This is a genomic window from Erythrobacter tepidarius, assembly GCF_002155695.1.
GTDB classification, from domain to species: domain Bacteria; phylum Pseudomonadota; class Alphaproteobacteria; order Sphingomonadales; family Sphingomonadaceae; genus Erythrobacter; species Erythrobacter tepidarius.
In genome coordinates, this window is sequence record NZ_MUYJ01000008.1 from 110,080 (window position 1) to 165,388 (window position 55,309).

At 65.6% G+C, this 55,309-nt stretch carries 55 protein-coding genes (2 of these 55 running past the window's edge); 36 read left to right on the top strand and 19 right to left on the bottom strand.

All coding sequences use genetic code 11. The features are described from left to right. Window positions 1-708, top strand: the 3' portion of a protein-coding gene (locus tag BZF61_RS09540; protein WP_086618805.1) for an SDR family NAD(P)-dependent oxidoreductase. 72 nt of this gene lie to the left of the window's left edge; 708 of the gene's 780 nt are visible here — the last part of the coding sequence; its start codon lies off the left edge, out of view; its stop codon occupies window positions 706-708. On the opposite strand, the gene BZF61_RS09545 is transcribed toward BZF61_RS09540, so the two are convergent. After that, window positions 693-2,111, bottom strand: coding sequence for a spinster family MFS transporter (locus BZF61_RS09545; protein WP_086618807.1), 1,419 nt, complete (start codon window positions 2,109-2,111; stop codon window positions 693-695). The two genes, BZF61_RS09540 and BZF61_RS09545, sit on opposite strands and share 16 nt — an antisense overlap. Continuing rightward, window positions 2,083-2,862, bottom strand: coding sequence for an SDR family NAD(P)-dependent oxidoreductase (locus tag BZF61_RS09550; protein ID WP_086618808.1), 780 nt, complete (start codon window positions 2,860-2,862; stop codon window positions 2,083-2,085). The genes BZF61_RS09545 and BZF61_RS09550 overlap by 29 nt, the downstream gene beginning before the upstream one ends. Before the next feature lie 125 nt (window positions 2,863-2,987). Here BZF61_RS09550 and BZF61_RS09555 point away from each other — a divergent pair, with 125 nt between their 5' ends. From BZF61_RS09555 to BZF61_RS09580, 6 genes are all read left to right on the top strand, one after another. Next, window positions 2,988-4,301 (top strand): aromatic ring-hydroxylating oxygenase subunit alpha, encoded by a 1,314-nt coding sequence (locus BZF61_RS09555; RefSeq protein ID WP_245804569.1) that lies wholly within the window; start codon window positions 2,988-2,990, stop codon window positions 4,299-4,301. A gap of 189 nt (window positions 4,302-4,490) precedes the next feature. Further along, entirely contained in the window at window positions 4,491-6,923 is a 2,433-nt protein-coding gene (locus BZF61_RS09560) for a TonB-dependent receptor (RefSeq protein ID WP_086618813.1), read from the top strand. Window positions 6,924-7,068: 145 nt separating this feature from the next. Next, window positions 7,069-8,298 carry an aromatic ring-hydroxylating oxygenase subunit alpha gene (locus BZF61_RS09565; RefSeq protein WP_086618816.1) on the top strand — a complete coding sequence of 410 codons (1,230 nt, stop codon included), beginning with the start codon at window positions 7,069-7,071 and terminating at the stop codon, window positions 8,296-8,298. Window positions 8,299-8,465: 167 nt separating this feature from the next. Then, on the top strand, window positions 8,466-8,882 hold the full coding sequence (locus BZF61_RS09570; RefSeq protein WP_086618819.1) for a DUF2946 family protein: 417 nt from the start codon (window positions 8,466-8,468) through the stop codon (window positions 8,880-8,882). A 128-nt stretch (window positions 8,883-9,010) separates the two neighbouring features. Beyond that, window positions 9,011-11,152, top strand: coding sequence for a TonB-dependent receptor family protein (locus BZF61_RS09575; RefSeq protein ID WP_245804570.1), 2,142 nt, complete (start codon window positions 9,011-9,013; stop codon window positions 11,150-11,152). Between the two features lie 15 nt (window positions 11,153-11,167). Further along, window positions 11,168-12,811, top strand: a complete 1,644-nt coding sequence (locus BZF61_RS09580) for a PepSY domain-containing protein (RefSeq protein WP_086618824.1) — start codon at window positions 11,168-11,170, stop codon at window positions 12,809-12,811. Window positions 12,812-13,276: 465 nt separating this feature from the next. Here BZF61_RS09580 and BZF61_RS09585 read toward each other — a convergent pair whose 3' ends face one another. Next, complete coding sequence (locus BZF61_RS09585; protein WP_086618826.1) at window positions 13,277-14,224, bottom strand: SDR family oxidoreductase; 948 nt, start codon at window positions 14,222-14,224, stop codon at window positions 13,277-13,279. 148 nt (window positions 14,225-14,372) lie between these two features. Between BZF61_RS09585 and BZF61_RS09590 the strand changes: the two genes are divergently transcribed. Continuing rightward, entirely contained in the window at window positions 14,373-15,374 is a 1,002-nt protein-coding gene (locus BZF61_RS09590) for an NADP-dependent oxidoreductase (RefSeq protein WP_086618829.1), read from the top strand. Then, window positions 15,371-15,910, top strand: coding sequence for a nuclear transport factor 2 family protein (locus BZF61_RS09595; protein ID WP_086618831.1), 540 nt, complete (start codon window positions 15,371-15,373; stop codon window positions 15,908-15,910). The genes BZF61_RS09590 and BZF61_RS09595 overlap by 4 nt, the downstream gene beginning before the upstream one ends. Here the strand turns inward: BZF61_RS09595 and BZF61_RS09600 are convergent. After that, window positions 15,907-16,314: a PaaI family thioesterase gene (locus BZF61_RS09600; protein ID WP_086618832.1), complete on the bottom strand. Its 408-nt coding sequence runs from the start codon at window positions 16,312-16,314 to the stop codon at window positions 15,907-15,909. The two genes, BZF61_RS09595 and BZF61_RS09600, sit on opposite strands and share 4 nt — an antisense overlap. An 88-nt stretch (window positions 16,315-16,402) precedes the next feature. Here BZF61_RS09600 and BZF61_RS09605 point away from each other — a divergent pair, with 88 nt between their 5' ends. Next, entirely contained in the window at window positions 16,403-17,995 is a 1,593-nt protein-coding gene (locus BZF61_RS09605; protein ID WP_086618834.1) for a fatty acid--CoA ligase, read from the top strand. Between the two features lies 1 nt (window position 17,996). Beyond that, window positions 17,997-18,515: a VOC family protein gene (locus BZF61_RS09610; protein WP_086618836.1), complete on the top strand. Its 519-nt coding sequence runs from the start codon at window positions 17,997-17,999 to the stop codon at window positions 18,513-18,515. On the opposite strand, the gene BZF61_RS09615 is transcribed toward BZF61_RS09610, so the two are convergent. Both BZF61_RS09615 and BZF61_RS09620 read right to left on the bottom strand, forming a co-directional pair. Next, window positions 18,499-18,876, bottom strand: a complete 378-nt coding sequence (locus BZF61_RS09615) for a hypothetical protein (protein ID WP_086618837.1) — start codon at window positions 18,874-18,876, stop codon at window positions 18,499-18,501. The genes BZF61_RS09610 and BZF61_RS09615 overlap by 17 nt on opposite strands. After that, window positions 18,873-19,406, bottom strand: coding sequence for a carboxymuconolactone decarboxylase family protein (locus BZF61_RS09620; RefSeq protein WP_086618839.1), 534 nt, complete (start codon window positions 19,404-19,406; stop codon window positions 18,873-18,875). Before BZF61_RS09620 ends, BZF61_RS09615 begins: the two co-directional genes overlap by 4 nt. A 122-nt stretch (window positions 19,407-19,528) precedes the next feature. On the opposite strand from BZF61_RS09620, the gene BZF61_RS09625 reads away from it, so the two are divergent. Then, window positions 19,529-19,882, top strand: coding sequence for a nuclear transport factor 2 family protein (locus tag BZF61_RS09625; RefSeq protein ID WP_158094083.1), 354 nt, complete (start codon window positions 19,529-19,531; stop codon window positions 19,880-19,882). A gap of 1 nt (window position 19,883) precedes the next feature. Here the strand turns inward: BZF61_RS09625 and BZF61_RS09630 are convergent, their stop codons facing one another. Genes BZF61_RS09630 through BZF61_RS09640 form a run of 3 tightly spaced genes read right to left on the bottom strand, consistent with a single transcriptional unit; the run spans window position 19,884 to window position 22,156 of the window. Then, window positions 19,884-20,417 carry a nuclear transport factor 2 family protein gene (locus BZF61_RS09630; protein ID WP_086618842.1) on the bottom strand — a complete coding sequence of 178 codons (534 nt, stop codon included), beginning with the start codon at window positions 20,415-20,417 and terminating at the stop codon, window positions 19,884-19,886. Beyond that, a complete protein-coding gene (locus tag BZF61_RS09635; protein ID WP_086618844.1) occupies window positions 20,414-20,815 on the bottom strand; it encodes a putative quinol monooxygenase in 402 nt (133 codons plus the stop codon). Before BZF61_RS09635 ends, BZF61_RS09630 begins: the two co-directional genes overlap by 4 nt. A 15-nt stretch (window positions 20,816-20,830) precedes the next feature. After that, window positions 20,831-22,156, bottom strand: coding sequence for a cytochrome P450 (locus BZF61_RS09640; RefSeq protein ID WP_086618846.1), 1,326 nt, complete (start codon window positions 22,154-22,156; stop codon window positions 20,831-20,833). A gap of 109 nt (window positions 22,157-22,265) precedes the next feature. Here BZF61_RS09640 and BZF61_RS09645 point away from each other — a divergent pair, with 109 nt between their 5' ends. From BZF61_RS09645 to BZF61_RS09655, 3 genes are read left to right on the top strand one after another with little or no spacing between them, the layout of a single operon-like run. After that, a complete protein-coding gene (locus tag BZF61_RS09645) occupies window positions 22,266-22,853 on the top strand; it encodes a carboxymuconolactone decarboxylase family protein (RefSeq protein ID WP_211276754.1) in 588 nt (195 codons plus the stop codon). Then, window positions 22,853-24,139: a cytochrome P450 gene (locus BZF61_RS09650; protein ID WP_086618847.1), complete on the top strand. Its 1,287-nt coding sequence runs from the start codon at window positions 22,853-22,855 to the stop codon at window positions 24,137-24,139. The genes BZF61_RS09645 and BZF61_RS09650 overlap by 1 nt, the downstream gene beginning before the upstream one ends. Beyond that, entirely contained in the window at window positions 24,139-25,470 is a 1,332-nt protein-coding gene (locus tag BZF61_RS09655) for an aromatic ring-hydroxylating oxygenase subunit alpha (RefSeq protein ID WP_086618849.1), read from the top strand. Before BZF61_RS09650 ends, BZF61_RS09655 begins: the two co-directional genes overlap by 1 nt. A gap of 1 nt (window position 25,471) precedes the next feature. Here the strand turns inward: BZF61_RS09655 and BZF61_RS09660 are convergent, their stop codons facing one another. Continuing rightward, window positions 25,472-27,091, bottom strand: coding sequence for an FAD-dependent oxidoreductase (locus BZF61_RS09660; RefSeq protein ID WP_086618851.1), 1,620 nt, complete (start codon window positions 27,089-27,091; stop codon window positions 25,472-25,474). A 102-nt stretch (window positions 27,092-27,193) separates the two neighbouring features. On the opposite strand from BZF61_RS09660, the gene BZF61_RS09665 reads away from it, so the two are divergent. After that, window positions 27,194-27,970 (top strand): SDR family NAD(P)-dependent oxidoreductase, encoded by a 777-nt coding sequence (locus BZF61_RS09665; RefSeq protein ID WP_086618853.1) that lies wholly within the window; start codon window positions 27,194-27,196, stop codon window positions 27,968-27,970. A gap of 76 nt (window positions 27,971-28,046) precedes the next feature. Here BZF61_RS09665 and BZF61_RS09670 read toward each other — a convergent pair whose 3' ends face one another. Further along, window positions 28,047-28,856 (bottom strand): SDR family NAD(P)-dependent oxidoreductase, encoded by an 810-nt coding sequence (locus tag BZF61_RS09670; protein ID WP_169711956.1) that lies wholly within the window; start codon window positions 28,854-28,856, stop codon window positions 28,047-28,049. Window positions 28,857-28,983: 127 nt separating this feature from the next. Here BZF61_RS09670 and BZF61_RS09675 point away from each other — a divergent pair, with 127 nt between their 5' ends. Genes BZF61_RS09675 through mobA form a run of 3 tightly spaced genes read left to right on the top strand, consistent with a single transcriptional unit; the run spans window position 28,984 to window position 30,246 of the window. Next, a complete protein-coding gene (locus BZF61_RS09675) occupies window positions 28,984-29,394 on the top strand; it encodes a nuclear transport factor 2 family protein (RefSeq protein WP_086618855.1) in 411 nt (136 codons plus the stop codon). Between the two features lie 4 nt (window positions 29,395-29,398). Further along, complete coding sequence (locus BZF61_RS09680; protein ID WP_158094084.1) at window positions 29,399-29,740, top strand: putative quinol monooxygenase; 342 nt, start codon at window positions 29,399-29,401, stop codon at window positions 29,738-29,740. Between the two features lie 14 nt (window positions 29,741-29,754). Beyond that, window positions 29,755-30,246 (top strand): molybdenum cofactor guanylyltransferase, encoded by a 492-nt coding sequence (gene mobA / locus BZF61_RS09685; protein WP_245804574.1) that lies wholly within the window; start codon window positions 29,755-29,757, stop codon window positions 30,244-30,246. 106 nt (window positions 30,247-30,352) lie between these two features. On the opposite strand, the gene BZF61_RS09690 is transcribed toward mobA, so the two are convergent. Next, window positions 30,353-31,357 (bottom strand): NADP-dependent oxidoreductase, encoded by a 1,005-nt coding sequence (locus tag BZF61_RS09690; protein WP_086618859.1) that lies wholly within the window; start codon window positions 31,355-31,357, stop codon window positions 30,353-30,355. A gap of 119 nt (window positions 31,358-31,476) precedes the next feature. On the opposite strand from BZF61_RS09690, the gene BZF61_RS09695 reads away from it, so the two are divergent. The 12 genes from BZF61_RS09695 to BZF61_RS09750 all read left to right on the top strand — a co-directional run bounded on the left by BZF61_RS09695 (window position 31,477) and on the right by BZF61_RS09750 (window position 43,722). After that, window positions 31,477-33,615: a molybdopterin-containing oxidoreductase family protein gene (locus tag BZF61_RS09695; RefSeq protein WP_086618861.1), complete on the top strand. Its 2,139-nt coding sequence runs from the start codon at window positions 31,477-31,479 to the stop codon at window positions 33,613-33,615. Window positions 33,616-33,637: 22 nt separating this feature from the next. Next, window positions 33,638-34,648, top strand: coding sequence for an NADP-dependent oxidoreductase (locus BZF61_RS09700; protein ID WP_086618863.1), 1,011 nt, complete (start codon window positions 33,638-33,640; stop codon window positions 34,646-34,648). Further along, on the top strand, window positions 34,648-35,412 hold the full coding sequence (locus BZF61_RS09705) for a ThuA domain-containing protein (RefSeq protein WP_086618865.1): 765 nt from the start codon (window positions 34,648-34,650) through the stop codon (window positions 35,410-35,412). Before BZF61_RS09700 ends, BZF61_RS09705 begins: the two co-directional genes overlap by 1 nt. Beyond that, entirely contained in the window at window positions 35,409-35,798 is a 390-nt protein-coding gene (locus BZF61_RS09710) for a limonene-1,2-epoxide hydrolase family protein (protein ID WP_086618867.1), read from the top strand. The genes BZF61_RS09705 and BZF61_RS09710 overlap by 4 nt, the downstream gene beginning before the upstream one ends. Before the next feature lie 98 nt (window positions 35,799-35,896). Then, window positions 35,897-37,138 (top strand): cytochrome P450, encoded by a 1,242-nt coding sequence (locus BZF61_RS09715; RefSeq protein ID WP_086618868.1) that lies wholly within the window; start codon window positions 35,897-35,899, stop codon window positions 37,136-37,138. 5 nt (window positions 37,139-37,143) lie between these two features. After that, on the top strand, window positions 37,144-38,226 hold the full coding sequence (locus BZF61_RS09720; protein ID WP_086618870.1) for an acyl-CoA dehydrogenase family protein: 1,083 nt from the start codon (window positions 37,144-37,146) through the stop codon (window positions 38,224-38,226). Between the two features lie 11 nt (window positions 38,227-38,237). Continuing rightward, the gene (locus BZF61_RS09725; protein WP_245804571.1) at window positions 38,238-38,678 is read left to right on the top strand and encodes an OB-fold domain-containing protein; all 441 of its coding nucleotides are present in this window, start codon (window positions 38,238-38,240) and stop codon (window positions 38,676-38,678) included. Further along, complete coding sequence (locus BZF61_RS09730) at window positions 38,675-39,829, top strand: thiolase family protein (RefSeq protein WP_086618871.1); 1,155 nt, start codon at window positions 38,675-38,677, stop codon at window positions 39,827-39,829. Before BZF61_RS09725 ends, BZF61_RS09730 begins: the two co-directional genes overlap by 4 nt. After that, window positions 39,826-40,596, top strand: coding sequence for an SDR family NAD(P)-dependent oxidoreductase (locus tag BZF61_RS09735; RefSeq protein ID WP_086618873.1), 771 nt, complete (start codon window positions 39,826-39,828; stop codon window positions 40,594-40,596). The genes BZF61_RS09730 and BZF61_RS09735 overlap by 4 nt, the downstream gene beginning before the upstream one ends. A 98-nt stretch (window positions 40,597-40,694) precedes the next feature. After that, the gene (locus BZF61_RS09740) at window positions 40,695-41,462 is read left to right on the top strand and encodes a ThuA domain-containing protein (RefSeq protein WP_211276755.1); all 768 of its coding nucleotides are present in this window, start codon (window positions 40,695-40,697) and stop codon (window positions 41,460-41,462) included. Between the two features lie 16 nt (window positions 41,463-41,478). Next, window positions 41,479-42,687, top strand: coding sequence for an acyl-CoA dehydrogenase family protein (locus tag BZF61_RS09745; RefSeq protein WP_086618874.1), 1,209 nt, complete (start codon window positions 41,479-41,481; stop codon window positions 42,685-42,687). Between the two features lie 135 nt (window positions 42,688-42,822). Further along, window positions 42,823-43,722, top strand: coding sequence for an SDR family oxidoreductase (locus tag BZF61_RS09750; protein WP_086618876.1), 900 nt, complete (start codon window positions 42,823-42,825; stop codon window positions 43,720-43,722). A 109-nt stretch (window positions 43,723-43,831) separates the two neighbouring features. Here the strand turns inward: BZF61_RS09750 and BZF61_RS09755 are convergent, their stop codons facing one another. After that, the gene (locus BZF61_RS09755; protein WP_158094085.1) at window positions 43,832-45,445 is read right to left on the bottom strand and encodes an AMP-binding protein; all 1,614 of its coding nucleotides are present in this window, start codon (window positions 45,443-45,445) and stop codon (window positions 43,832-43,834) included. A 130-nt stretch (window positions 45,446-45,575) separates the two neighbouring features. On the opposite strand from BZF61_RS09755, the gene BZF61_RS09760 reads away from it, so the two are divergent. Continuing rightward, complete coding sequence (locus BZF61_RS09760) at window positions 45,576-46,385, top strand: helix-turn-helix transcriptional regulator (RefSeq protein WP_086618880.1); 810 nt, start codon at window positions 45,576-45,578, stop codon at window positions 46,383-46,385. 306 nt (window positions 46,386-46,691) lie between these two features. Here the strand turns inward: BZF61_RS09760 and BZF61_RS09765 are convergent, their stop codons facing one another. Further along, window positions 46,692-47,228, bottom strand: coding sequence for a VOC family protein (locus BZF61_RS09765; RefSeq protein ID WP_086618882.1), 537 nt, complete (start codon window positions 47,226-47,228; stop codon window positions 46,692-46,694). A 123-nt stretch (window positions 47,229-47,351) separates the two neighbouring features. Between BZF61_RS09765 and BZF61_RS09770 the strand changes: the two genes are divergently transcribed. The 3 genes from BZF61_RS09770 to BZF61_RS09780 all read left to right on the top strand — a co-directional run bounded on the left by BZF61_RS09770 (window position 47,352) and on the right by BZF61_RS09780 (window position 50,426). Beyond that, window positions 47,352-48,779, top strand: coding sequence for an aromatic ring-hydroxylating oxygenase subunit alpha (locus BZF61_RS09770; RefSeq protein ID WP_086618883.1), 1,428 nt, complete (start codon window positions 47,352-47,354; stop codon window positions 48,777-48,779). Between the two features lie 6 nt (window positions 48,780-48,785). Continuing rightward, window positions 48,786-49,538: an SDR family NAD(P)-dependent oxidoreductase gene (locus BZF61_RS09775; protein ID WP_086618884.1), complete on the top strand. Its 753-nt coding sequence runs from the start codon at window positions 48,786-48,788 to the stop codon at window positions 49,536-49,538. 90 nt (window positions 49,539-49,628) lie between these two features. Then, window positions 49,629-50,426 (top strand): sugar phosphate isomerase/epimerase family protein, encoded by a 798-nt coding sequence (locus tag BZF61_RS09780; RefSeq protein ID WP_086618885.1) that lies wholly within the window; start codon window positions 49,629-49,631, stop codon window positions 50,424-50,426. On the opposite strand, the gene BZF61_RS09785 is transcribed toward BZF61_RS09780, so the two are convergent. From BZF61_RS09785 to BZF61_RS09805, 5 genes are read right to left on the bottom strand one after another with little or no spacing between them, the layout of a single operon-like run. Continuing rightward, window positions 50,427-50,846 (bottom strand): nuclear transport factor 2 family protein, encoded by a 420-nt coding sequence (locus tag BZF61_RS09785; RefSeq protein WP_086618886.1) that lies wholly within the window; start codon window positions 50,844-50,846, stop codon window positions 50,427-50,429. It abuts the gene before it with no gap. Then, the gene (locus BZF61_RS09790) at window positions 50,846-51,079 is read right to left on the bottom strand and encodes a biotin/lipoyl-containing protein (protein ID WP_086618887.1); all 234 of its coding nucleotides are present in this window, start codon (window positions 51,077-51,079) and stop codon (window positions 50,846-50,848) included. The genes BZF61_RS09785 and BZF61_RS09790 overlap by 1 nt, the downstream gene beginning before the upstream one ends. After that, window positions 51,080-52,066 (bottom strand): alpha-ketoacid dehydrogenase subunit beta, encoded by a 987-nt coding sequence (locus BZF61_RS09795; RefSeq protein ID WP_086618888.1) that lies wholly within the window; start codon window positions 52,064-52,066, stop codon window positions 51,080-51,082. Next, window positions 52,066-53,034, bottom strand: a complete 969-nt coding sequence (locus BZF61_RS09800; protein WP_086618889.1) for a thiamine pyrophosphate-dependent dehydrogenase E1 component subunit alpha — start codon at window positions 53,032-53,034, stop codon at window positions 52,066-52,068. Before BZF61_RS09800 ends, BZF61_RS09795 begins: the two co-directional genes overlap by 1 nt. 45 nt (window positions 53,035-53,079) lie before the next feature. Then, on the bottom strand, window positions 53,080-53,844 hold the full coding sequence (locus BZF61_RS09805; protein ID WP_086618890.1) for an SDR family NAD(P)-dependent oxidoreductase: 765 nt from the start codon (window positions 53,842-53,844) through the stop codon (window positions 53,080-53,082). Between the two features lie 874 nt (window positions 53,845-54,718). Between BZF61_RS09805 and BZF61_RS09810 the strand changes: the two genes are divergently transcribed. Further along, a protein-coding gene (locus tag BZF61_RS09810) for a tyrosine-type recombinase/integrase (RefSeq protein WP_086618891.1) crosses the window boundary here: on the top strand, window positions 54,719-55,309 show its 5' portion. The gene runs 576 nt beyond the window's last position; 591 of the gene's 1,167 nt are visible here — the first part of the coding sequence; its start codon is at window positions 54,719-54,721; its stop codon lies beyond the right edge, outside the window.

A 55,309-nucleotide genomic window follows, 5' to 3' on the forward strand; every position in this document is an offset into this window, starting at 1 on the left:
CGGTTCATCGCCGATGGCGCGCAGGTGCTCGGCACCGACCTCGACGCCGAACGCGGTGCAGCGCTGTGCGCCGAGGCGGGCGCGCGCTTCGCGCTGCAGGACGTGGCCGACCGCGCGCTCTGGCCGCAGATCGTTGCCGAGACAGTTGCGGCCTTCGGGCGGCTCGATATTCTCGTCAACAACGCCGGGATGGTCTCGGGCGCGGGGATCGGCGAGCTTGACGACGAAGCGATGTTCGCCGCTTGGGACAAGGTGCTCGCCGTCAACCTAACCGGGACGATGGCGGGGTGCCGTGCGGGCATTGCCGCGATGCGGGCGAACCCAGGCGGCCCCAAAGGCGCGATCATCAATATCGCTTCCACCACCGCGATCATGCCCCTGCCGACCGATGTCGGCTATTCCGCCAGCAAGGCAGCGGTGGTCGCGCTAACGAAGTCGGTTGCGACATGGTGTGCGCAAGCCGGTCTGAACATCCGCTGCAACACCGTGATCCCCGGCGCGACCATGACCGGCATTCTCGCCGCGGCCGAGGAACAGACCCCGGGCCTAATTGCGGCGGTGGCCAGGACCTCGCCCCTGAACCGCCTCGCCGATCCGGCCGAAACCGCGGCGGCGATCGCCTTCCTTGCCAGCGATGAATGCCCCTTCATGACGGGGGCAGAGATGCTGGTCGACGGGGCGATGACGGCGATTCACCCGGGGTTCTGAGTTCGCCCTGGATCGCCAGCAGATCCGGGGTCATGTTCCCGCATCTTTTCCAGATAGCCGCTCGGCCCCATCTGCGCCGCGGTCCAGACGAAGATCGCGAGACTTGCAAGGCCCGAGACGAGGCACACGCCGAACACCGCCACAGCCAGCGCGCTGGCGCCCTGCGTCGGGGTCAGCGCATCGCTCAGCGCGCCGATCACCCCGAGGCCGAGCGTCTGGCCGACGAGATTGTTGAAGAACAGCGCGATGGCGACGGCGAAGCCCCGGCTCGCCGGCTCGACCGCGGCCTGGATGCCCGACAGGATCCCCGCCTGGCTGGCGACATAGATCGCATAGGCCAGGCCAAACCAGCCGAGAAAGCCCGCGAAGCTGCCCGAGCTCAGGCTCAGCGCCAGCGGCACGACACAGCCGAGGCTGACAAGCCCGGGCAGCCACGCCCGCCAGCGCTCGTCGCGCAGGGTCAGCCAGTGGGTCATATAGCCGCCGAGGATCGGCCCCGGGATGCCCCCGAGAAAGAAGGTGAAGCCGAGATAGAGCCCGACATCCCCCGTCGAGACCGGGAAGGCACGCAGCATCACCGCCGCCATCCAGAAGGCAAGGCCGTAGCCGATCATGATCTGCACCGCCCAGCCCAGCGCCAACCCCATGAACACGCGGTTGGCGACGAGGCTGCGGATCGTCTGCCCCAGCGGCAGCTGCGCCATGTCGGTGCCCGCCGGGGCAAAGCGCCCGCGTGGCGGCTCGCGCACGGTGAGATAGATCACCCCCGCCAGCACCAGCCCCGGCAGGCCCATCAGCACGAAAGCCCGACGCCAGTCGAAGATTTCGGCTAGCTGCCCGCCGATGATCAGGCCGCCCGCCGTCCCCATGCTCGCCCCGATGGTGAGGTAGCCCATCGCCTTGGCCAGTTCGGCGCGGGCGAAAAAGTCGGCGACGAGGCTTTGCGAGGAGGGGCCGGAACACCCCTCGCCCACGCCGACACCGGTGCGTGCGAGGAACAGCGTCCAGAATCCGGTCGCCAGCCCGCAGGCCGCGGTCATCAGGCTCCAGAACCCGATCGCTGCGGCGACAATGTTCTTGCGGGTGGCGCGATCCGCCAGCCGCGCGGCGGGAAAGCCGGCCAGCACATAGACAAGGCTGAAGGCCAGCCCGCCGAGCAGGCCGAGTTCGAAGTCCGACAGGGTGAATTCGGCCTTGATGTCCTCGACAAGGATTCCGAACACCAGCCGGTCGGCGACGCTGAACGCGCTTGTCAGCGTCAGCAGCGCCAGCACATACCATCTGTAGACGCCCGGCTGATCGCCGGGCTGCGGCCATCTATAGAGGCGCGGCTGATCGCCGGGCTGCGGCCAGCGGTGGGCGCTGGGCCGGTTCTCAGTGGTGCGGTCTGGCGTAAAGGCCATTGTCCACCGGGATCGTCAGGCCGGTGAGGAAGCGTGCCTCGTCCGAGGCAAGGAACAGCACGCAGCCCGCGACATCGCGCGGGTGGCCCAGCGAATCGGCGGGCAGCGGACCATCGGGGATCTCCATCGGAGCCTGCCCGGCGCGCCCCGAGACGCCCATCACCATCGGGGTCTCGATCCCCCCCGGCGCGAGCGCGTTGACGCGGATGCCATAGCCCTTGTCCTGGAAATCCACCGCAAGGCTGCGGGTCAAGCCGGCGATCCCGGCCTTGCTTGCGGCGTAGGCGGGAATGTTGCCATAGCCCATCAGCGCCGCGGTGGAGGCCATGTTGATGATCGAGGAACCGCCCCCGCCCACCTTGAGGTGACGGTGCTTCATCAGCGGCACGGCATATTTGCACCCGAGAAAGGTGCCGATAAGGTGGATGTCGAGATGCAGGCGGAAATGCGCGAGGCTGCACTCCTCGATGCTTTCGAAGATGACGTTGCCGGCATTGTTGACGAGGATATCGAGCCCGCCGTGGCGTTCCTCGACCGCGCGCATCACCTCGATCCATTGCTCTTCGCTGGTGACGTCGAGCGCCATCGCATCACCGCCGATGGCATCGGCGACCTTGTGCGCCAGCTCCACCTCGCGGTCGGTGACGATCACCTTGGCGCCCTCGCGCGCCAAGGCCTCGCAATCGGCCTTGCCCAGCCCCATTGCTCCGCCCGTCACGAGCGCCACCTTGCCCGCTACCCTTCCCGCCATTGCACTCTCCCAGGCTTTTTCTTGGGGCCAGCCTATCGGGCAGGCGGGTCGGTGCTACTGTCGAAAGCGCGAGGGCGCACACCGGGCACGACGATGTATTCTCCCGGCCCGGGAGCGAGGCAAGAATGATGGAAGCAGCCGAAGTCGCGCGGTTGAAGGCGCTAATGGAATGGGAAGGCACCCGCACCGCCCCGCCCGATGGGTTCCCCACGCTGCCCGACATGCCCGCCGGGCGCTACACCAGCCCCGAATACTTCGCGCTCGAAATGGCGCACGTGTTCCGCAAGAGCTGGCTGTTCGCCGGGCACATGGACGAGATTCCCGAGCCGGGGTGCTACATGCGCTGGCACAATGCCGGCGATCCGATCGTCATCGTCCACGGCATGGACGGGGTGGTGCGCGCCTTCCACAACACCTGCCGCCACCGCGGTGCGCCGGTGGTGACCGCGGATCGCGGCAAGTCTGCGCGCCTGATGTGCGGCTATCACAACTGGACCTACAAGACCGACGGGAGCCTCGTCGGCGTGCCCGAGCGGCGCGATTTTCCGGCCGATTTCGATTTCTCGTGCCGCGGCCTCTTGCCGGTGCGCTGCGAGCTGTTCGGCAAGGTCATCTTCGTCAATTTCGACATGGAGGCGATGCCGCTGATCGCGTGGCTCGGCCCGCTGGCGCGCGAGTGGGAGGAATTCGCCTTCGACCGGATCAAGTTGGCGGCCCGGCATTGCTTCGATCTCAAGTGCAACTGGAAGATCGCGATGGAGGCCAACATGGAGGTCTACCATGTGCCCTTCATCCACCCCGAGACCGTTGCCCCGCTGGTGGATTCGACCCGTAACTACAACACTTTCTATCCCAATGGCCACGCCCGGATGCTCGCCCCGCCGCCGCGCCATACCAACCGCGAACACGTGCGCGCGATCGACAGTCCGCCGGGCTGGCAGCAGATCGAAACCGTGGGCGAGCTGGGCCGCACCTGCACCCAGAGCTACACCCTGTTCCCCAACTGGGTCAGCCCCTTGAGCAACTATTTCGTGCCGCCACTGCTGTTCTGGCCGACATCCTTGAACACCACCCGGCTCGAACTGGTGACGATGGCGCTCGACTGGGGCGATGAACCCGCGCCCGACCTGTGGACCCTCCCCGACGCGAGCCAGCCCAATGGTCGGCAGATGAGCCCGATCATCCTTGAGGACACCCAGTTCGGTGAGGCGATCCAGAAATCGGTCGAAGGCTCGGCCTTCCGCTCGGTCCCGCTGTCCTATCAGGAAGCGCGGATCTACGCCTTCCACCAGAGCCTCGATCGAATGATCGGGATCGCCAGGGTGCCCGAAGATCTCAGGGTCGAACAGGTGATCGGCCCGGAATGGGTGTGGCCCAACGATCCGCGCATCGGACAGATGGAACGCGCGCAGGCGGCCGCCCGCCAGGCAGCGGAGTGACGCTACGGAATGGCGCTTTCACGGGCGGATGTTGCGTATTTGTCGCACTTTGCCGCCGGCACTATCGCTTTTGCTGATAGCGTGATTGCGGGCGCAACATACACCTGCACAGCGTTCCGATAGGCGCGGGCAAACGCGTCACGGCATTGGGGAATCAGGGCCGGCGAGGCCCGCAGGGGAGAGAGAGCGATGAACACACTTCAAGCCCGAATTGCGTTCGGCGCCCGTGCGCGCGGCGTGCGGACTGCGCTGCTGTGCGGTGCTGCCTTGGGCAGCTTTGCGGCGATGCCCGGCATCGCCCACGCGCAGGATGCAGACACGGCGCAAACCGCATCCGAGGAGCGGGTGATCATCGTCCAGGCCCGCCGCCAGAACGAAACCCTGCAGGAAGTGCCCGTCACCGTCACCGCGATCGGCGGCGAGACGCTGACCCGCTACAATGTCGACCAGGTGGCCGACATCACCAGCCGGGTGCCCACCCTCAACGTGCAGGTGGGTGGTTCGGGCTCGGGCGGCCAGCTCAGCCTGCGCGGCGTGGGTTCCTCGAACATCTCGGCGGCCTTCGATTCGGCGGTGGCGCTCGAATATGACGGGGTGGTCGTGTCCACGATGCGCCTCGTGCAGGCCGGCTTCTTCGACGTCGAGCAGATCGACGTGCTGCGCGGCCCGCAATCGCTGTTCTTCGGCAAGTCGGCCACCGCCGGCGTGCTGTCGCTGCGCTCGGCCAATCCGACCCCGGAATGGGAAATCGGGATGCGCGCCTCCTATGAATTCGAGGAGAAGGGCTATCTGCTCGCGGGCTACATCTCCGGCCCGATCAGCGACACGCTGGGCGTGCGCGTGGCGGCGCAGTTCAACGATATCGACGAATTCCAGAAGCTCCAGCCCGGCACCCCAGCCGTCAACCAGGAGCGCGGGCTGACCGATCTGATCATCCGCACCACGCTCGACTGGCAACCCTCGGATCGATTTTCGGCCAATCTGAAGGTGCAATACACCAAGAACGAGAACGACGGCGCGATCGGCACGGCCGAAATCAACTGCGGCGCGAACGGCATCGCCGATCCGGTGTTCCTGCTTGGCGGCGCTTTGCAGATTCCGGCGGGCTACAACTGCAACACCCGCGACCAGCGCTACTTCCTGCCCGATGCCGCGCCGCAGCTCGCACCCGGCGTGCCGACGCCCTCGCGCGCCGCGGGCCGCAACGGCGTGCCCTTCGGCGAGACCGAGCTGTGGTTCGGCCGCCTGCAATTCGACCTCGACCTGTCGGACACGCTCAAGCTTACCTCGGTCACCGGCCTGCTCAATCTCGATGCGGTCGACTTCGACTGCTATGCCTACGCCGGTGTCTTCCCGGGCGGCATCCCGGGCGGCGCGGGCTGTTCGGACCCGATCAACAAGCTCGAGCAATACACGCAGGAACTGCGCCTGACTTCGGACTTCGACGGCCCCTTCAACTTCATGCTCGGCGCCTTCTATGAAGACCGCACCTTCATCTTCGATACCGCCCAACAGGGGGTGAACATCTCGTTCCTCGGACGCGATCCGGTGACGGGCTTCACCTATGACTGGGACAAGATCCACACGACCAAGACCGAGGCCTTGTCGTTCTTCGGCAGCGCGATGATCGCGCTGACCGACAGGCTCGAACTCTCGGGCGGGGTGCGCTGGACCGACGAAAAGAAGGTCCAGACCATCGCGGTGCCCTATGTGCACACGTTCCTGCAAGGCCCCGCTTTCGTGCGGCCGGGCTTCTTCTCCGGGCCGATCAACTTCAAGGACGACAACGTCTCGCCGGAAGTCACCCTGAAGTATCAGGCGACCGACGATCTCAACTTCTTCGCTTCCTACAAGACCGGCTTCAAGTCGGGCGGTATCGACAACTCGGCACTGCCCTCGAACAGCCTCAGCCAGGCCGCGCTGACGGGTGACTTCAGCGCGCTGATCTTCCAGTCGGAAAAGGCGGAAGGCGGCGAAGTGGGCTTCAAGTCGCAATGGGCGGGGCGCAGCTTCACCCTCAACGCGACCGCCTACTACTACGTGTTCAAGGATCTGCAGGTGCAGAACTTCAACGCCCAGACGATCCAGTTCGTCACCTCCAACGCGGGCGAGCTGACCACCAAGGGCGTCGATCTCGAAGCCCGCTGGAGAACCCCGGTGGATGGTCTGAACCTGTCGGCCAACCTGTCCTGGCTCGACACCGAATACACCGCAGACTTCTTGCAGCCGGGCGGTCAGGGCGGGCCTGTCAACCTCAGGGGCCGTCGCGGCAGCCAGGCGCCGGAATGGGCGGGCAACCTCGCGGTCGACTGGGCGATACCGCTGTCCAATTCTCTCGAATTGTTCCTGTCGGGCAATGCCAACTACAATGATGGCTACATCACCGATGAAACCTCGTTCAACGACTACGTCCAGCCGAGCTTCTGGACGATCGATACCAACGTCTCGATCGGCCATCCGGACGGCAAGTGGAAGCTGTCGCTGATCGGCACCAACATCACCGACAAGATCTTCGTTATCACCACGGGCGGGCGTCCGTTCCTCTCGCCCACCGGCGATGACTTCGTGATGACCCAGAACCGCGGCCGCCAGATCTTCGCGGAGGTCAGCTTCAAGTTCTGATCTTTCCGATCAGGGGCAAAAGCAGGGGCGGGCCAGCGATGGCCTGCCCCTTTGCTTGTGCTGCTTCCCGCCAAAAGTGAGCATTGCCACCCATCACGGGAAGGCGGATGCTCTGCCCCATCACGCAGGCCCGGAAAGGAACGCCATGTCCCGCGAAGTACTCATCGCCATGACCCGCAATCTGGTGGCGCATGGGGCAGCCGATACGATGGAATATGCCGACCAGATCGTGCGCATCCCGGCGAGCGCCTATACTGACGAGGCCCTGTTCGAACGCGAGAAGCGGCAGATCTTCCGCCGCCTGCCGCTGATGGTCGCGCCCTCGTGCGAACTGCCCAATCCGGGCGACTACAAGGCGATGGACATTTGCGGCGTGCCGCTGCTGCTCTCCCGCCAGAAGGACGGCAGGATCGGCGCCTTTCTCAACATGTGCACCCACCGCGGCAACCCGCTGGCGCACGGCTGCGGCAATGCCAGCCGCTTCACCTGCGGCTATCACGGCTGGACCTTCAAGGCCGACGGCGAGCTGATCGGGGTTGCCAGCCCCAAGGATTTCGGCGCGATCGACAAGGCCGCGCACTGCCTGACGAAGTTCCCGGCATATGAAAGCGCCGGGCTGATCTGGGTGACGCTCGATCCGGATTCGAAGCTGTCGATTGCCGACTACCTGTGCGGCTATGACGCGCTGCTCAAGGCCTTCGGGTTCGAGAACTGGACGCTGTTCTCGCAGCGCACGCTGGCGGGGCCGAACTGGAAGACGGCCTATGACGGCTATCTCGACTTCTATCACCTCCCGGTGCTCCACAAGGACACCTTCGGGGCCGATTTCTACAACCGCGCCAACTACTTCGCCTTCGGCCCGCACCAGCGCCTCTCGACCCCGTCGAAATTCGCGATCAAGGTGCAGGGCGAGGACGATCAGCAACTCGATCTCGAAGCGATGAGCGATGACGAACTGCCGCAGGAAGTGCTGGTGCAGGGTGTCTGGACGATCTTCCCGCACATTTCGATCGCCAGCTTCTATGGCGGCGGGCAGCGCGGGGCGATGATCAGCCAGCTGTTCCCCGGCGCCACTGTCGGCGAGAGCTGGACCACCCAATATTACGTCATGGAAAACCAGCCCGAAACGCCGGAGCAGGTGCAGGCGGCGCACGACCAGTTCAACTTCCTCGAAGTGGTGGTGCGCGATGAGGATTACGCCACCGGCAAACGCCAGCATCAGGCGCTGCAATCAGGGCTGATGAAAGAGGTGCTGTTCGGCCGCAACGAAAAGGGCGGCCAGGTCTTCCACCAATGGGTCGAGCGTCTGACCAATGCGAGCGACGAGGAACTGGTGGCGATCTTCTCCGCCGAGCAGCGGCAGGCAGCCGAATAGGGGCCGGCACCGCCTTCGCAGCTCCTGCGCCGGGGCCTGACGCGCTTGGGTTGGACGCGGTGGGATCGCGCCGGCCCGCAAGGGCCGGTTGACGCCAGGGCGGCACCAGGCGGTGTCAATGTTACATGATGACATGGCGATTTCTCTGCGTTAGTGCCGCCCCGCCCATGACTCGCCTTCGCGCCTTGATCCGCAGAAATGCCCAGCTCGCGATGGGGCTCGTGGTGCTCGCCCTGGCGGTCAAGGCGCTGGTGCCGGCCGGCTACATGATCTCGCCTCATGGCGAGCGCTTTCTGACGGTGACGATCTGCGCCGATGCCAGCGGCACGCCGAAGCAGATGCGGATAGCCATCCCTGACGAGGATAAGAAGGGCAGCGACCATTCCGAAGCGGCAGACAAGACGCAGCCTTGCGCCTTTGCGGGGCTTGGCCATGCCGCGCTTGGCGGGGCCGATCCGCTTTTGCTGGCCGCTGCATTGGCGTTCATCCTGCTGGTCTGGCTTGGGCCGCTCAGGGCGCCGCCGGCCCGCGACATTGCCTTCCTGCGCCCGCCGCTACGTGGGCCGCCCGCCCTTTTCGTCTGATCGTCGGGCTTTGCGCAAGGGTGTCTGACCCCGACGCGCAAAGCCCCTTCGCTCACTGACCCGCCAAGGCAGGGTCGATGGCGCTGCGCCGGATCACGGGCGCGCGCCGACGGAAATCGGGATAGATCATGCAAATCAACACTGTGAAGCGCGCCCTCATGGGCGCCACGATGCTTGCCGCAACGGCGGGCGCTTTCACCGCCCCGCTTCAGGCCCAAGGCATCGGCCAGCGGCAGGACGAGATCATCGTCACCGCCAGCCTTCAGGGCACCCCCACCGCGCCCACGCCCGAGGCTGCCCGCAAGGAGCTGGAACGCGTCCCCGGCGCGACGGGACTCGTCGAGGACGAGGGTTTTGCCGACATCTTCGCCCAATCGATCGGCGATGTGCTGGAACTGACCCCCGGCGTCTTCGCCGACACCAGCGCCCAGCGCGAGAGCCGCATCTCGATCCGCGGTTCGGGCCTCAATTCCAGCTTCGAGCGCCGCGGCCTGACCGTGCTGCGCGACGGGGTGCCGATCAGCCGCGCATCGGGCGCGACCGAGTTTCAGGAGGTCGATCCGCTGACAGTGCGCTACATGGAGGTGTTCAAGGGTGCCAACGGCTTGCGCTATGGCGCAGCCTCGCTGGGCGGAGCGGTCAACATCGTCAGCCCCACCGGGCGCACCGCCCGCGCACCGATTGCCCTGCGCGCCGAGGGTGGCAGCTTCTCCACCTTCCGCGGCAATACCTCGCTGTCGGGCAAAAGCGGCGATGTCGATTACTGGGGCGGGATTACCGGCCTGACCAGCGACGGCTATCGCGAACACAGCGAAGTGCGCAGCCTTTACGGTCATGGCAACCTTGGCTGGCGGGTGTCGGACACTATCGAAACGCGCTTCTATGTCACCGCGCTGTCGGACAATTTCGAGCTGGCGGGAACCTTGCGCCTTGCCGATGCGCTCGCCAATCCGCGCGCGGCGGGCCGCCCGGTGACAATCGGGCCGTTCTTCCCCGGCGGGCCGGTGACCGTGCTCGACCCCGGCCCCGTCGCCGACGACTGGGACCGCAACCTCGATGTCTTCCGGGTGTCGAACCTTACCGTGATCGACCTCGGCTCCGCCGATCTTGAGCTGGGCGCCTGGTATGCGCGGCGCAACCTCGACCACGCGATCACCCGCTTTGCCGGGATCATCGTGCAGGGCGAGGACGAGGTCGGCGTTTCGGCCCGGCTCGCCGGCAACCTTCCATTCCTCGCCGATCAGAGCCGCTGGCAGGTGGGGGCGATCTATGCCTTCTCCAGCAATGACGCGAAGACCTTCGTCAACAATTCAGGCACGCGCGGGGCGCTGCGGACCCGCTCGGATCAGGATTCGCAGACGCTGACAGTCTATGGTCAGGCCGAACTCGGGCTGAGCGACGCCGTCACCCTTGTCGCGGGCGGCCAATATGCCCGCGCCGTCCGCGATGTCACCGCGATCGTCAATGCGGTCACCGGCCGGGGGGAATACGACCAGTTCAACCCGCGTGTCGGCCTGCTGATCGATGCGGCCGAGAACATCCAGTTCTTCGGCAATATCAGCCGCAGCTTCGAGCCGCCGAGCCTGGCCGATCTCACCAGCGGCGGGGCCTTTCCCTTTGCCCCACTCGATCCCCAGCGCGCGACCGTGTTCGAATTGGGCACGCGCGGACAGGCGGGGATCGTCTCGTGGGACATCGCGCTCTACCGGGCAGAGCTGGAAAACGAGTTCCTCGATCTTGCCGTGCCGGGCGCGCGCGGGCTGGTGACGGTGACGACCAACGGGGATCGCACGATCCATCAGGGGCTCGAACTCGGAATCGACCTGCGCCCGTTCAAGGCGGCGCTGGAGGCCAAGGGCCAGGCGCTACGGCTGAGCGCGGCCTACACCTTCAGCGACTTCAGCTTCGATAGTGACGCGGTCTATGGCGACAACCAGCTCGCCGGCGTCCCGCGTCATGTGCTGATCGCCGAAGCCCGGTTCGATCAGGTGGAGAAGTTCTACCTTTCCGCCACCTTGCGCTGGATCCCGGATGGCCCTTGGGCGGACTACGCCAATACCGAAAGGGCGCCCGGCTACGAAACCGTCCAGATTACCGCCGGAGTCACGCTGACCGACGGGATCGAGCTGTTTGGTTCGGTCGACAACCTGTTCGACAAAGTGTTCATCTCCAACGTCACCACCAACGCCAACCAGCGCCTGACCAACGAGGCGCTCTACACCCCCGGGCAAGGGCGCGCCTTCTTCGGCGGCCTGCGCGCAAGGTTCTGAGGGAGGGCCTGAAATATGAGCGCAAAGACCAGAACCGCGCGCTGGTCATACTCCAAGCACCAGTGGCTGGGGTTGATCGGCGGGATCAGTCTGCTGCTGTGGGGCCTGTCCGGCCTCACCCATATCGCGATGGTGCTGTTCGGGCCGCAGCAGGCGGCATTCATGCCGCCTGCTGCGAAGGTCGCACTCGAAGGCGCGCGACCGATTGCCGAGACCCTTGCCGAACACGGCATCGCCGAAGCGGTGGCGGTGAAAACCGTCCCCGCTCCCGGCGGCGAAGTGCTGTGGCAAGTGACCCCCAAGGCGGACGGCGCGCGGCGCTACTTCCATCCCGCCGATGGCAGCGAGGTCAAGGGTGGGGACCGCGCGCAAGCCGAGTTCCTTGCCCGCCACTATCTCGCCACCGATCGGCCGATCGCCTCGGCTCGGCTCCAAACGGCGTTCGATGCGGACTACCCCTGGGTCAACCGGCTGCTGCCGGTATGGAAGCTGGAATTCGCCGGCGATGATGGCCTGACCGCCTATGTCCACACCGAAACCTCCAGCCTTGCGGCGGTGAACAACACCACCAAGACACGCCTGCAGAGCGTGTTCCGGGCGCTGCACACCTGGGAATGGGTGCCGCCGGGGATGGACTGGCTGAGGATCATGGTGATCGCGCTGATGGTCGGGAGCCTGCTGGCGCTCGGCCTTACCGGCCTTGCCATGCTGGTGACGGTGCGGCGCAAGCAACGCCTGCCCGGCGCGCGCGGCTGGCACCGGATCGCGGGCTATGTGCTGGCACTGCCGCTGATCATGTTTGCGGCTTCGGGGATCTACCACCTGGTCCAGTCGGCGCTGGTGCCCCCCGTCAGCCAGCTCAAGATGGGCCGGCCGGTCAATGTCGCAAGCGGCAAGTGGCCGGTCGAGGCCGACTGGGCGCTGATCGCCAAGGGGCGCGATATTGCCTCGGTCGCGCTCGTCGAAGGTGCGCAGGGCCAGCCGCTCTACCGCATCGGCCTTGCCCCGAAAGGCCCGATGGGCGGGGGCGAGCATGATCACGGCCCGGCCAAGGCCGCGGCGGATCATGGCATGGCAGGCCATGATCACGCTTCGATGATGGCGGCGCAGACGAAGACCCCCACCACCGATGCCGAGATCCGCGAGGCCCGCTTTGCCGGAATCAAACCCGATGGCCCGGCCATCTATCTCGATGCCGCCACCGGCGACGTGGTCAATTCGGGCGACGAGGATCTCGCCCGTGCCATCGCCCGGCGCTTTACCGGGGCGCCCGACAGCGCGGTGAAGCGAGTGGAGCTGGTGACCCGCTTCAGCCACGAATATGACTTCCGCAACAAGCGCCTGCCGGTGTGGCGGGTCGATTACGGTGCGCCGGTCAATGCCAGCCTGTTCGTTGACACGGGCGCGGGCGTGCTGGTTGACCGGGTCGCCGACGGCGAGAAGCCCGAGCGCTTCGTGTTCAGCTTCATCCACAAGTGGAACTTCCTGTTCCCGGTCGGACGGCTCGGGCAGAACGTGATCGTGGGCATTTTCACGCTCGCGCTGATCGGCTTCACGGCGGTTTTGGGCCTCAGGATGGATCTGGTCCGTCGCCTTCGCATGCGACGCACCGGGCCGAAGCGCGGCAGTGAAAGCCGCCCGGCATCTGCCCCGGGATGACAAACCGCGCCCGCTTTCCCGCCATTGCCTTGCGCATTAGGGGAATGGCGGCAAGCCGGACTGCTTGCGCCATGTCCGCGATTGGCCAAGGCGAGGGCGCAAAGTGCCGGCCCGCCAATCCGTGCTGCGTGCCTCGGCCGGTGGCGGGGCCGGTCGTTCCTGCCGCCCGCGGGCAAGCCCGCCGAGGCCCGCGCAAGGGCGGGGTGGCACGCGCGAGCGGATTGCAGGGTTTGCCTCCATGCCGGCCAACGGCTAGAGTGTGCCCCGGCTCTTTCCCATCCTTTCGCCCTGACTTCGCGACGGGTGCGGGGCTGAGGCGCGGTGTCGCGCCCCGGCCCGCTGTCTGTCCGCCCGACAACGATCCGCAGAACCATCGGAAAGGATGGGCATTTTCGCGGAATGATCAGGTTGACGCGGTGTCACCTTTGTCCGCTTGGCAAGATGGCGGCACAGACGGCGGCGCGATCATCCGAAGGCCGGGCGATAGTTGCTCTCGCCCCAGTCCTGCCGCTTGGTCCATTCGCCCATCGTCTCGAGCTTGCCCTCGAGTTCGGGGAAGCGTTCATAGACATGCTCCATGTCGACCGCGAAGGGCTTGGTCGGGGCGGTGTTGTTGTATTCGTAGAAGGCCTGGATGCCCTTGGCGAAGTCCTCGCGCATTTCGACCGGCATCGCGTCGCCCGCGGCTGCGACCAGATAGCGACCGAACTCCTCGGGGGTGCAGGGGTCATAGACGATCTGCTTGCCCAAGGCCTCGGAAAGGCAGGCCGCCACCTGCTTGCCCACCAGCCGCTCCGGCCCGCCGATATTGAGCCACGCGCCTTCCATGTCGGGCCGCTCGAGGCTGGCGAGCATGAATTTCGCCACGTCGTCGAGGCTGATCCAGTTGGCTTCGAGATCGGGGTTATGCGGATAGACGTAGCGACCTTCGTCGACGATGAAGGGCCGCGCCCAGTTGGTCAGCAGATTGTCCATGAACAGCACCGAGCCGAACACCGTCCCCGGCGCGCCCGAGCGCCACAGGGCGTTGATGCCCTTGGTGTTCTCCCCATAGGTGAAGGGATCACCGGGCTTGTCCGGGATCCAGCTCGAGGTGTTCCATACCACGCGCTTGACGTTCAGCGAGGCGGCGACCTTGCCGACCTCGCCGACCAGATGGGCACGATCGGCGCGGGCCTGGAGCGGGTGGGTGTAGAAGATGTAGTCGCTGCCTTCGAGCGCGTCCTTGTAGGTCGCGGTGTCATAGAGGTCCATCGGCCGCACCTCGACCCGCTCGATGCCCTCTACCGGCGCGCCTTCCAGCGCATCCGGTCGGCGCGAGATCGCGCGCACGTCATAGCCCGCCGCGAGCGCCTGCCGCACCTGCGCCAGGCCCTGCCTGCCGCTCGCCCCGATCACCGTAATCAGTGCCATTTCCGCTCTCCCCGCATCTTGATGTCGGCGGCAAGACTAGGAAGCCCGCGCCCCCCGTGCACCGCGCCAAAATGATAGCCGCGCGCGCCCCATCCCCTAGCGAAATGGCGGGGTTGCCGGAGCGTCGCCGGGGCCGGAGAGTGACGGGATGAAGAACCGCTTCTGGCGCATCGAACGCCGTCCCGAAGGCACGGATTTTTCCAGTGCGCTGGCGCTGGTCGAGGCGCCGCTCGCCCCTCTGGGCGCCGGCGAGATTCGCATCCGCAATTCACACCTGTCGATGGATGCCGGCACGCGAATGTGGCTCACCGCGCGCGAGGATGGCTACCAGCCGCCGCTGCCGGTGGGCGGGCCGATGACGGGGCTGGTGCTGGGCGAGGTGATCGAGAGCCGCGCCGAAGGCTTTGTGCCGGGCGATCTGGTGCGCGCCTTCGGGCAATGGGCCGATATCAGCACACTCGATGCGGCGGGTTCGGGGGCGATTGTGCTCGATCCGTCGGTCAGCGATCGGCGCGCATGGCTCGGCCCGCTCGGCATGAACGGCTGGACCGCGCTGTGGGGGGTCGCGCACACAGGTGCGGCCAAGCCGGGAGAGAAGGTGCTGGTCTCGGCGGCAGCGGGGGCGACCGGCATGCTTGCGGTGCAGATCGCGCGGCTGCTGGGCTGCGAGGCGTGGGGCATCGCCGGGGGCGCGGCGAAGTGCGCTTACCTGACCGAAACCCTAAGGATCGCGGGGGCGGTGGATTACAAGGCGGGCGATGTCGCCGCGCAGCTCGATGCCGCCGGCGGCTTCGATGTCTATTTCGACAATGTCGGGGGTGCGCTGCTGGACGAGGTGCTGACCCGCATGAACCACTATGGCCGGATCGCGGTATGTGGACTGCTGGCCGATTACGCGGGCGGCGGGCGCACGTCCCCGCGGGCATTCGATCAGGTGCTGATGCGGCGGCTGCGGGTGGAGGGATTCTTCTCGCCCGACTTCATGCACGAAGGCCCGGCGCTGACCCGGCGGTTGCGCGAATGGAGCGAGGCGGGCGAGCTCGTCATGCCCTATGACATGACTTACGGGCTGGAAAACACCCTGACGGCCTATGCCAAGCTGTTCACCGGGGCCAATATCGGCAAGGTGATCGTGGAGCTGGAATCATGACGGGCACAAGTGAAGACCGCGAAGCCATCCGCGACATTCTCGCCGCCTATGCCCATGCGATCGACCGGCGGCGCTGGCAGATGATGGAGCGCCTGTTCCACCCGGACGCGACGTTCCGCTTCGGGGCGATCGAGGGCGACTGGCGCAGCTTCGTGGAGCAGGCCCGTGCGATCATCGATCCCTGCCTTGCAACCCAGCATCAGCTCGGCCAGACGATCTTCGGGTTCGAGGGCAAGAACCTGTGTCACACCGAAACCTATATGACCGCGATGCACACCATCCCGCCCGGCTATCCGATGACGGCCGCCTTCCCTGACAAGGGGCTGATCTATTCCGGCATCGTCGCGGGCCGCTATGTCGACCGGTTCGAGAAGCGCTCTGGAGAGTGGCGCATCGCCCAGCGCACCGGCCTTTACGACTGGCGCGAGTTCCGGGTGGCGGAAGGGGTGGACCTGTCGGATACGCCGGAGGGTGCGGCGGGCTATCACGACACACGCGATCCCTCGACGGCAGCGGTCCGGCAGTGGCTCGGCTAGGGGCGCCTGAAGGAAAATACGCCCGACATCGTCGCGATCTGTTCCGGCCCGCGCCAGATGCCGCCCGAGGTGTAGGCAGTGCGCCCGCCCAGCCGGTCAATCCGAACGCGGGCTTCCAGCCAGTCGCCCAGCTTCGCAGCGGCGAGGTAATTGACCGTCAGCGTCACGGTCGACGGTGCCAGCCGGGGCCGCTCGGCATCATAGACCGCATGGCTCAGCGCGACATCGGCAAAGGTCGAAATCACCCCGCCATGGGCCGCGTCCTGATAGTTGATGTGATGCGGGCAGATCAGCAGCCCGACGACGCGCACGCCATCGGCCACCGGCCCGAGATAATAGGGCCCGCCATGGTCGAGAAAGCCGGGGGTGAAACCGGCGGGATCAAAGCCTGAGGGAATGTCCATCCGCCCATCCTACCCCGCCGCGCAGTGCTGCGCCCGCTATGAATTGTGCCAATGACATGCGCGCGCGCAGGGGGTATTTCCTCGCCCCATGGGAGACAGCACAGCATTGGCCGCAGAAAGCTTCTGCGATGTCGTTCGCGAACATGCCCGCACCCAGGGCGATGTGATCGCCTTCACTTACGGGCAGGAAAACATCAGCTTCGCCGAACTCGACGCGGGCGCCGATCGCGTCGCGAACGGCCTCGTCGCGCTCGGGGTCAAGCCGGGAGACCGCGTCGCCTTCCTCGGCAAGAACCACCCGCTCTATTTTGAGGCCTTCCTCGGCGCGAACCGGGTGGGTGCGGTGATGACACCGGTCAACTGGCGTTTGGCGGCGCCCGAAGTCGCCTATGTGCTCGACAACAGCAGCGCGCGCGTGGTGTTCGTGGGCGAGGGCTTTGCCGAGGTGCTGCGCCTCATCCGCCCGGACTGCCCCCATGTCGAACAGGTCATCGGGATCGACGCGCCGGACTTCTCGGGCACCGATTACCGCACCTGGCGCGACGGCTTCCCCGCAACGCCCCCGGCCCACCACATCCGCGCCGAAGACGACGCGCTCCAGCTCTACACCTCGGGCACCACCGGCAAGCCCAAGGGCGCCGTCATCACCCACGGCTCGCTGCTTTCGAGCCGCGATGGCACGGCCGCCGGCGAACAGATGCGCAAGTGGCAGGAACCGATCCCGGGCGATGTCACCCTGCTCGCCATGCCGTGCTTTCACATTTCCGGCACCGGCACCGGCATCGGCACGATGGTGGCAGGCACCAATGCCATCGTGCTGCCCGAATATGATCCGACCAAGGCGCTGGATCTCATCCAGAACTACAACATCTCCAAGATCTTTCTCGTCCCTTCCGCCCTGCAAATCCTGCTCAATCACCCCAAGGTGGGCGAAGTCGATTTCAGCCGGCTGAAATATGTCACCTACGGCGCCTCCCCGATCCCGCTCGAACTGATGCGCGAGGCGATGCGGGTGATGGGCTGCGGCTTCGTGCAGATGTACGGCATGACCGAGACCAGCGGCACGATCGTCGCGCTCGATCCCGAGGATCACGTCCCCGAAGGCAGCCCCCGGATGCGCTCGGTCGGCAAGCCGCTCGCGGGGGTGGAGATCAAGGTGATCGATGAAGCGGGCAATGAAGTCCCCACCGGCACCGTCGGCGAGATCGCGACGCGTTCGAGCAAGAACATGCGCTGCTACTGGAATAATCCCGAAGCCACCGCCGCCACCATCGACCCGCAAGGCTGGCTGCGCACCGGGGACGCGGGCTATCTCGACGAGGACGGCTATCTCTACATCCACGATCGGGTGAAGGACATGATCATCTCCGGGGGCGAGAACGTCTATCCCGCCGAGGTCGAAAACGCGCTCTATTCGCACCCCAAGGTTGCCGATGTCGCCGTGATCGGCGTGCCCGATCCCAAGTGGGGTGAAGCGGTGAAGGCCTGCGTGGTGGTGAAGCCGGGCGAGCAGCTCACCGAGGCCGAACTGATCGCTCACGCGCGCACCCTGATTGCCGGCTACAAATGCCCCAAGTCGGTCGATTTCGTCGCGGCGCTGCCGAGGAACCCGTCAGGGAAAATCCTGCGCCGCGAGCTGCGCGCACCCTACTGGGTGGGCAAGGACCGGGCGGTCAACTGAGGTGCCGGCGGTCCGCCAGCTGGCCTACAAGGTCGATGATCTTGAGGCCGCAGCGGCGGCGCATCACCGGCGGTTCGGATCGGGGCCGTTCTTCGTGCTGCGGCACGTGGCGCTGGCCTCCTCGCACCATCGCGGGGTGGCGCGCCCCTTCGATCACTCCAGCGCCTATGGCCAGTGGGGCAACGTGATGCTGGAGCTGGTGGTCCAGCACAATCCGGACGATTCTGCGCTGCACGAGATGTTCCCCCACGGCTCGGGCCGCGAGGGGCTGCACCACGCGGCGGTGTTCGTCGATGATCTGGACGCCGCGATCGCGCGCTTCGCGGCCGAGGGCGCGGCGCTGGCGCAGCTTTCGGTCACGCAGACCGGCACGGCCTTCGCTTTCGTCGATACGCGCGCGGAGCTAGGCCATATGCTCGAACTCTACGAGCCAACGGCGCAGCTGACGGGCTTCTACGATTTCGTTGCCGCCGCCGCGCAGGGCTGGGACGGGCGCGATTTGCTCAGGGAGCTGGGTTAGCCCCCGCCAGCTGCGGCAAGCCCACCAGCGCCGCCCGGCATTCGGCATCGGCAAGCGCCGCCAGCACCGAGAAGGCGACAAACCCCGCCTCGCCCAGATGCGCAACCACCGCTGCCGCTTCGGCATCGGTGATCGCCGTGTGCTCGAACGGAATCCGCCGGGCGTAGGCGAGAACCGCGCGGGTGCCCGCGTCGAGGCCGCTCTCGTCGGGCGCCTCCCCCATCGCGTGCACCGCCGCAACCGCCTGCCGCACCAATGCCACCAGCGCGGGATCGAGCGCCGCTTCGGTCTTCCCGCGAAAATCGGCATAGTGGCGCGCCAGAACCGGATCGGCGGCCAAGGCTGCACACACCGCGCTCATTCGGCGGCCTCCAGCACCGCCGGGGTGGGCAGAACGGTGCGGTCCATCGCCTCCGGTTCCAGCCCCATGGTGATCAGCGCCTTCGCGAGCGCGAGGAAGAGCGTCACCCCCAGCCCCAGCTCGGCGATCTGCGCCGGGGTGAGGTGGCGTTGCAGCGCCGCCTTGGCATCGCCGGTAAGCAGCTCGGGATCATGGATCAGCGCATCGGTGAACTTAAGAACTGCCTTCTCCGCATCGGTGAGCCTGCCGCTGGTCTCGTAGCCATCGGTAATCTCGTCCACCACCTCCTCGCGCAGGCCTTCGGCCAGCGCCTTGTCGAAACGGACATTGCGGCAGAACCCGCATTCGGTGACCCGCGCATTGCGCATCCGCGCGATTTCCTTGATCCGCGCCGCCAGCACGCCCGATTCCCAGAACCGGCCGTAAAGCGCGAAGAAGCTGTGGGCGATCGCGGGCTGGTGGGCGAGCACCGAGCCGAAATGCGCCGGCTCGCCGGGGATGGCCGAGGAAACGCGGGGAATGGTCGACATGGGGCCTCTCCTTCGAGCGAAAGGATAGCGCAGGCTGGCGCCACCACGGCCTCGCCATTTTCACAGGCGGCGCCTTCATGCGGCGCGTGGCAAATTGCGCAGCATTGCGAGGGAGAAAGCACATGCCCGGCCAAGCACAGCGCGTGATCGAGGAATTCTGGCGCATCCAGGACGGAGGCGACTACACCAAGCTGGTTGATCTCTTCGCCGAGGACGCCTTTCTCGAAGACCCGATCTGGGGCCAGTATCGCGGGCGCGAGGCGATTATGGGCTTCATGACGACGATGGTGAAGGAAATGGCGACGCGCAAGGTGCACTTCACCGTCGATGAGATCTGCGGCGACGATCACGCCGCGTGGGCGCGCTGGACGATGCACATGGACGGCCACCCCCCGCGCGGGGGCGTGGGGATCTACAAGGTCGAAGGCGGCAAGCTCACCTATTACCGCGACTACATCGACCCGGCCGCCGAATAGACTACATCGGCCGGTAATCCGGGTGGCCGCTCTCGCGCAGGTCGAGCATCGGCAGCGGGAAGGCGGCGTTGGGGCTGGCGTCGGGCTGGTCTGGCATCGCCATGGTCCAGTCCATGATGTAGCGGCGGCTGGAAATGCGCCATTCTTGCCCACGCTTCTCGTAGGTATCGAGATAGCGCCCGCCATACATGTTGCCCCGGTAAGGCTCTTCGCCCTCGCGCCGGAAACCGAGGGCGATGCCATAGGCCTCGCCTTCGGCCGTGGTGGCGCTGGTCAGCTTCACGCTGAGCGGGGCGAGCATGTGCCAGCGCCGCCCGGTGGACCGTTCCACCTGCATCACCACCGGCACGAAATCCGCCGCCGTGCCCTTGAAAAAGCCATAGTCGATCGCCGCATCGGGCCAGTAGCAGGCGGCCTGCCCCGCATCGTCGAGCCAGTCGAGCGTACGGCAATAGCGCGCGATGAGATCGTGGATCGCCTGCCGGTCGAGCAGTTCCTGCAGCTGCGCCTGCATGGATGCGATGTCGATGCTCATGCGCGCGCACTCCACCAGGCCGGGATCGCCAGCGGGAAGCGTTCCTGCGCGGTTTTCATCGCCACGCTGGCATCATCGGGCAGCACGGGATCGGTGGTGTGCGGCAGGCCCCCGCCCGCACCCTCAACCGGATCGACATATTCAAGCCTGATGTCGGCCAGCACGTCGGCAAAGTCATGGCCTTCGTGATGATCTGACATCTGGTGGTGGTAGAAGGCCCACTTGTCCTTGAAACTGAGCAGGCAGTAATAGCTCAGCGGCTCCTGCCCCTTCCAGTATTCGTAGCGGATCACCCCTTCCTCGGTGCCGAAGGTGTGGTGGACCATGTCGCGCATGATCGCCTCCCACTTTTCCTCCTTGCCGGGCTTGATCTGGATATGGGCGAGCAATGTGGCCATCGAAGCACCTTTCGTTCAGGCGGGGGTGAGGTTGAGCAGCAGGCGATAGATGCCGAGCATGATGCCGCCCTGATGGCGAAAATCATTGCCCGGCGCATATTCCATGCCGACAAAGGCATCGAGGAGCCTGTCCCATGCAATCGTCTGTTCGAGCCGCGAGAGGTTCGAGCCCGGGCACGAACGCGGCCCCTGGCTGAAGGCGAGGTGCCGGGTGGCGGCCTTGCGATCGAGCTTCAACTCGAGTGGGTCCTCGAACTCGTCCGCGTCGATATTGGCTGCCGCCCAGCGCAGGTGCAGCATCGAACCGGCGGGGACGTGAACGCCCTGGAACACCTCGTCTTGGGCGCAGATGCGGGTCGAGAGGCCCTGCGTGGGCGAGCGCAGCCGCATCCCTTCCTCGATGAAGGTGCGGATCGCCGCCCGATCATCGCGCAATCGTGGCAACAGGCCGGGACGCTCGCACAAAAGCTGCGCCTGTTCGGCAAGGGCATATTGCGTTGTCTCCAACCCGCCGATCACCATCGCGTAAACCACGCCGTTGATCTCGTCATCGGTGAGCTTGCGGCCCAGCGCCTGATATTCGACCTGCGTCAGGAAGCTCACCATGTCGTCCCGCGGACGGCTGCGTTTCTCGCGGGTCTGTTCGGCCACATATTCCTTCATGCCCGCCAACAGCCGGAACTTTTCTTGCGTTTGTTCGGGCGTCAGGATGTTTTTGTGCGTGGTGCCGACCACATAGGACATGACCTGGGCATTGCCCCATTGTTCCAGCCGGGGAATGTCCTCCTGCGGAAAGCCGAGCACGTCGGCCATCACCCGCTGCGGCAGAGGACGGGCGAATTCGGCCACGAAGTCCACCGGCTCCCCGGCGCGGGCCTTGGCCCGCAGCCCGGCGATCAGATCCTCGACATGGCCCGCGATCATCCCCGCATGGCGGGTGCACCCGGGGCCGACCCACGGATCGGTCAGCTCCTTGCGGTGCGCGCGCCACAACTCGGGGGTCGGGCGCAGCGAGACGATGCTCGCGACCATTGCGTCGATATCGGGGATGTGGGCGGGCATCTGCCCTGACTGCTGGATCTGCGCGACCAGCAGCGAAAGTGTCGGCGGGAAGCGATCCCAGTCCATCACCACCCGGCGCACGTCCTCGTATTTGGTGAGGACGAAGGCGTCGCTGTCCGGGGTCAGGCCCTCGCCGGCGAGGCGCTGCACCGGGGCCTCGGCATGAAGGATGGCATAGGCCTCATACCAGTGCTCCTGCGCGCCCGGGGCGAACAGATCGACCTCGTCAAGCGAACGCGGAGCGCCCCCTGCTGTCTCTTGCAAAACCGCCTCTCCCATTGCCCAGGCGCCTCGCTTAGCGAATCCGCCAATTGCTGGGGCAACGCTTGTCCCGCAGCCTTGCCCTTACGGAAACGGACTATTTTGTCAGGCCCCGCGGGAGAGAGACGTGAGCCGCATCAGCAAATTGGCGCCGGAACAATGGGATGAACGGTTGGTCGCGGCGATCCAGCCGGACAATCTCACCGATCTCGAACAGGGCCTGACTCGCTTCTTCGCGCATTGCCCGGAACAGGCGCTTGGGCTGATGGGCTTCGCCGGGGCGCTGAAACGCAACCGCAGCCTGCCCGAAAGGCTGGTCGAACTGGTGCGCCTGCGGATCGCCTTCTTCAACCAGTGCCGTTCCTGCATGGCAATCCGCTATGCCGATGCGGTGGCCGACGGGGTGACAGAGGGGCTGGTGTGCTCGCTCGAACGCCCGCAGGAAGCCGAAAACCTCACCGCCGCCGAGAAAGCCGCGATCCGCTACGGCGAGCTGATGGCGACCGACCATCTCGCCATCGACGATGCGGTCTATGACGAACTGCGCCAGTATTTCACCGAGGCGCAGATCGTCGAACTGGGCATGACAGTCGCCTTCTTCGTCGGCTTCGGGCGGCTGGCGGCGACGTACCACATGGTCGAGGAACTGCCGCAAGCTTTCCAGAGCGCCGGGAACATCGCCCCGTGGGGTGCCGAGAAGATCGAGGTGCGCTGATGGCGACGCAAGCGAGCAAGGGGTCCGCCCTGCACGAGATCAACCTGTTCGATCCCGAACTGCAACAGTGCCCCTACGCGGCCTACAAGACGCTGCGCGACGAGGCGCCGGTTTACAACATTCCGGGCACCCAGATTTACGTCGTCAGCCGCTACGAACATGTGCGCGAAGTGCTGCTGGACCCGGAGCGCTTTCCCTCGACCGCCGCGAACGAGCTGATGCGCGCCAGCCCCGTCGATCTCGAGCGCGGGCGCAAGGTGGCCGAGCGCTTCAAGGAGAAGGGCTGGCTGCCCGCGCCGACGCTGGCCGGGCGCGACGATCCGAACCACAAGCAGATGCGCGCGATGTTCAACGAGGCGTTCAAGCCGAGCCGCATCAAGCAGATCGACCCGCGCGTCGAAAGCCTCGCCTACGAGCTGATCGACGAATTCCTCGATGATGGGAAATGCGACTGGGTGCGCCAGTTCTGCGTGCCGCTGCCGCTGTTCATCATCGGTGAGCAGATGGGCGCCAAGCGCGAGGACATGTGGCGCATCAAGGGCTGGACCGATGCCTTCTTCCACCGCATCTCGCTTATGCTGCCCGAAGACAAGCATCTCGAAATGGTCGACCGCGAGATCGAGGCGCAACACTATTTCCAGCCGATCTTCGAGAAGCTGCGCGCCCAACCCGACGACAGCCTGATCTCGGTGCTGGTCAACACCGTGATCGAGGAGTGGGGCCGGCCGCTCAACGATAACGAGCTGCACGCCGAGATGATGGCCGACACCTTCGTCGGCGGCTCGGAAACCACCACCAATGCGCTCGCGGCGGGGATGAAGCTGCTGATCGAGAACAAGGACGTCTGGGTCAAGCTCAAGGCCGAGCCCGACAAGTATATGCGCAACTTCGTCGAGGAGGTGCTTCGGCTCGAAAGCCCGGTGCAATCGCTGATGCGCTTCACCCACAAGGATGTGGAACTGGCCGGGGTGACGATCCCCGCCGGTTCGGTCGTCAATGTCCGCTACGCTGCCGCCAACCGCGATGAACGCTTCTTCACATGCCCGGAGAAGCTCGATCTCGACCGGCCCAAGGCGGGCGCGCATATGGCCTTCGGATCGGGCACGCACCACTGCCTCGGCGCACCGCTCGCCCGGCGCGAGCTGACCTGGGGCTTCCAGGCGGTGGTCGACCGGTTCGAGGACATGGACTTTGCCGAAGGCGAGAACGACTTCGCCTACCACCCGCACTTCCTGCTGCGCAGTCTCAAGCAGCTCAACATCGTGTTCGAGGCGAAGAAGCGCTGATGGCGAGCCTCGCCCAACCGGTGCCGCAGCGGATTGACCTCACCCCGCAGCCGCTGCCGGCGCTGTCGGACAAGCCGATCGACGGCAGCCGCTATTGGTCGCGCAGCTTCATGGCGCGCGAGTGGGACAGGATCTGGACCAAGGCGTGGCTGGTCGGCGGCCTCGCGCGGCAGGTTGCCAAGCCGGGCGATTTCTTCACCTACGAGATCGGGCGCGAATCCATCCTCGTCACGCACGGCGAGGACGGCAGGATTCGCGCCTTCTACAACGTCTGCCCGCACCGCGGGAAACGCCTCGTCATGGCGGAGGAAGGCCATTCCAAGCGCCTTGCCTGCTCCTACCACGGCTGGCGCTTCACCAGCGAAGGCGAACTCAACTTCGTCCCCTGCCCCGAGGATTTTGCGGGCGGCAACCCCTGCGGCAAGGTGCGGCTGGAGGAGGTGCGGTGCGAGGTCTTTGCCGGCTTCGTGTGGGTCAACCTCGATCCGAACGCGGCCCCGCTCGCCGATCACCTCGGCCCGGTCGCCCACCAGATCGCTATCTACCGCATGGAGCAGATGCACCGCACCCACTGGGTGACGCTGGAGGGCGACTGGAACTGGAAGTGCGTGCAGGACAATTTCAACGAATCCTATCACCTGCCCTTCGTCCACCCTCAGACCCGCTTCGTGATGGAGCAGAGCTACAAGGACTGCCAGTTCGATCTCTACGCCCCGCACGGCCATGCGCGGATGTTCATGCCCGGTTCGCGCCCCTCACGCGCCTTGCGCGGCCACACCGAAACGGTGCTCGACATGATGCGCACCGAACTGACCTATTGGGGCCTCGATCCGGAAGACTTCCGCGATGATCCCTTGCGCACCCGCGCGGCGCTCCAGCAGGCCAAGCGCGCCAAGGGGGCCGAGAAGGGCTATGATTTCAGCCATTTCCACGATGCCCAGCTGACCGACCATTTCCACTACACGATCTTCCCCAACATCAGCTTCAGCCTCAAGCCCGACGGCTGCATCTGGCTGCGCGCCGATCCGCACCCGACCGACCCGGAGCGGTGCTATTTCGACATGTGGTATTTCACCTGGTTCCCGGACGGGCAGGACCGCTACTACGCCTATTCGATGGGGCAGGAGGTCGATCGTACCGTCCCCGTCCCGCACCGGCGCGGGGTGGTGGGCGAGCTGTCCTGCGGCCCCGGCATCGATCAGGACGTGAGTATCTGGAGCGAACAGCAAAAGGGCCTCAGATCGCGCGGCTACAAGGGCGGGCATCTGGCTGGGCAGGAAGCGCGGGTGCGCTTCTTCCACGATACGATCGACCGCTGGCTGGGAGAATAGCTCAGGCGTTGGCCAGCGCCGCCGTGCGCCCGGCGATGTAGCCGAAGGTCAGCGCCGGGCCGAGCGTTCCGCCCGCGCCTGCGTAGATCCCGCCGGTCGGGCAGGCGATGGCGTTGCCCGCGCCGAACAGGCCGGGGATCGGCTGCCCGTCATGGCCGAGGACCCGCGCCTTGCCGTCGGTGCGCGGCCCGCCATTGGTGCCGAGCAGGCCCGAGGCGATCTCCACCGCGTAGAACGGCGCCTGGCGGATCGCGCCGAGCGTCACCGCCGCGCCCTCGCGCGTGCGATCGCCGTAGAAGTGATCGTAAGGGCTGCTCCCACGCCCGAAATCGGGGTCATGGCCCGCGTCGGCATGGCTATTGAAGCGCGCCACGGTTCGGCTCAGGGCTGCGGAATCGATGCCGATCTGTTCGGCCAGCCCTTCGAGCGTGTCGGCGCGCATCACCCAGTCGGGCATCGGCTCGCCCGGCTGGCGCGTGCCGAGCGGATAACGTTCGGCATATTGCGCGTCGAAAATGAGCCAGGCTGGCAGGTTGGGATAATCGTAAGTGGACGGATCGAACTGGTGGAACACGCCGCCCAGCGCCGAATAGTTCGCCGCCTCGTTGCAGAACCGCCGCCCTGAGCGGTTGACCATGATCGAATGCGGCACGGTGCGCTCGATCAAGATGATCTGCGCGCGCTGCTCGCCGCTCGCCCAGGGCTGATCGGGAGTGACCAGCGTCGGCGCCCACCACGCGCTGGTCATGTTGCCGAGCTTGGCGCCCGCCGCCATCGCCAGCTTGAGGCCGCCGCCAGTGCCCGTCGGCGGGCTGGCAGGCGCGGTGACGGGGCCGCGCAGAAAGGTCTGGCGCAGTTCGGTGTCCCACTCGAAGCCGCCGGTGGCGATGATCACGCCGCGGCTTGCCAGGAGCGTGAAAGGCGCACCCTTCTGCGTGCCTTCGATGCCGGTGATGCGTGTCCCGTCCCTGGCCAGCCGGCGGGTATCGACGCCGAGGATCGGCTCGATCCCGCGCGCAAGGCAGGCCTTGAGCAGCCGCGCCACCATCGCCTGCCCGAACCCGCACTGGCGCGCCGCGATGCGCTGGCGCACCACCTCGGGCGGCGGCAGCGCGCTCGCCCCGCCGAGCGGCGTTTCGCGCAGCATCAGCGGCTTGGGTTCCTCGACCGCGTAGATCTTCTCGGCCCATTCGCCCAGCTCCGTGAGCGTGAACAGATCATGGTCGAGCGCGCGGCTGCCTTCGGGCTTCGCGCCGGGGCGATCGAGGTAATAGTCGGGATAGCCCGGCAGTATCGCCACTTTCAGCGCGTCGATGCTTTCGAGAAAGGCAAGCGCCTCGGGCCCCTTGTCGACGAAGGCTTCGAGCGTATCGTCCACCAGATCGCCGTGAGCGAGGCTGCGGAAATAGGCCAGCGCATCCGCGCGGGAATCGGTCATTCCCGCGGCTCGCATGCGGGGGTTGTCGGCCACCCAGATCACCCCGCCCGAAATCGCCGAGGTGCCGCCGACACGATCGCCCCTTTCGATCAGCGCGACCTTCGCGCCGGCTTCGTGAGCCGCCAGCGCCGCCGCCATGCCGGCCGCTCCGCATCCCAGAATGATCACATCGACCTTGCTCATCGCGCCATTGACGCCTTGCCGGGGCGGGGCGGCAACCCGTCATTTTGGCAAGGTGCGCATCGCCGCGCCGATCGCTACCCCTGCTACCAAAGGAGACAGGGCATGAAACTCGCAGGAAAGATCGCCGCCATCACCGGGGGCACCGCAGGCATGGGGCGCGGGATCGCCGAGGCGTTTCTGGCCGAAGGCGCCAAGGTCGCGCTGTTCGCGCGCAATGCCGAAAAGGGCGCGAAGGTGCTGGAGGAACTCGGCGCGGGTGACAACGCCATCTTCATCGCGGGCGACGTGATGAGGCAGTCAGACCTCGAAGGCTTCATCGACCAGGTGATCGCCCATTTCGGCACGCTCGACATCCTCGTGAACAATGCCGGCGGCGCGGGCGATCTTCAGCCGCTGGTCAACCTGTCCGATCACGCCTTCGACGAGGCGATGAAGTGGAACGTCTATTCCACCTTCTGGGCCACCCGCCGCGCGCTGCCGGTGATGCTCGAAAAGCAGGACGGGCGGATCATCAACATCTCCAGCATAGAGGGCAAGCACGGCAAGCCGGTGCTCACGGCCTATTCCGCGGCCAAGCACGCGGTGAACGGCCTGACCAAGAGCCTGGCGCGCGAAGTCGGGGCGCAAGGGGTGACGGTCAATGCGATCTGCCCCGGCCTCGTCATCACCGACATCATCAAGAACAACGGTCCGGCGACGGCCAAGGCGATGGGCATGGAGTTCGAGGAAATGGTCGCGCTGTTCGCCAGCGAGGCCGCGATCAAACGCCCCAACGAGGTCGAGGAAATCGCCGCCGTGGCGGTGCTGCTCGCCAGCAAGGCGGGCGCGGGCATCACCGGCGCGCAGATCAGCGTCGACGGCGGAACCGCGCAGTATTGAGATCATCGCTCGGCGGTTGGCGGCTCATTCCTGCCCCGTTCGATGTTCCACGTGAAACAGGCCAAGGGCAGAGCGCCTACCCCTGAAGCTTTGCCATCGCCGCGCCGACGGCTGCGGCAACGTCGCTCGCCTGCGGATTGCCGCGCATGATGAGCCCGCCATTGGGCTGGATGTTCGCTCCGGTGACATAGGCGTTGTCGGTGCACAGCCACAGGCAGGCGTGGGCGACATCGTCCACGGTGTTGAGCCGCCCCATCGGATAGCGGGGCAGGAAGGCGTCGACCAATCCCGGCACCTGGAAGCTCTCATGCGTCATCGGGCTGTCGGTGAAGGCGGGCGAGACGGTGTTGGCCTTGATCCCCAGGTGCCCGTAATCATTGGCGACGCATTCGATCAGCGCCTCGCTGCCGCGCTTGGTGCCGATATAGGCGGCGTGGTTGGTGATGATCGCCTTGGTCGTGGCCGAGGACAGGCTGATCAGCGAACCGCCGGTCGGCTGCTGCCGGCTCATCACCCGCACGAAGGCTTGCAGGAAGTGGTGCACGCCCTTGAACTGGAGATTGACGATTGCGTCGAGCTGTTCGTCGGTGATCTCCTCGAGGCTGGCGAGCAGGCCCCAGCCGGTGGTGTTGATCGCAATATCGACCCGTCCGAAAGCCGCGAGCGCCTTGTCGGCCATGGCATTGACCTCGGGCTTCTTGGTGATGTCGCACAGCGTATATTCGCCGCCGATCTCCTCGGCGAGCGCGGCGAGCGGCGCTTGCTTGCGGCCCGCCACCATCACCCTTGCCCCTTCCTTGGCGAACAGGCGGGCAATGGCCTGGCCCATATTGCCTGCCGATGCCGCCCCCAACACGACCGCGCTCTTGCCTTGCAATTGTCCCATGACGTGACTCCTCTGGGGGAAGCGAGTAACACGGGACGCCCTGTGCCGCCCCTTCCCAAAAGTGTCCATTGTTCGCGCAAGGCGCGGGGCTGATAGCCCTTTGCACCACCTTGGGGAGAGCACGAGGATGTTTACCGGACCGCTGGAAGATCGCGTGGCGATCAGCGAACTCAACGGCACCTATGCCGATGGCGTGGTGCGTATCGACCCCGAGACCTGGGCAAGCGTGTGGGCCGATGATGCCGAATGGGATCTGATGGGTCACAAGACCCGCGGCAAGGAGGCGATCGTCGCCTTCTGGAAGGGTGCGATGAGCGGTCTGGAGGCGGTCAGCTTCCACTGCATCCCGAGCATGATCGCAGTCACCGGCAACACTGCGAAAGCCCGGGTGCAGACGCAGGAGATCCTCAAGCCCAAGCAGGGCAAGGCACGCCACGTCGGCGGGCTTTATGAAGACATGCTGGCCAAGATCGACGGGCAGTGGCGCTTCACCAGCCGCACTTTCAGGATTGTCGCCGAATTCGGGGCGGAGGGGTGAGCCGATGGCCAAGATCATCATTGCCGCGCAGATCGATCTCGATCCCGCCCGGCGCGAGGAAGCGCTGCGCACCGCGCGCCCGCACATCGAGGCCGCGCTCGCCGAGAAGGGCTGCATCCACTACGACTGGAGCGCCTGTTCGATGAACCCGGCCCGCGTCAACGTGTTCGAGGAATGGGCGAGCGAGGAAGACCTTGCCGCCCACTTCCGCGATCCGGCCTATGCCGGGATGCGCGATCACATCGGCAAGTTCGGGATCACCGCCGCGGTCAGCAAGAAATATCGGGTCGATGCCGAAGGCCCGGTCTATAATGCCCAAGGCGTGGCGACCGAGGCGTTCGACTGAGACTTCTGGGAGCCATTCTCGCGGGCGGACAGGCGCGCCGCTTCGGCAGCGACAAGGCGCAGGCGCTCTGGCAGGGCGCGCGCCTGATCGACCAGGTGGCCGCGGCGCTCGCCGGGCAGTGCGAAGCCGTGGTCGTCTGCGGGCGCGAGGAGCCGGGCTTTACCTGTATTCGCGACTGGCCCGAACCCGGACTCGGCCCCTTGGGCGGATTGGCCGCGGCGCTGCGCCATGCGGACAAGGGGGGCTTTTCCCATGTCCTGAGCGCAGGGGTTGACGCGCCCGACCTGCCGCAGGATCTGGCCACCAGCCTTGCGGGCGAGGGGGCAGCGATCGTTGCAAGCCAACCGGTCGTCGGGCTGTGGCCGGCAAGCGCCGCCCCCTTGCTGGAAGGCTTCCTCGCGGGCGGAGGCCGCGCGCTTTACCGCTTTGCCGATCATGTCAGCGCGCGGAAGGTGGCGCTTCGCGCCCCGCTGATGAACGTCAACACGCCAGAGGATTTGCCCTAGCGTCGTCGTTGCGAGGGCGCACCTGATCCGCAGGAAGCGATCCGGAACGGTTCGCGGGATGCTGTCGATTGCCGCGCCGCCTAGTTCAGCGCCACTGAGCAAAAACCTAGAGCTTCAGCATCTGCTTGCCGCGGTTCTGGCCGGTGAACAGGCGCTGGAGGGTCCGCGGCGCGTTTTCGAAGCCGTGCTGGATGTCTTCCTGATATTTCAGCGCGCCGTCCTTGACGAAGCCTTCGAGCCGCTTGCGGATGGCGGGGAATTCGCTTGCCCAGTCGAGCACGATGAAGCCCGCCATCGTCCCGCGCCGAAACACCAGGTTGAAGTAGTTCTCCGGCCCGGCAGGCAGCGTGCCGGTTTCGTAGCGGCTGATCCCGCCGCAGATCACCACCCGCGCGCCCGTGGCGATGCAGGCGAGCATGTCGTTCAGGATCTTGCCGCCGACATTGTCGTAGATGACATCCGCCCCGCGCGGGCAAAGCTCGCGGATTTGCTCCTTCACCCCGCCCGCCTTGTAATCGATCGCGGCGTCATAACCGGCCTCCTTGACAAGCCAGTCGCACTTGTCCGGCCCGCCGGCGATCCCGACCACCCGGCATCCGGCGATCTTGGCGAGCTGGCCGACGATGCTTCCCGTCGCGCCGGCCGCGCCCGACACCAGCACGGTATCGCCGGCCACCGGCTTGCCCACCTTGAACAGCCCGCAATAGGCGGTCAGCCCCGTGGTGCCGAGCACCGACAGGACGGCGGTGGGCGACAGCTCGGTTTCGACCTTCGTCAGCTCCTTGCCGTCGGTAACCAGCCACTCGGTCCAGCCGGTGGTGCCGAACACCAGATCGCCCACCGCGAAGCGCCCGCCGTTGGATGCCACCACTTCGGCAATCCCGCTGCCGCGCATCACGTTGCCGATCTTCATGGGCGCGACATAGTCGGCGATGTTCTCCATCCAGCCCTTCTGCGCTGGATCGAAGCCGAGGTAGCGGGTCTTCAGCAGCATCTCGCCCGGGCCGGGATCGGGCAATTCGGCGGTGACGAGCTTGAAGTCGTTCTCGATCTCGATCCCGCGGCCGCGCGGGTGTCCGTTCAAGAGCCATTGGCGGGTGGTGGTGGGCATGAGCGTCTCCTCTGGTTGCCTGCCCTATTGCGGTCGCCCGCCGCGCCTCTCCACGGACAAAAGTGTCAGTCGAGCCCCCCGCCCCCTGTGGTAGTTTGCGGGTCTCGAGGAGAGAGACGATGGGCCCCCGCACGCACAAGACTTTCTGCCGCTTCTGCCATGCCAATTGTGCGATGGAAGTCGATGTCGTCGACGGCAAGGTGATCGCGGTGCGCGGCGATCCGCAAGATCCGGCCTATGGTGGCTACACCTGCATGAAGGGCCGCGAACTGCCGGATTCGCACAATTCGGAGCATCGCCTGCGCCACAGCCTGGTGCGCAATGCGGATGGCGCGTTCGTCGAGACGCCGATGGATCAGGCCCTGGCCCATGTGGCAAGCGAGCTGCGCCGGATCATCGACACCTATGGCCCGCATTCGGTGGCGGTGTTCATGGGCTCGGGAGGCTTTCAGAACTCGGCGGCGATGGCCGCTTCGCTCTCCTTCGCGCAAGCCGTGGGCAGCCGCAATTTCTACACCTCGGTGACGCTCGATCAGCCCGCCAAGGTCTTCACCACCGCGCGCTACGGCAAATGGATGGCAGGGCCGAACACCTTCTCCGAAAGCGACGTCGCGCTGTTCATCGGCAACAATCCGATCGTCTCGCACTATGCGCCGGTCGGGGGCGTACCCCCGTTCAGCCCCTCGCGGCGGATCCGCGACAAGAAGGCGCAAGGCCTCAAGCTGATCGTCGCTGACCCGCGCGAGAGCGACGTGGCGCGGCTGGCCGACATCTATCTGCCGGTGAAGCCGGGCGAGGATCCGGCGATGCTGGCGGGGATGCTCCATGTGATCATTTCCGAGGGGCTGTATGATCGCAATTTCGTCGCCGCGCACGTGGACGGGTTCGACCAACTTGCCGAGGCGGTGAAGGCCTTCCCGCCGGAAGTGGCGGCAGAACGCGCAGGTCTGGACAAGGATCAGCTCGTCGCCGCCGCACGGATGTTCGCGGGCGGCTCCAAGGGCTGCGCGGTTACCGGCACGGGGCCGGAAATGGCAGGCCACGGCACGCTCACCGAATATCTCGTCACCTGTCTCAACACCATTTGCGCCCGCTTCAAGCAAGAGGGCGAGAAGGCCGCCATCCCCGGTGTGTTCAGCCCCTACCAGACGGCGCGGCGCGCCCAGGTCGCCCCGCCGGTGCCGATGTTCGGGGCGGAAGGGATGCCGAAATCGCGCTTCCGGGGCCTCGGACATCTCGGTTGGGAAATGCCCTGCAACGTGCTCGCCGACGAAATCCTCACCCCCGGCGAAGGCCAGGTGCGGGCGCTGATCTCGGTCGGCGGCAATCCGGTGGTCGGTTTCCCCGATCAGGCCAAGATGGTCCGGGCATTGGATGACCTCGAGCTTTTCGTGCAGATCGACCCGTGGATGAGCGCCAGCGCGAAACGCGCCACGGTGGTGCTCGCGCCCTCGCAATGCCTCGAACGCGAGGATATCACCAACCTTTCCGAATGGTGGCATGAAGAACCCTATGCCCGCTACACCGAGGCGGTGGTGACCCCGCCGGGCGACTGCATCGACGAATACGAGATGTTCTGGACGCTGGCGCACTACCTCGGCTTGCAGATGGTGCTGAACGGCGGCCCGCTGCCGATGGACAGGAAGCCCACCAAGGAGGAATTCCTCGATCTGATGGTCGCGGGCAGCCTCAAGAAGCCCTCGGAGGTGCGCAAGGATTGTCAGGCCAACGGCGGGGCGGCGATGGTCTATCCCGAGCTGCATCCGCTGGTCGAACCGCCCGACGAGAGCGCGTTCCACCGCTTCGATCTGGCGGCCGGCGAAATGCCCGCGCAACTGGGCAGATATGCCGAAAACCGCGCCACGAAGGAGGGCTTCGACTTCCGCCTGATCAGCCGCCGCTCCAAGACGCGGTTCAACTCGATCGGCCATCCGCTGAAGAAATTGCGGGCCAAGACCACCACCAACCCAGCCTATATCCACCCCGAGGACATTGCCGCGCTGGGACTGAAGGAGGGCGGGCTGGTGGCGATCAGCAGCCCGCACGCGACGATTCACGGCATCGTCAAGGCGAGCGACAAGGTGCGGCGCGGGGTCGTGTCGATGGCGCATGCCTATGGCGATGCCGACGCGACCAAGGACGACGTGCGCGAGCGCGGCGCCTCCACCAACCGGCTGGTGAGCGAGGTGGTCGATTACGATCCGATCACCGGCCAATCGCTCCAGAGCGCCATTCCGGTGAAGCTCGAACCGGCCTGATAATCGCAACCCAAGGACCCTTATGCCCGCCAATCGCCGCTTTCTCCTCCAGCGCCGTCCCGTCGGCACGCCCGTGCGCGAGGACTTCGCGCTTGTCACCCAAGACACGCCCGAGCTTGCCGAAGGCCAGTTCCTGATCCGCAACCATTATGCCTCGCTCGATCCGGCGATGCGCGGGTGGATGGATGCAGAGGGCAACTACATGCCGCCGATCCCGCTGGGCGAACCGGTGCGCGCCAGCACCATCGGCGTGATCGCGCAAAGCCGCGCGGAGGGCTTCGCTCCCGGCCAGTGGGTGATGGGTCTGAATGCGCTGGAGGATTACTCGGTCGGCGTGGCCGGCGGCTTCACCCAGCCGATCGACCCTGCCCAGGTGCCGAGCGTCACCAACTACCTCTCGATCTTCGGCGCGGTCGGGATGACGGCCTATTTCGGCTTCCTCGAGGTGTGCGAGCCCAAGCCGGGTGAAACCGTGCTGGTGAGCGGGGCGGCGGGCGCGGTCGGCTCGCTGGTCGGCCAGCTCGCCAAGATCCACGGCTGCCGCGCAGTCGGGATCGCGGGCGGCCCGGCCAAATGCCCGCGCCTGATCGAGAGATACGGCTTCGACGCCGCCATCGATTATCGCGGCAAGGACGAAGCCGCACTGACCAAGGCGATTGCCGAGGCCTGCCCCGACGGGGTCGACGTGATCTTCGAGAATGTCGGCGGGATCATCCTCGATGCCGGGCTGATGAACCTCAACCTCCACGCCCGCGTCGGGCTGTGCGGCCTGATCAGCGAATACAACACCGCGCCGCGCGGATGCCGCAACCTGTGGCAGCTGATCGTCAAGCGCGCGCAGATCCGGGGCCTGCTGGTGGCCGATTATGTCGCGCGCTTCGGCGAGGGCGCGCAAGCGATGGGCGCATGGGCCGCGCAAGGGCGGCTGACCATCGACGAACATATCGACGAGGGACTGGAGAACGCCTTCGACAGCTTCATGCGGCTGTTCGCGGGCACCAATGATGGCAAGATGATCCTTAAGATCGCCTGATGCGTTCGCTTCTGGTCTTGTCGGGAGGCCACCCCTACGAGGCGGGGCCGTTCGACGAACTCCTGCAAAACCTAGGCGACTTTGAGATCACCCACCTCGTCCACCCCGAGGGCGGCGAGGCCGACGCGGCGCAGGCGATCCGCACCGCCGATGCGCTGCTGTTCTACGACATGGCGGGCTATAGCTTCGGGGAGGGTACGGTGACGGTGCGCCCGCCCTCGCCCGCCTTGCGCGAGGCCGTCACCGCCCGCTTCGCCAGCGGGAAGGGCGCGGTGGCGATGCACCATGCGCTTGCGGGCTGGGCGCTGTGGCCCGAATGGCACGACTGGCTCGGCGGGCAGTTCCACTATCAGCCGGGCAGCCACGGCCCGGATTCCGGCTACCGCCACGATGTCGCCTACACAGCACGGGTGGTGGCCGATCATCCGGTGACGCGCGGCCTGCCTGCCAGCTTCCCGGTCACCGACGAGCTTTACCTGTGTCCCGTCGATGAAAGCGCCTTCACCCCGCTGGTGCGCGCGGAGGGCTTCGCCTTTACCGCCGACAATTTCTACTCCGCCGCCAACGCCGTCGCAGGCGCGATGTTCAGCCGTGCGGGCTGGGCACATCCGCCGGGCAGCAATTGCATCGCCTGGGAAAGCCGCACCTGTCCCGCGCGGCTGATCTACCTGCAATTCGGCGATGGCCCCGCCAGCTACGCCAACCGCCACGTCCGGCAGATGCTCGGGCAGGCGCTCGACTATACCTCAGGAGCAATCGCATGACCCCGCAAGCCACTGTCGAAGCCTTCATCGCCCACTGGAACGCCTGCGACATCGACGCGATCATGGCGCTGTGCGCGGACGACATCGTCTATCACAACATCCCGATGGAGCCGATCCACGGCACCACCGCGATGCGCGCCATGATCGAGGGGTTCCTCGCCAACGTCGCCTCATGCGACTGGCAGACCCACGCCATCGCGGCGAGCGGCAACACCGTGCTGACCGAGCGCACCGATGCCTTCAACTTCAAGGACGGTCGCCGCGCCGCGATCCGGGTAATGGGCACCTTTGAAATGGGCGCAGATGGCCGCATCACCGCCTGGCGCGACTATTTCGACATGGGCGAGTTCCAGCGCGAGTTTGCCCCGGCACCCGGCGATGCATGACGATGGCGCGGCAATCCTAACACAAACGCGCATCGCATCGCAGGCGCACTCATGGCTAGGCTCGCGCCATAGTTTCAAGGGGTCTGGAGCCTGGCCACATGAACAAGCCTGAAGGCAACGTCTTCGCGCCGGAAACGCTGATCGATCCGTTCGATTACTACCGCGCCGTGCACGAGGCCGGGATCGCGATCGAGCATCTCGAAGGGATGAACACCTGGGTCGTCTACTCCTACGACCTGTGCAGCGAAGCGGCCACCAAGCCCGAGATCTTCTCCAACGATTTCACCGCGCTGATGGGGCGCGAGGCGGACGAGGAGATCCAGGCGATCCTTGCCGAGGGCTGGCCCGACCTGCCGACCTTGCTGACCGCCGATCATCCGGTTCACACCCGCAACCGCAAGCTGGTCAACCTCGCCTTCTCGGCCCCGCGCGTCAACGCGATCGAGGCCGATATGCGGCAGAAGTCGATCGAGCTGATCGAGGCCTTTGCCGACCGGGGAGAATGCGAATTCGTCGAGGAGTTCGGCGTGCCGCTGCCGGTCGCCATGATCGCCGGACAGATCGGGCTGGAGGATGATCCCAAGCGGGTGAAGCGCTGGTCGGACGCGGCGGTTGACCGCTTCAGCCAGATGGTCGATTTCGAGCGCAAGAAGGAATGCGCCCGCTCGCTGGTCGAATTCCAGCACTACATCAAGGGTCTGATCGACGACCGCAGGGCGAATGGCGGCAACGACCTGCTGACCGACCTGGTCGAAGCACGGGTGGAGGGCGAGACCCCGCTCACCGATGCTGAAATCATGTCGCTGATGCAGCAGTTCATGGTGGCGGGGAACGAGACCACCACCTCGACGCTGGCCGGCGGCCTGCTCCAGCTGATCCGCAACCCCGACCAGATGGCCAAGGCCAAGGCCGCCGCCGGTGGGCGCGATCCCAAGGTGATCATGAATCTCGTCGAGGAGGCGCTGCGCTACGAAACGCCGACGGCGGGGATGTGGCGGATCGTCAAGCAGGATACCGAGCTGGGCGGGATGAAGATCCCCAACGGCGCAATCGTCCAGCTGCGCTATGCGGCGGCCAACCGCGATCCATCGAAGTTTCCCGATCCCGACAAGTTCGATATCGAGCGCGCCAATGCCCGCACCCACCTCGCCTTCGGCAAGGGGCCGCACATGTGCGTGGGCAATATGCTCTCCCGCAAGGAGATGCTCGTCGCCTTCGACGAGCTGCTCGAGCGGCTCGATAATTTCGCGGTGGCCGACGAAAGCCAGATCCGCATCCTGCCGAACATCCTGCTGCGCGGTGTGACCCACCTGCCCATCACGTTCACCCGGAAGGCCTGAGCCGCATGAATTTCGATCTGTCGGAAGAGCAGCAGATGTTCGTGACCTCGGTCGAGCGCTTCGCCGCGCCGATCGATGTCGAGGCACGCCGCCGGTTGCGCCTGTCACCGGGCGGCTATGACCGCGCGCGCTGGCAGAGCCTTGCCGAGCTTGGCCTGATCGCGCTGGCCGTGTCGGAAAAGGCAGGCGGCATGGGCGGCGCGCCGATTGATCTGGCCCTAGTGCTGGAGGCGATCGGCAAGGCCAACGCGCCCGATCCGCTGCTCGAACACGGGATTCTGCCCGCCCTGCTGCTCGAACACGGCGGCGCGGAAGAAATGCTCGCCAGCGTGCTTGCGGGCGAGACCTTCGCCACGCTTGCATGGACCGAGCGCAATCAGCGCTACAGCCTCAAGGCCAGAGGCATGAAAGCTGAACAGAAGGCGGAAGGATTTGTGCTGTCGGGCGAAAAGACGATGGTGATGGGCGCGCTGCTCGCCGATCTGTTCATCGTTACCGCTGACCTTGGCGGACAGACCGCCTGCTTCCTCGTGCCCAAGGACGCGCCCGGTCTCGAAGTGCGCGCCTATCGCCTCGTCGATGGCAGCATCGCGGGCGAATTGAAGCTGACCCGCACGCCCGCATCCGCCAAGCTCGCGCTCGATGCCGCCGCGCTGGATGCGATCGTCGCCGATGTGCGCCTGCTGGCGGCGGCCGAGATGGTCGGCCTTGGCCAGCGGCTGCTCGACGACACGCTCGCCTATGTCAAGGAGCGCGAGCAGTTCGGGGTGGCGATCGGCAGCTTTCAGGCGCTCCAGCATCGGCTGGTCGATTGCTATGCGCGCGGCGAACAGTCGCGCTCGATGCTCTATCGGGCCGCGCTGACCGAGCGCGGCGCGGCGGCGAAATGGCGACGCGCCGCTGCCGGGGCCAAGGCCTTCATCAGCGAGAATGTCGATGCCATCGCGCGCGAGGCGGTGCAGATGCACGGGGGCATGGGGATCACCGACGAGCTTGCCATCGGCCATGCGCTGAAGCGGGTGCTGCTGCTCGCGCGGCTGTTCGGCGATGGCGATACCATGCTGGCCGAATATGCGCGGGCAGCGTGATTGGCGGGCTGATGGGGGCTGACATCATGGGCGAAAAGATCGATCCGAACCTGTGGAGCGACGATCCCGAGCCGCATCTGATCGGCGGCAGGCTGCCCTCGGGCGAGATCGTCTTTCCGATGCCCGTCGGCGATGCAGCCAAAGGAGTGGAGCCCTACAAGCTTGCGCGCCGCGGCAAGCTGTGGTCGTGGACCTCGCAGGGCTTCCTGCCCAAGGAACCCTATGAAGGCCCCGGCAGCGGGCCGGGCGAAGGCCCGTCCGACTTCCAGCCTTTCCTGCTCGGCTATGTCGAACTGCCCGGCGAGGTGATCGTCGAGAGCCGGATCGTCGATGCCCGGCTGGAGGATCTCCATCTCGGCATGGATCTCGAATTCTGCATCGTGCCGTTCAACGCGCGCTACGACACCTTCGCCTTCCGCCCTGTCGCCCAAACCGAAAGCAAAGCCGCATGAGCGAGAATGTCTATATCATCGGCGCCGGCATCCACCCGTTTGGCCGCACCGACAGCCGCTCGGGGCGCGAGCAGGGCGTCTATGCCGTACGCGAGGCATTGCAGGATGCAGGCCTCGAATGGCCCGACATCGAATGCGCCTATGGTGGCTCGGCGGCGGCGGGCAGTGCGGACATCATGGTCAACGAGCTGGGGCTGACCTCGCTCCCCTTCACCAATGTCGCCAATGGCTGCGCCACGGGGGGCAGCGCGCTCGCCGCCTCGCAACAGGCCATCGCGTCGGGCATGTATGATCTCGCACTGGCAGTCGGCTTCGACAAGCATCCGCGCGGCGCGTTCAACGCCAAGCCGGCCGATTACGGCCTGCCCGATTGGTACGGCCAGACCGGCATGATGCTGACCACGCAATTCTTCGCGCTCAAGATCCAGCGCTACATGCAGCTTCACGGGATCAGCCGCATCACGCTTGGCCGGGTGGCGGAAAAGGCCTTCCGCAATGGTGCGATCACGCCCCACGCCTGGCGGCGCAGCCCGGTCGATCTCGAGACGATCATGAACGCACCGATGATCAACGACCCGCTGACCAAATACATGTTCTGCTCGCCCGCCGAGGGCGCGGTGGCGCTGATCCTCGCTTCGGAAAAGAAGATGCGTGAACTGGGCGCGGACGGGGTCAAGATCCGCGCGGTGGCGGTCAAGACCCGCCCGCCCAACTCCTTCGAGGTGTTTCAGCCCGGCATCAGCATTGCGGAAGGCGGCAAGCCCACCGTGCTCGCGAGCAAGGCCGCTTTCGAGAAGGCGGGCGTCGGGCCGGAGGACATCTCGGTTGCCCAGCTGCAGGACACCGAAAGCGGCGCGGAAATCATGCACATGGCCGAAAACGGCTTCTGCAAGGATGGCGAGCAGGAAGAATGGCTGGCCAATGGCTGGACCGAAATCAACGGCGGCAAGCTGCCGGTCAATACCGATGGCGGGTGCCTGGCCTGCGGTGAGCCGATCGGCGCCTCGGGCCTCAGGCAGGTTTACGAGAATGTCCAGCAACTGCGCCAGCGCGGTGGCGCGCGGCAGGTGCCCGGCAAGCCGCGCCTCGCCTATAGTCATGTCTACGGCGCTCCGGGCCTGTCCGCCGTCGCCATTCTGGAACGCGAATGAGCCGAATGCAGGGCAAGGTCGCGCTGGTTTCGGGCGGCGCGGAAGGGATCGGGGCTGCGGTCGCGCGCCTGATCATCGCCGAGGGCGGCTGCGTGATGCTGGGCGATGTGCAGCGCGAAAAGGCGCAGGCCCTCGCGGCGGAGCTGGGCGAACGGGCCGATGCCTGCCAGCTCGACGTGCGTGACCTTCACCAGTGGGAAGCGGCCGTCTCCACCACGCGCGGGCGGTTCGGCAAACTCACCGTGCTGTGCAACAGCGCCGGAATTTCGGAACCCGGCAATGTCCCCGACGGTTCGCTCGACGTGTGGGAGCGCACCATCGCCATCAATCTCACCGGCCCCTTCTACGGGATGCGCGCCGCAATTCCGGCGATGGAAGCCAGCGGGGAACCTTGCGCCATCGTCAATATCGGCTCGATGATCGCCCTGCGCCCCGCGGCTTTCGTCGCTGCCTATTCCGCTTCGAAGGCGGGACTGCGGGGCCTGACCCAGTCGGTCGCGCTCGATCTGGCCGAGCGCGGCCTGCCGATCCGCGTCAACATGGTCCACCCCGGTGCGATCCGCACCCCGATGTACAACCGCTACAAGTTTTCGGGTGCCGACACGCCCGAAAACATCGAAACCAATTTCGCCGCCACCCACCCGATGAACCGCATCGGCGAGCCGGAGGAGGTCGCCCGCGCGGTGGTCTTCCTGGCCAGCGACGAGGCAAGCTTCACCACGGGATGCGACTTTACCGTCGATGGCGGCGGAAGCATTCGGAGTTAACGTGGCCAAAGTCCATTTCATCCGCCCGGACACCCGGTTCCCGCAATCGCGTTCGCGCCGCCGGCCAGTCGATGGCGGCAGAAACATCAGGAGCTGACATGCCCGCACAGCCCACCACACAACCCGCCACCCGCATCGATGCGCATTTCATCGCCGCGGGCAAGTATCACGACATCGACTACCCGCGGCTCGAGATCCTCAAGCTGCTGGCCGAGCATCCGCAGATCCGCACCACCGTGGCGGCCGACTATTCGGGGCTGGAGCGGCTCGATGCCTGCCGCTTCCTCATCACCTACACCTGCGATCTGATGCCGACCCCGGAACAGGCACGGCAGCTGCGCGCCTGGCTGGAAAAGGGCGGCAAGTGGATGGCGCTGCACGGCACCAACGCGATCCTCGTCTTCACCGCCGATGGCCTGGTCGATGCCCCCGACGAGCGTCCTGACGTGATGGAAATGCTCGGCACGCAGTTCGTCGCGCATCCACCGATCGACAGGTTCCCGGTCGCGGTGGTCAACAAGGATCACGAGCTGACCCGCGGGATCGCCGACTTCGAAGTGGTGGACGAGCTCTATCTGTCCAGAACCACCGCGCCGATCGAGACGCTGATGCAGACCACCTTCGAAGGCGAGGCCACCGGCTTTACCCAGAGCCAGTGGCCGAAAACCACCGTGCCTATCGTTTATACGAGGGATATTGGCGCGGGGCGGATCGTTTACAATACGCTTGGTCACTGCCGCGGACATTATGACCTGCCCGGCATGGCCGATTTCTACCCGCACAAGGAAATGTGCGCCTGGAATTACGATGTCTATTATGAGCTGCTGCGGCGCACGATCCGTTGGGCCATGAGAGACGGGGACTGAACGGGATCGATACGACATGGACATGGACTTCTCGCCCGAGGACATCGCCTTCCGCGAGGAAGTGCGCGCCTTCCTCAAGGACAACCTGCCCGAGCGCCTGCGCATCGGTGCGCGGCGCACGCCCGGCGTCTTCGTCGAGCCCGATATTGGGATGGAGTGGCACCGTATCCTCTACAAGAAGGGCTGGGTCGCTCCGCACTGGCCCAAGGAGGACGGCGGAACGGGGTGGACCCCGACGCAGAAGTTCATTTTCGAAAAGGAATGTGCGCTTGCCGGCGCACCGGCGCTGGCGATCCTCGGCCTGCGCCTCGTCGGCCCGGTGATCTGCGAATTCGGCACGCCCGAACAGAAGGCGCGGTTCCTGCCGAGGATCCTGTCGGGCGAAGACTACTGGTGTCAGGGCTATTCCGAGCCCGGTTCCGGCTCCGACCTCGCCAGTCTGAAAACGGCGGCGCGGCGGGAGGGTGACGAATATGTCATCAACGGATCGAAGATCTGGACCACCCACGCGCATCACGCCAACTGGATCTTCGCCCTCGTGCGCACCGATGCGAGCGTGAAGAAGCAGCAGGGGATCAGCTTCCTGCTGGTGCCGATGGATCAGCCGGGCATCGAAGTGACCCCGATCTATTCGATGTCGGGCGATCACGAGGTCAACGCGGTGTTCTTCACCGACGCGCGCACCCCGGTGTGCAACCGCATCGGCGAGGAAGGCCAGGGCTGGACCATCGCCAAGTTCCTGCTCGAAAACGAGCGCGGCGGATCCTGCTTCGCCCCGCGCCTGCTGCAGAGCATCGAGCGGCTGGAGACGCTCGCCCAGACCCAACCCTCGGGCGTCAACGGCGCGATCGCGCATGATCCGCGCTTCCGCGACCGGCTCGCCCGGGTCAGGCTGGAGGCCGAGGCACTGGAGGTGACCGAGCTGCGCATCCTCGCCCAACTGGCCAAGGGGCATGCGCCGGGCCCGCAGACCTCGCTGGTCAAGCTGCTGAGCGCGAATATCGGCCAGAAGGTCGACACGCTGCGGCTCGAATTGCTCGGCCCCGATGCGCTGCAACTGCCGCTCGAACGCCCGCTCTACGGCAACGAGGCGCCCGAGCCGGTGGGGAGCGAATATGCCCAGACCGCGATGGGCAGATATCTCAACAACCGCGCCTCGACCATCTTCGGCGGTTCGGATGAGGTGCAGAAGAACATCATCGCCAAGACCGTGCTGGGTCTGTGACACGGCGCTTCCTCGCCACGGCGAGGAAGGAAACAAGGAAGCGATCCAAAGACCAGGGCGCGCTGGCGCGGTCACGTTTGCCATGGCGCCGCCGCCCCGGGCGGCCCGCAAGGACGAAAAGCATAGGAGACCGAGATGGACGTATCGAAGCTGATGTTCCGCGAAGGCCTGATGGCGGGCCAACGGATCCTCGTTACCGGCGGCGGCACCGGTCTCGGGCGGGAAATGTCAGAGGCCTTTCTCAAGCTCGGCGCAACGGTCTATATCTGCGGCCGGCGGCAGTGCAAGCTCGACGAGACGGTGGCCGAACTCACCGCACTGCACGGCGGCAAGATCGTTGGCCACGCCTGCGACATCCGTGATCCCGAAGCCATCCATGCCATGGTTGATACGATCTGGGCCGATGGCGGGGCGCTGACCGGCGTGGTCAACAACGCCGCAGGCAATTTCATCAGCCGCACCGAAGACCTGTCCGTAAACGGTTTCAACGCGATTGCCGACATCGTGATGCGCGGCACCTTCTACGTCACGCTCGACATCGGCAAGCGGCTGATTGCCGAGAAGAAGAAGGCCAGCTTCCTCTCGATCCTCACCACTTGGGTGTGGTCTGGCAGCGCCTTCGTGGTGCCCTCGGCCATGTCCAAGACCGCGATCAACGCCATGACCCAGAGCCTTGCGACCGAGTGGGGCCGCTATGGCCTCAGGTTCAACGCCATCGCTCCGGGGCTTTTCCCGACCAAGGGGATGAGCGCGCGCCTCCACCCCGGCGGCGCGGGCGGCAATTCGGGCAATAACCTCAACCCCATGGGCCGCGCGGGCGAGATGCATGAACTCGCCAACCTCGCGGTGTTCCTGATGGCGCCGGGCGCGGAATATGTGAACGGCCAGACCATCGCGATCGACGGCGCGGGCTTCCAGGCCAATGGCGGCACCTTCTATCCGATGCTCCACGCACTGGGCGATGCCGAATGGGAACAGCTGCGCGCGATGATCAAGGGCACCAACGAAAAGGACAAGGCCGAAAGAAGCGTCTAGATCGCGCAGGCGCCTTCGCGCCTTCGTCCTCGCGGCCATTCCTTCGCTTCGGAACAGACCGGTGCGGGCGGGCAATCGCCCGTGCGGGCCTGCGGCCCCTTGTCCGGCACTAACCGGCAGCGTCTGCAAGCGCCTGTGCGGTCTTGTAATCGGGCTTGCCGTTGTTGAGCCGCAGCGACTTGTCGGTGAGCACGTAAAGGCGCGGGATCTTGTAGCCGGCCAGGCCTGCGCGGGCATGGGCGTCGAGTCCAGCCTCGTCGACTGTGCCCTCGGTTTGCACCACCGCCACCACCTTGCGCCCGAAGCGCGGGTCGGGAAGGCTCACCACGCGCACGTCCTTGACCCCGGGGTGTTCGAACAGCACCGCTTCGACTTCCTCGGGAAAGACCTTCTCGCCACCTGTATTGATGCACATGTTGTCGCGGCCGATGAATTCAAGCGTGCCGTCAGAAGCCCAGCGCGCGCGGTCGCCGGTCATTAGCCAGCGCTTGCCGTCGATCACCGGAAAGGTCTGCGCGTTCTTCTCGTCCTCGCCGAGATAGCCCAAAGGCAGCGGACCGGTGCGCGCGACAATGCCAATGCCCTCGGTGCCGGGGGGAATCTCCTTGAGGTTCTCGTCGAACAGCCTGGTCTCGCGGCCGGGCAAGGGCTGGAACTTGCCCCCGCCGGTCGAGCCTTGGGCGGTGGTGATGACGATGCCGGTGCCCGAGCTTTCCGAGGAACCCAGCGCATCGACAATCGTCAGCGTGGGGTGGTGCGCGATCAGGCGTGCCTTGAGCGCGGGTGAGAACACCGCGCCCGACGAGGTGATGGTGCGCAGCGAGGCCAGCACCTGCGCCGCATCGCCGCGCGCATCGAGCCGGTCGGCAAGCGGCAGGGCGAAGGCGTCACCGACGATGAAGATCCCGCGCGCCTTGAGGCGCTTGACCTCGTCGAGCGCGAGGTCGGCGTCGAACTTCGGCCCCGGCAGCAGCGCCAGCGTGCCGCCCTTGAGCAGGTGGATGACCGCGGTGAACTGCCCGGCCCCGTGCATCAGCGGGCTGAGCAGCAGCAGGGGCGAGGTGCTGGCGGGGTGCTCGGGTCCGATGCGAACGGCCTCGGCCACCTGTTCGGCAAGGCTTTGTGTCACCAGCGGCGGGGTACCCGGCGGGCGCTGCCACACCCCGATACTGAACGCGCCCCAGGCCTGATCCATCGGCCACATCACCGCCTTGGGCATCCCGGTGGTGCCGCCGGTCGCGGTCAGGAACAGGGCTTGCGGATCGTCATGGATCGCAAATCCGTCCGGCACGGGGCTGCCGCACAGCGCCGCCCACTCCGCTGTGCCGACATCCACCGTCAGCGTCCCCTGCGGCATCGCCCCGCGTGCGATTTCGGCAAAGTCGCTCTCGGTAAACAGCGCCTTGAGGCCGAAGCGGGTGAAGATGTCTGCCAGTTCGCGGGCCTTGTAGTGGTAGTTCACATTGATCGGCACCACCCCCGCCTTCACGCAGCCAAAATAGGCGAGCAGGTATTCGGGCGTGTTGCGCAGCATCTGTCCGGCGATGTCCCCGGGCCGCAATCCGCGGGCGACGAGACCCGCGGCGATCCGGTCGGTCAGCGCGTCCAGCTCGCCCCAGCAAACCACGCGATCCCCGTGCACCAGGGCCGGACGGTCTGCGGGGATTGCCCCTGCCAGCGCCTTGAGCACCATCCCGAAATTCGCGCCCGTAAAACCCGTCACCGCAATCTCCTTCATCAAAATCGCTAGCCCCCCCGCCGGCCTCTTTCCCCTAGGTAAATTGGCAGGACATCCTGCAAAATTGCGCTAGAGTAGGTTTGCGGGAGAACAAACGAGAGGAGCGAGTCTGACAATGGCTAATAATGTTGTCGAGCTGCGGACGCCGCAAGGTCGCGAATCCCTTAACCAATTGCTCGATTCGGTCACCATCACCTGCCCGGAGGACATCCACGATGCCGCGGTGAACCTCGCGCGAATCGCACAGGAGCGCGGGATGCAGATCGCGGTGTGCGACGACATCTCCTCCAAGGAGCCGATGGTCGATGCCGATGGCACGATCCTCAACGCCGACATCTTCCGCTGGCTCGATGACGGGGCGCGCTGGTGGGAGGATCATCGCCTCGCGCTGCATTCCCCCCTGCCGCGCGCCTGCCGCTATGAAAGCGAGCCGTTCTGGGTCAACCGCCACGGCTTCAACACCCGTTGGCGCAACCACTACCTGGCCGAGATCGACCTCAGCGATTTCGAGAGGCGGGCGCTGTGCAAGGCCGCGATCGTGATCCCGACGCACCTGCCCTTCGGCCAGATTTCGGCCTCGAGCTTCATCTCGATGGACCGCAACAAGGAAGACCTCTCGGCCGAATTCGCCGAATATGGCGCGCTGTTCGCGATGGTCACCCGCTGCTTCGTCGCCGGTTACGTGCAGGCCAACCGCACCAAGCGGCGCATCCCGTCCGACTGCGTGCTCTCCAAGCGCGAGGTCGAGTGCCTGCGCTGGGCAGCGATCGGCAAGACCGACAAGGAGATCAGCATGATCCTCAACCGGTCGCACGCCACGATCCGCTACCACATCCACCGCGCGGGCGAGAAACTGGATTCGGTGAACCGCGCGCAGACGATCTTCAAGGCCGGTCAGCTCGGGTATCTGGGGGCGAGCGATTGATTGCGTGCCCGCCTGCGGGCACGTCCCCGGTGAGCCATTGTTGCCCTACCGCTTCGCTACTTGAGGGCACGCTCCCTCCGCTTCGCTACGGAGCACCTGCGGCGCGCGTCGTGCGCTCGCGGTCGCTGCGCGACCGATAGCTGCGCGGTGTCGATGACGAGTGCTGGCTCGGGCCACAGGCGTCGCGCGGCCGAACGGGCGCCCGCAGCGCAAGCGAAGCTAAACAGCCGCAGGCTGGACACCCGACCTTCAGGCTGCATGAGCTAGGATCGCGCGCGCCGGATGGCGTGCGGAAAACAAGGGATCCTAGCCCAGCTTCCTCAACGGCTCGCTGCCGTCCCAGCCGATCCCGGCGGCCTTGATCATCCCGAACAGGTCGGGGCCGTCCTTGGCCTGCTCGAGCAGCTCCACCAGCGTCCCCGGACCACCCCCGGCATCGACATAGATCGCCTTGCTGGTGCCGAAGGTGCCTTCGAGCATCACCTCGGCCCCTTCCGCCTCGCAAATGCGCCGCGCGTGGGCGATATCATCGACCAGAAGGCACACATGGTGCAGCCCGTTGCCGGTCGCCCCGTAATCCCCGGTATAGATCGAGGGGTGATTGTCGCGCGGGCGGATCAGCTCGATCTGCAAGTCGCCCCAATAGGCCAGCGCCAGATCGAACACCGCTTGCGTAGGCTCGCCCCGGTATTTCATCCCGTCGAGGTGAATGCCCTCGATGATGAAGAACGGCCCGATCCCCATGACCTTGGTCCAGTGCTGCACAGCCGCATCGAAATCCTCCGGCACGAAGGCCAACTGCATGATTTCGCCCAAGGCGGCGATCTTTCCCGGCAAGCCCATCTTCCTCTCCAATCCGATAGTGTGCCCGTCCTGCAAAGCTGTGTGATATTCTTTCGCCGAGACACTGCACAAAGTGCGAGGACGACAGGCCAGTTCGCCTCCGATGAGGACCGGAAAAGCACGATGAACGAGATCAAGGATATTGCCCGCGAAGACCGCTGCCCGGGAATCAGCTATACCGATATGCTGAATGGCGACACCCGCCGTCCGCCGGACTACCTGTTCAAGGAATCCACCATCGAGATGGGCGACGAACCGCTGCCGGTGATGCCTTACATCTCGGAGGAATTCGCCCGCCTCGAACGCGAGAAGATGTGGCCCAACGTCTGGCTCTTCGCCGCGCGCGAGGACGAATTGCCCGATCCCGGCGACAGCGTGGTGTTCGACATTGCCGGCAAAAGCTTCCTGCTGATCCGGCAGAAGGATGGCAGCGTCAAGGCGTTCTACAATGCCTGTCTGCATCGCGGCCGCAAGCTGCGGACCGAAAGCGGCAACTCGGTGCAGCTGCGCTGCCCGTTCCATGGTTTCACCTGGCGCAATGACGGCTCGCTCAAGGAAATCCCCTGCGCGTGGGACTTCAAGCACCTCGAAGGCAAGAACATGGACCTGCCACAGGCGCGCGTCGAATTGTGGCAGGGCTTCGTGATGATCACCGAGAACCACAGCCTGCCCGATTTCAAGACCTGGCTGGGCGAGCCGGCGAGCCATTACGAGCGTTACGACTTCGAAAACCGCTATACCGGCATGTGGGTGCAAAAGCGCATTCCGGCCAACTGGAAGGCCACCGCCGAGGCCTTCATGGAAGCATGGCATTCGATCACCACGCACCCGCAGCTGCTCGCCTTCCTGGGCGATGCCAATACGCGCTATGATCTGATCGGCGATCATTTCAACCGCGCGATCACGCCTTCAGGCGTGCTCAGCCCGCACGTGAAGGGCAAGAACTCGGACTACGTGCTGGAGAAGATGAACGAATTCTCCGGCGGCCAGGACGCGCGCACCAACCGCCGCTTCTCGGCCAGCGAAGGCCCGGGGGAAGGCTACGAGGCCGATGATCCGCTTGGCGCGCGCAAGCTGCTGGCCGAGGCCGGCCGCAAGGGCTTTGCCGAACAGTACGGCTATGACTATTCCGATGCCTCGGACACCGAGATCCTCGACAATTTCACCTACAATATCTTCCCCAATTTTTCGCCGTGGATCGGTTTCCTGCCGACGCTGGTGTACCGCTGGCTGCCGGGCGACACGCCCGACTGGTGCATCATGGAAATCCGTCTGCTGTTCCCCACGCCCAAGGGCCAGCCGCGTCCGCGCGCCGTGCCGCCGACCTATATTCCGGATGATCAGCCCTTCGCCTGGGCCAAGGATCTGATGGGCCCGCAGCTTGCCAACGTGTTCGATCAGGACTTGTCCAACTTGCCCTATGTCCAGGAAGGCATGAAGGCGCTGAAGGACGGGATGATGGAGCTGGGCCACTATCAGGACAGCCGCGTGCGGCATTTCCAGCGGACGCTGATGAAATATGTGAACGGGGAACTGCCTGCGGCTAGATAGACTGCCATGGGCTTTTCCTTCGATCTTCGCGGGCGCACCGCGCTCGTCAGCGGCGCATCCTCGGGCCTTGGCACGCGGTTCGGGCGCATTCTTGCGGCGAGCGGCGCGAATGTCGCGCTCGGCGCACGGCGGGCGGACCGGCTGGCGGCTCTTGCAGCCGAGATCGGCGCCGCCGCCGTCGCGGTGCCGATGGATGTCGCGCGCGAGGCGGACATCATCGCCGGATTCGACGCGGCCGAAGCGGCCTTCGGGCCGGTCGACACCGTCATCGCCAATGCCGGGGTCGACGGCGCCGGCATGGCCACCGCCATCTCCGAAGCGGAGATCGAGCAGACCCTCGCGATCAACCTCAAGGGTGCGATCCTGACCGCGCGCGAGGGCGCAAGGCGGATGATGGCCCACGGCATCACCAGCGGACGGATCGTGCTGATCGCCTCGATCACCGCCTTCGAGCCTTCGCCCGGCCTTGTCGCCTATGCCGCGAGCAAGGCGGGTGTGGTGCAGGCCGGACGCACGCTGGCGCGCGAATGGGCGCGCGCGGGCATCAACGTCAACACCGTCTCGCCCGGCTACATCCGCACCGCGATCAACGATGCCTGGTTCGACACCGAAGGCGGCAAGAAGCAGATCGCGCGCTTTCCGAGGCGCCGGTTGATGGGAGAGGAGGGGCTGGATGCGATGATCCTGTTCCTGTGCTCGGACGCGAGCGAGTTCGTGACCGGCGCGGATTTCGTCCTCGACGACGGGCAGACGCTGTGATGCCTTGCCGGTTCAGACCGAAGCGAACCGGATCGCACGCTCAGGCATTGCGCGCGCAGCCTCGCGCCGGCTTTTCCGGAGAGGCGCAGCATGGCTAGACGCCTGATCTCGCTCGCCGCCGGGATCATGCCGGAGGCAACGCCTGCCCAGTTGATCGAATGCGCCGCGGCGAGCGATTTCGATTTCGGCGGGATGTGGGCCGAGCGCGACACATGGACCCCGGCCACCACCCGCGCGATCCGTGCACTGGCGCGCGATGCCGGGGTGGAACTGCTCGATCTGGAAGTCGCGTGGATCATGCCCGGTCCGGCCGATCCGTGGCTGACCGAGCTGGTCGATATTGCCGCCGAACTTGGCGCCCGCAATCTGCTGTGCGTCTCCAGCGATCCTGACATGCCCGCCACCACCGCCAAGTTCCAGGCGCTGGTCGAGCGCGCCAAGGGCACCGGGGTGCGGGTCAATCTCGAATTCGGTCTCTTCACCGAGGTCAAGACCATCCACATGGCCCGCGCCATCCTCGAGGCGATCGAGGGCGAGGCCAAGGCGCTGCTGGTCGATACGCTGCACTGGGCGCGGTCCGGCGGCACGCTCGAAGATCTCGCCGCAATCCCGCGCGAATGGCTGAGCTACTGCCAGCCCTGCGACGCGCCCGCCGCGGGGCCGGATCCGGCCAGTTTCGACGCGATCATCGACGATGCGATCAACCGGCGGATGCCATTGGGGCAAGGCGGCTTGCCGCTGGCCGCGATGGTCGATGCCCTGCCCGCGCACCTGCCGATGGCGATCGAGGAACGTTCCGCGGACTTGCGCGAGGCCTTTCCCGACCTCGTCGAACGCGCCCGTCAAGTCGCCCGCACCAGCCGCGCATGGCTGGACGCACAGGGCTGATCAGGCGCGCGCGGCCACCTCCGCCGCGTCGAAGTAATGGATGCGCAGCTCGCGAAGCAGCCCGCCTTCGAAGGTGCCCGCCTCGCAGATCGTCTGGGTGAAAGGCTCGCTGCCGTCCTTGGGGTGCATGGTCAGGCGGATCACCATCACCGCCCATGTTTCACCGCCGGTGCAGTCGAGCATTTCGAGCCTGGTGTCGGCCCAGGTGGCATACATCGCCGCGGCGCAGCGTTGCAGCGCATCGCGCCCGCGCCACTCTCCGCCAAAGGGCAGGCTGCCTGCCTCATAGAGCACGAAATCCGGATGGATCAGCGCTTCGACCGCGTCCCAGTCCCGCGTGGCAGCGGTGGCATAGACCTTGGCCAGCATTTCTCTGGGGGTGAGCCCCTGTCGTCCTGCCGCTCCGCTACTCGGGGACATCACTCGTCAATCGTGCCGATGAGATCGCCGACCTTGTAGACCGCGCCCTCCTCGCCGGTGGGATGGATGATCCCGCTGGCCGGAGCCTCGATCTCGGTGGTGCTCTTGTCGGTTTCGACCGTGTAGATGATGTCGCCCTTCTCCACGCGCTCGCCATCGCCGAACATCCATTCGACGAGAGTCATTTCGACCGCGCTCATGCCGAGCTTGGGGATGCGGATTTCTGTCGCCATCTAGAGTTTGCCCATCGCAAGTTTGATCTGTTCGATGATCTGGCCCTTGTTCGGGATCCACGCCTGTTCGAGGTGGCTGGCAAAGGGCACAGCGGAAAAGGTGCCGCCGATGCGCCGCACCGGGCCTTTGAGCACGTCCCAGCACTTTTCCTGGATGTTCGCGGCGATCTCGGCGCCGGTGCCAAAGGGACGCACGGCCTCATGCAGGGTCAACGCGCGTCCGGTCTTGCGGACCGATGCCAGCACGCTCGCTTCGTCGTAAGGCGCGATGGTGCGCAAGTCGACAACCTCGACGCTGATGCCTTCCTTGGCCAGCTCGTTCGCCACGTCGAGCGCATCGAGCACGGTGCGGCCATAGGTGATGATCGAGATGTCGGTTCCTTCGCGGGCAATCGCCGCCTTGCCGAGCGGCACGCGGTAGCCCGGGCCGGGATCTTCCGCCTTGAGGCCGTAGCACAGGATGTTCTCGATGAAGATCACCGGGTCGTTGGCGTCGATCGCGGCGCGCAGGAGCCCGCGCGCATCGGCCGGGTTCGACGGGGTGACGACATGGATCCCCGCGACGTGAGCGAACCACGCCTCCAGCATGTCCGAGTGCTGCCCGCCGAAGCCGACCCCGACGCCGGTGGTGGTGCGGATCACGATCGGACACGGGGTCTGCCCGCCCGACATGAAGCGCAGCTTGGCGGCATGGTTGACGATCTGGTCCATGCACACGCCAACGAAGTTCATCAGCATGATCTCGGCAATCGGCCGCTGGCCCGCAAGCGCCGCACCGACGGCAGCACCAATGATCGCGGTCTCGGAAATCGGTGTGGCGCGCACGCGCTGTTCGCCATATTTCTCGGTCAGGCCCGCGGTGACCTTGAACACCCCGCCACCCTGCTTGGCAGAAACGTCTTCGCCGAGGCAGAACACGGCCGGGTCTTCGGCCATCGCCTCGTCGATGGCGAGGTTCAGCGCCTGGGTCATGGTGATCTGGGCCATCAGGCGGTCTCCTCCAGCACGTCCTTGTAGATTTCGTTCACATCCGGCAGCGGCGCGGCAAGCGCGTGTTCGACCGCGGCGTTGATCTGCGCGTCGATGTCGGCCACGATCGCGTCCAGCTCCTCTTCGGTGAACTGGTGCTCGAGCATCACCTTGCGCAGCTTGGGCAAGGGGTCTTCGGCCTTCATCTCGGCGATGTGTTCGGGCGGCATGTAGCTGAAGTCCGCGCCGAAGAAGTGCCCCATCATGCGGTAGCACATCGCCTCGACCAGCGTCGGCCCCTCGCCCCGGCGGGCACGATCGACCGCTTCCTTGACCGCGGGGTAGATCTGGAAGACGTCATTGCCGTCGACCCGCACACCCTTCATCCCGTAGCCTTCGGCGCGCAAGGCGATGCTGGGGCTGTCGGTATGATCGGCATAGGCGGTGTGCTCGCCATAGCGGTTGTTTTGGCACAGGAAGACGACCGGCAGCTTGTAGAGCTGGGCCATGTTCATCGCTTCGTGGAAGCCGCCGATATTGGCCGCCCCATCCCCGAAGCTGACAAGCGTCACGCGGCCATCGCCGTTGTTCTGGCTCGCCATCGCAAGGCCATTGGCAATCGGCAGGCCCGACCCTACCACGCCGGTGGTCACCATGATGCCGGTTTCCGGGTCGGTGATGTGCATGGTGCCACCCTTGCCCTTGCAGGTGCCGGTCGCCTTGCCGAGGCATTCGCCCCACCACTTTTCCATCGGGATTCCCTTGGCGGTCTGCTCTCCCTGACCGCGATAGGTGCACACGACATAATCTTCCTTCTCCAGCGCTGCCATCGCCGCGGCCGAAACCAGCTCCTGCCCGCGCACGCAGTAATACATCACCGCAACCTTGCCGCTCATCAGCAGCTCGCGGAACTTCTCGTCGGTGCGGTTCACCTTCATCGTGCGGATGTAGATGTCGAGCAGCTTGTCGCGGTCGATTTGCGCCATGGTTTTGGGACCTTTCAGGGGGAAGGGATTGGAACTGGACGCGCCCTAGAATTGAACCCTTTGCGTGAACCCGCCGTCGACGACGATGTTCGCACCGGTCATGTAGGGCACCGCCGGGCTGGCGACGAAGACGATCGCCTTGGCGACCTCGACCGGCTCGCCGAAGCGGCCCATCGGCATCTTGGCGAGGGTCGCATCGAACAGCGGCTTCATGTGCTCCTCGATGATCTCCCAGTTGCCGCCCTTGTAGTAAATCGCACCGGGGCTGACGGTATTCACGCGGATGCCCTTGGGCGCAAGCGCCTGCGAGAGCTGCGAGGCATAGGTGATCAGCGCCGCCTTGATCGCGTTGAAGGGATTGGGGGCGATGAAGGTTTCAAGCGCCGCGGTGGACGAGAGCATCACGATCGAGCCGGTGCCCGACTTCTCGAGATGGGGAGTCAGGGTCTCCACCGCGAAGGCCGCGCCCTTCAGGTCCATGTCGAGGCACGCCTGCCAGTCACCCGCCCCACCGGTGCCCGAGGCAGAAGCGGTGTGAACGAAGATGTCGCAGCCACCGATTTCGGCCGCGGCCTTCTCTAGCCAGGCCTGATAGGCTTCGGTGCCGCTCGCCATGTCGAACACCTCGGCAAACACCTTGCCCGGACCGGCCGCATCGATGGCGGCCCTCGCGGCCTCGATCTTGTCGTCCTTGCGGCTGAAGAAGGCGACATCGGCGCCTTCGGCGGCAAACAGCTTCAACGATTCAAGGCCAAGGCCATGTGCCCCGCCGTTCATGATGACCTTCTTGCCCTTCAGTCCCAGATCCATAGCGCCTCTCCCCGGCTAATGGTTGCGACCTGTGGGGATAGCCGAGCGCAGGAGTGCCGCGTATCGTCAAAATTGTGGGGGTGGCGAGGATGGCCGGAGCGGCAATATGCTATTTTGCCCTGCGCATCGTCACCCCGCAGGCGGTCGCAAGGGTCGGGAGCCGGGCCATCGGGCGAGCATTGATGTGCACGCGTTTTCTCCGGCCGACGAGGACGAATAAGACCGGCTGGGGATCGTCGCGTAATTGGCCCATGCGTCCAGCGGCGCAAGCCATTTCGAACAGGTGTGGACGGCCCGGACAAGGCTGAACAAGCGGACAAGACCACGCGCCGAAAATCACGAAAGTCAGAGCCGCAAGGGCGCATTCCGCATCTGGGGCGATCATCGGCTGGCACACTCCTTCCTTTGGGGAGGTTCCTATGGGGAGTATGTCAATGCGGACAAGGCCGCCTGCCGCCGGGCCTTGTGCATCATCCAGACCCCTATCAGGTGGAGGCGATGGCAGCGCATCATGTGGATCAATCGTTCTACAGCGTGGTGACCGTGCTCGATTCCTACGGCCCGGGTTCCGCCAAGCGCGGCGACCGGGTTCATCTTCGGAACGGACAAGCTGCGGTCTGCGCTGGCCAGGGTGCGCTAGACGCCCATCGCCACACATCAGACGCTGCAACGTTTTGTGCAGGGGGTGGTGCTGCTGGGGAGGATTGAACTCCCGACCTCACCCTTACCAAGGGCGGGTTTCCGGACTCATGGGGATGCATGGGGATGATTAAAGCGCTGTGAAATAGAGATTTGATGTCCACGGTTGTCCCCATGCCTCCCCTATTGTATTCCGTACTCGTTCCGTACGAAATAATATGAAGGGAAACGGCGCGTGGCACGCGATCTTAGCAGGGTGAAGGAACGGGACGGTCTGAAGGCCCAGCGGGAGCCGTACTGGCAGCGGCTGCGCGCTGGATGTTTCATCGGGTTCCGACCATCGAAAAAGAGCGGCGCTGGCACTTGGATTGCCCGTGCCTACGATGAGGACCTTCGCAAGTACCGGATGAAGGCGCTCGGCGACTTCGGCACGGTGGCCCCAAACGAGAGGTTCGCGCTGGCGAAGAAGGAGGCCGAAGCGTTCGCCGATCTGGTCGAGGCGGGCGGAGAGGTGCGCCGCGAAATCGAGACGGTCAAAGACGCGTGCGAGGATTACCTCACGGAGAAGCCCGGCAAGATCGCCGAAGGCGTTTTTCGGAGGCACGTCTATGATGATCCCCTCGCCGGCGTGCGGCTCGACAAGCTGCGGAAGCACCACCTGAAGGCATGGCGGAAGCGCCTCGAAGATGCTCCTGCGATTGTGTCCCGCCCGAAAGATGGTGAGGCGCGTACCCGCAAGCGCGCTGCATCGACCGTGAATCGGGACATGGCCGTTTTACGAGCGGCGCTAGGCCGATTGCTCGCACCGGGCGCGCCGCGCAGCGAA

Coding starts and splice junctions, on each gene's coding strand:
- BZF61_RS09590 (WP_086618829.1), top strand. CDS start 14,373: ATGAAGAACCGCTTCTGGCGCATCGAACGCCGTCCCGAAGGCACGGAT.
- BZF61_RS09580 (WP_086618824.1), top strand. CDS start 11,168: ATGAGCGCAAAGACCAGAACCGCGCGCTGGTCATACTCCAAGCACCAG.
- BZF61_RS09720 (WP_086618870.1), top strand. CDS start 37,144: ATGAATTTCGATCTGTCGGAAGAGCAGCAGATGTTCGTGACCTCGGTC.
- BZF61_RS09725 (WP_245804571.1), top strand. CDS start 38,238: ATGGGGGCTGACATCATGGGCGAAAAGATCGATCCGAACCTGTGGAGC.
- BZF61_RS09805 (WP_086618890.1), bottom strand. CDS start 53,844: ATGGATCTGGGACTGAAGGGCAAGAAGGTCATCATGAACGGCGGGGCA.
- BZF61_RS09570 (WP_086618819.1), top strand. CDS start 8,466: ATGACTCGCCTTCGCGCCTTGATCCGCAGAAATGCCCAGCTCGCGATG.
- BZF61_RS09700 (WP_086618863.1), top strand. CDS start 33,638: ATGCCCGCCAATCGCCGCTTTCTCCTCCAGCGCCGTCCCGTCGGCACG.
- BZF61_RS09800 (WP_086618889.1), bottom strand. CDS start 53,034: ATGGCGCAAATCGACCGCGACAAGCTGCTCGACATCTACATCCGCACG.
- BZF61_RS09785 (WP_086618886.1), bottom strand. CDS start 50,846: ATGTCCCCGAGTAGCGGAGCGGCAGGACGACAGGGGCTCACCCCCAGA.
- BZF61_RS09690 (WP_086618859.1), bottom strand. CDS start 31,357: ATGCCCACCACCACCCGCCAATGGCTCTTGAACGGACACCCGCGCGGC.
- BZF61_RS09575 (WP_245804570.1), top strand. CDS start 9,011: ATGCAAATCAACACTGTGAAGCGCGCCCTCATGGGCGCCACGATGCTT.
- BZF61_RS09635 (WP_086618844.1), bottom strand. CDS start 20,815: ATGGCCACATTGCTCGCCCATATCCAGATCAAGCCCGGCAAGGAGGAA.
- BZF61_RS09750 (WP_086618876.1), top strand. CDS start 42,823: ATGGACGTATCGAAGCTGATGTTCCGCGAAGGCCTGATGGCGGGCCAA.
- BZF61_RS09760 (WP_086618880.1), top strand. CDS start 45,576: ATGGCTAATAATGTTGTCGAGCTGCGGACGCCGCAAGGTCGCGAATCC.
- BZF61_RS09550 (WP_086618808.1), bottom strand. CDS start 2,862: ATGGCGGGAAGGGTAGCGGGCAAGGTGGCGCTCGTGACGGGCGGAGCA.
- BZF61_RS09595 (WP_086618831.1), top strand. CDS start 15,371: ATGACGGGCACAAGTGAAGACCGCGAAGCCATCCGCGACATTCTCGCC.
- BZF61_RS09640 (WP_086618846.1), bottom strand. CDS start 22,156: ATGGGAGAGGCGGTTTTGCAAGAGACAGCAGGGGGCGCTCCGCGTTCG.
- BZF61_RS09660 (WP_086618851.1), bottom strand. CDS start 27,091: ATGAGCAAGGTCGATGTGATCATTCTGGGATGCGGAGCGGCCGGCATG.
- BZF61_RS09650 (WP_086618847.1), top strand. CDS start 22,853: ATGGCGACGCAAGCGAGCAAGGGGTCCGCCCTGCACGAGATCAACCTG.
- BZF61_RS09605 (WP_086618834.1), top strand. CDS start 16,403: ATGGGAGACAGCACAGCATTGGCCGCAGAAAGCTTCTGCGATGTCGTT.
- BZF61_RS09765 (WP_086618882.1), bottom strand. CDS start 47,228: ATGGGCTTGCCGGGAAAGATCGCCGCCTTGGGCGAAATCATGCAGTTG.
- BZF61_RS09770 (WP_086618883.1), top strand. CDS start 47,352: ATGAACGAGATCAAGGATATTGCCCGCGAAGACCGCTGCCCGGGAATC.
- BZF61_RS09565 (WP_086618816.1), top strand. CDS start 7,069: ATGTCCCGCGAAGTACTCATCGCCATGACCCGCAATCTGGTGGCGCAT.
- BZF61_RS09735 (WP_086618873.1), top strand. CDS start 39,826: ATGAGCCGAATGCAGGGCAAGGTCGCGCTGGTTTCGGGCGGCGCGGAA.
- BZF61_RS09665 (WP_086618853.1), top strand. CDS start 27,194: ATGAAACTCGCAGGAAAGATCGCCGCCATCACCGGGGGCACCGCAGGC.
- BZF61_RS09730 (WP_086618871.1), top strand. CDS start 38,675: ATGAGCGAGAATGTCTATATCATCGGCGCCGGCATCCACCCGTTTGGC.
- BZF61_RS09670 (WP_169711956.1), bottom strand. CDS start 28,856: ATGGGACAATTGCAAGGCAAGAGCGCGGTCGTGTTGGGGGCGGCATCG.
- BZF61_RS09585 (WP_086618826.1), bottom strand. CDS start 14,224: ATGGCACTGATTACGGTGATCGGGGCGAGCGGCAGGCAGGGCCTGGCG.
- BZF61_RS09615 (WP_086618837.1), bottom strand. CDS start 18,876: ATGAGCGCGGTGTGTGCAGCCTTGGCCGCCGATCCGGTTCTGGCGCGC.
- BZF61_RS09600 (WP_086618832.1), bottom strand. CDS start 16,314: ATGGACATTCCCTCAGGCTTTGATCCCGCCGGTTTCACCCCCGGCTTT.
- BZF61_RS09710 (WP_086618867.1), top strand. CDS start 35,409: ATGACCCCGCAAGCCACTGTCGAAGCCTTCATCGCCCACTGGAACGCC.
- BZF61_RS09790 (WP_086618887.1), bottom strand. CDS start 51,079: ATGGCGACAGAAATCCGCATCCCCAAGCTCGGCATGAGCGCGGTCGAA.
- BZF61_RS09795 (WP_086618888.1), bottom strand. CDS start 52,066: ATGGCCCAGATCACCATGACCCAGGCGCTGAACCTCGCCATCGACGAG.
- BZF61_RS09775 (WP_086618884.1), top strand. CDS start 48,786: ATGGGCTTTTCCTTCGATCTTCGCGGGCGCACCGCGCTCGTCAGCGGC.
- BZF61_RS09545 (WP_086618807.1), bottom strand. CDS start 2,111: ATGGCCTTTACGCCAGACCGCACCACTGAGAACCGGCCCAGCGCCCAC.
- BZF61_RS09680 (WP_158094084.1), top strand. CDS start 29,399: ATGGCCAAGATCATCATTGCCGCGCAGATCGATCTCGATCCCGCCCGG.
- BZF61_RS09695 (WP_086618861.1), top strand. CDS start 31,477: ATGGGCCCCCGCACGCACAAGACTTTCTGCCGCTTCTGCCATGCCAAT.
- BZF61_RS09625 (WP_158094083.1), top strand. CDS start 19,529: ATGCCCGGCCAAGCACAGCGCGTGATCGAGGAATTCTGGCGCATCCAG.
- BZF61_RS09705 (WP_086618865.1), top strand. CDS start 34,648: ATGCGTTCGCTTCTGGTCTTGTCGGGAGGCCACCCCTACGAGGCGGGG.
- BZF61_RS09675 (WP_086618855.1), top strand. CDS start 28,984: ATGTTTACCGGACCGCTGGAAGATCGCGTGGCGATCAGCGAACTCAAC.
- BZF61_RS09620 (WP_086618839.1), bottom strand. CDS start 19,406: ATGTCGACCATTCCCCGCGTTTCCTCGGCCATCCCCGGCGAGCCGGCG.
- BZF61_RS09555 (WP_245804569.1), top strand. CDS start 2,988: ATGATGGAAGCAGCCGAAGTCGCGCGGTTGAAGGCGCTAATGGAATGG.
- BZF61_RS09560 (WP_086618813.1), top strand. CDS start 4,491: ATGAACACACTTCAAGCCCGAATTGCGTTCGGCGCCCGTGCGCGCGGC.
- BZF61_RS09780 (WP_086618885.1), top strand. CDS start 49,629: ATGGCTAGACGCCTGATCTCGCTCGCCGCCGGGATCATGCCGGAGGCA.
- BZF61_RS09740 (WP_211276755.1), top strand. CDS start 40,695: ATGCCCGCACAGCCCACCACACAACCCGCCACCCGCATCGATGCGCAT.
- BZF61_RS09745 (WP_086618874.1), top strand. CDS start 41,479: ATGGACATGGACTTCTCGCCCGAGGACATCGCCTTCCGCGAGGAAGTG.
- BZF61_RS09630 (WP_086618842.1), bottom strand. CDS start 20,417: ATGAGCATCGACATCGCATCCATGCAGGCGCAGCTGCAGGAACTGCTC.
- BZF61_RS09715 (WP_086618868.1), top strand. CDS start 35,897: ATGAACAAGCCTGAAGGCAACGTCTTCGCGCCGGAAACGCTGATCGAT.
- BZF61_RS09655 (WP_086618849.1), top strand. CDS start 24,139: ATGGCGAGCCTCGCCCAACCGGTGCCGCAGCGGATTGACCTCACCCCG.